Below are 57,671 nucleotides of genomic sequence, written 5' to 3' on the forward strand. Positions count from 1 at the left end.
TGCTGGTGACGTCCTTCACCCTGGCGCACTCGCTGACCCTGGCGCTCACGGCCCTGGGCTGGCTGACGCTGGACGCGCGGGGCACGCGGTGGGCCGAGGCCGCGATCGCCGCGTCCATCCTCTACATGGCGCTGGAGAACCTGTTCCTGCGCCGGCACGGACACCGCGCGGGGCTCACCTTCCTGTTCGGCCTGGTGCACGGGCTGGGCTTCGCGAGCGTGCTCGGAAACCTCGGGTTGGGGACGGGCGTGGTGCCGGCGCTCGTGGGCTTCAACCTGGGGGTGGAGGTGGGGCAGGCGGCGGTGGTGGCCTTCCTGGTTCCCGTGCTGCGAATCGTCCAGCGCAGGCCCCGGTTGCACTCGAAGGTTGTGCGCCTGTCATCCATCTGCCTCGCGGGGGTGGGCCTATATTGGATGGTTGCTCGCGCGGTCGGTTGAATTGCACCAACAGCGTTCCTAGCTTGCGTCTCACGAGGGTGGGGGAGGGACGCTGATGGGAGCGAGGCATACCCGGCTGGCAGCCGCACTGGCCGCCGCGTGGGAAGCAGAAGTGGTGTCGGCCCGTCGTATGACGGGGCTGGCGGAGCGCATGAACGACGCGCGGGTCCGGGCGCGCCTGATGGTGCTGGCCGCCTTCTGCCGCGCCCATGCATCACGGCTCCTGGCCCGCCTGGCGGCGCTGGGGCGCGGGCCGCTGCCGGTGCCCCCAGAGGAGATCGATCTGGATCCGGACACGGTCCTGGAGCTGCGACGGGAGGGGGCCTTCGCCCGGGCGTCGGCCGCGCGCTATGAGACGACCGCGGAGATGGCGCGCCAGCACGCGGACCTGTCCTCCGCCTGGGTGTGCGAGCTGAACCGCACCGAGGAGCAGGACCGGGCCCGGGAGCTGCTCGCCCTGGCGGAAGGGGCCCTGGCGGCGGTGCGGCGGGGCGAGTCCCAGGCCGTCGCGGCGCCCGCGGATTCCTGAGGCCGGAGGCCGGGGCCGGGCGCGGGAATGCGCTCGGCCGGTGACAGTCCTGGCGTCTTGGGCGTATGAATCCGCCCATGGCGAAGGAGAGCTACAACGATCTCATCTTCCAGCTCGGCGACCTGGCCCGGGACGTCCTCCCGGGCAAGCCGAACTGCCCCCGCTCCATGGAACGCGTCTACCGCGCCGAAGAGGTGCTGGAGGCGCGCCGGGACGAGCTGGCGGCCCTGGAAGCGGAGATGAACGACGAGGACGTGGCCTATCAGGACTTCCTGGCCCAGCACGAGGACGAGTGCGCCGCCCAGAAGGAGATCACCGGCCGGTTCCAGAAGGCCGTGACGGCGGTGGAGGGCAAGGTGAAGGGGCTGCGCAAGACGCTGGCCACCCGCCGCGCCGACCTGCGCTACGCCATCGTGGGCCTGAAGAAGCTGGAGGCGAAGCTCGCGGACCTGGAGATGACCACCCAGGATCCGGTGAAGCTGGACGCCGCCAAGCAGAACCTCAAGAAGAACCGCATCGCCCAGATGCGCCTGGCCCGCGAGGTGGAGGACTGGGAGGCCCAACTGGCCACCGCCCTCACGCCCACCCCCGGCCAGCCCGGCGCGGCCGGCATCCTGGCGCACAAGCGCCTGATCGAGCTGGAGGACGCCGCGGAGGAGCAGAAGCAGCAGCACGACGCCCGCATGGCGGAGCTCGACCAGGCCATCGCCACCAAGGAGGAGGAGATCAAGGGCGCGGAAGATTATCTGGATCAGGCCCTGTTCCTCCTCGGCGAAGAGGTGTATGCCCAGCGCATCGCGGACGGGCAGTTGAACCCCTTCTACCCGCGGTTGGATGTCGCGCAGTGAGGGGTACGCCCACCCTTGGTGCTTGACGTAGGGGACGTGTTTGCTATCTTGCGCCGCTTCCTGGCGGCCGCGGGTACGCGTGTAGGCCAGTTCAGTTCATTGATTTCATTGGGCTTTCAGCGCCACGGGCGCTCGCTGTGAGGACGACGTGAAGGGTCTGATTGGCAAGAAGATCGGCATGACCCAGGTGTTCAACGACGAGGGCAACCTCGTTCCGGTGACGGTCATCGACGTCAACACCTGTCTGGTGGTCGGCAAGCGCACCCCGGAGAAGGATCAGTACTCCGCGGTGACCGTGGGCTTTGGCGCAATCCGCGAGAAGATCCTGAACAAGCCGCAGCTCGGCTTCTTCAAGAAGGCCAGCGCCACGCCGCGCCGCCACCTGCGCGAGTTCCGCGTCACGGCCGAGGAGGCCGCGGGCTTCAACGTGGGCGACGCCGTCAAGGCGGACATGTTCAACAAGGGCGAGCTGGTGGACGTCACCGGCGTGACCAAGGGCCGCGGCTTCTCCGGCGTCATGCGCCGCTGGAGCTTCAAGGGCTCGCAGACCAAGACGCACGGTACGCACGAGTACCAGCGTCACCCGGGCGCCATCGGTCAGCGTAAGACGCCGGGCCGTACGTACCCCAACAAGAAGATGCCGGGTCACTACGGCGTCGAGCGCGTCACCACGCAGAACCTGACCGTGGTGGACGTGGACGTGGAGAAGGGCCTGGTGCTCGTGAAGGGCGCGGTCCCCGGCCACAACGACGGCATCGTCATCGTGCGCCCCTCCATCAAGGTGGCCATGCGCGCGCAGCACAAGGCCGCGAAGTAATTCGCAGCCGCTGACGCCGGGGCGCTTCACACCGCGCCCCATTCAACGCCTCGCTTCGGGCACCTTCGGGTGGCCGGGCGGGGCGTTCGTCGTTTCCGGGCACGGTGTGTTTCGCGCGTCGCGCGCGGGGCCTCGAGGCCTCGCATCCGCGTGGAAACGTTGAGTGCTGGTCGCCCTGGGGGCAAAGGGCGAAAACTTTACCGACTGCCGCTGGGATCCGCTTGCGGTGAATGGGCGCCGTGCTCACATCGCTGTCCCACGCCGGAGCCTCGCCGTCCAAGCAGACGGGTCGCCTTTTCCGGATCACCCAACGGCCCACCCCCGGGCCGGGCAGGAGATATGAACGCACGCACGCTTCGCGTCTTCGCCGCGCTGAGCCTCTCGCTGACGGCGCTCGGCGCCGCCGCACAGGAAGACGGCGTCCTGGACTCGGCGGTCGTCCGCAACCGGCTCTACAAGCCCGCGGGCCATCCGGAGCTGTCCCTGTCCGTGGGCCTGCCCGTGCAGACGCACCTGACGGCGCACTACTTCTTCGACGTCGGGCTGGCCTACAACCTGTTCGACACGTTCGCGCTGGAGGCGCGCGCGGGCTACGCCGTCAGCCGCCACACGGGCTTGGCGCGCTCCATCTCCGAGTCCTTCCTGGACCGCGAGGACAAGCGCGTCACGGACGAGCTGGAGGACATGTGGCGGATGAACCTGCACAGCGTCGTCGGCGCCCGGTGGGCTCCCATCTACGGGAAGATCTCCCTGGTCGCGGACATCCCGGTGCACTTCCAGACGTACCTGTGGGCGGGCGGCGGCCTCACCAACCTGAAGCGCCAGTCCGTCATCCAGTGCACCCAGGTCGTGGACCGGGCCGCGGGCGTCTGTGACAACCGCACGGCCGTGGATGACCGGGGCAGCGCCACGGAGAACTACTGGGTGAAGGAGTCGCGCGTGGCGCCGGTGGTGTCCGCCGCGCTGGGCTTCCGCTTCTTCATCAATGAGCAGCACGGCATCCGGCTGGAGCTGCGCGACTGGATCTTCAAGGACAGCTACCGCGTGAACCTGCTGCGCGACGACTGGGAGGCTGGCCGGACCACCGGTGAGCCCGCCAGCAGCCCGGGCCTCACGCACCTGGTGCAGTTCGACCTCGGCTACACCTTCACTTTCTGACCCCTTCCTATGCGACCCTTCCGTTCCATCGCGCTCCTCGTTGCCGCGGTGCCTGCCCTCGCGTTCGCGCAAGGCGCCTCTCCGGCGCAGCCGCCGGCCGCTCCGGGTCCGGATGCGACCGCGCCGGCCCCTCCTTCACCGGCCGAGCCGCCGGAGCGCCAGCGCACCGAGCGCGACGCGCCGGCCGTGCCCCAGTCCCAGCCCGAAGCCGCGCCGGCCACGCCGTCCGCGCCCGCCGTCACGGAGGAGGACGACGCGGACCGCGCCCAGGCGCCGGAGGCCCAGGCGCCGGCCGCCACGCAGCCCACGGACGCGCCGGTGCTGGACACCCATGAAGCGCCGCGCACCACGGACGCGCAGCAGCAGCGGCTGGTGAATGGCGCGCCGCTCTACAACCCGAACGTCAACGTCCACATCGTCCAGAAGAAGCGCTTCGCGGACGAGGGCAAGCACGAGCTGGTGCTGTATCCCGCCGCCGTGCAGGTGAACGGCAAGTTCACCAACCACGTGGGCACCGCGCTCAGCTACGTCTACCACCTGCAGGAGAACTTCGCCCTCCAGGTGGGCGGCCAGTACAACTGGTACTCCGACGAGAGCGACTTCAACCTGGAGCTCATCGACAAGGTGCGCGAGCAGGCCCAGGCCGCGTCGTCGCTGCTGCTCCAGTGGGGCGCGCACGCGGGCGTCGAAGTGACGCCGCTCTACGGCAAGTTCGCCTTCTTCAACAACTCGCTGGCGCAGTTCAGCGTGGTGCTCTCGGGCGGCGCGGGCATTGGCAAGACGCGCCACCTCATCCGCCCGGAGGTGGCCAACGAGGTGGACGGGCAGACGTACCAGGTGCCCGCGCGCTTCGGCGACACGGGCAACAAGTTCCTGGGGGAGGTGGGCGGCGGCTTCCGCGTGCAGTTCGGCGAGCACTACGCCCTGCGCCTGGAGGTGCGCGACCTCATCTACACCGCGCGCGTGGACCGGGTGGATGGCTGCAACCTGGCGGACTTCGAGGCGCTGGAGGCCGCGCGCGCCGCCAACCAGCCCTTCGACGGCCTCAACCTGAGCGGCGGCTGCAAGGTGTCCAAGTTCGACGGCGTGGACCCGAAGACGAAGAAGAACTACCGCGAGGACATCATCCTCGGGAGGGACCTCGTCGCCGAGCCTTCGTCGGACGTCCTCAACAACGTCAGCTTCTACGCTGGCTTCTCGGTGCTCTTCTAGCCATGTCCCGACTGCTCCGACTCCTCGTCGTCCTCGGGCCCCTCGCCGTGCCCTCGGTGGCCCTCGCCCAGCAGGACGTGGGCACCTACAACCGCGCGCTGTCCGCCTTCAACGAAGGCAAGCTGGACACCGCCGCCCCCCTCTTCGCGCGGCTGGCGGAAGGGGAGGACCCGGACCTGAAGGGCAAGGCCGAGTTCTACCTGGCGCAGACCTTCGCCAGGAAGGACCTGCCCGTCGCGGCCTTCATCTCCTACGCGGCCATCGTCAACGCCGGCCCCAAGCACCCCTCGTACCTCAAGGCCATCGAGGGGCTGGTGGACATGCAGCAGCGGCTGGATGAGCAGAACCTCATCCCCAGCATCCTCAACCAAGCCTACACCGACGAGGTGCGCGACCAGTGGGTCACGCTGCCCAAGGAGGTGCTGGCGCGCATCAACTACCTGGTCGGCACCGCCAGCCAGCGCCGCATGCGCTTCGAGGAGTCCCGCGCGCTGCTGGAGGCCGTCCCCGCCGACAGCCGCGTCTACGCGAAGGCCCGCTACCTCCTGGGCACCGTGCTCGCGGACCCGCGCTTCCCGGGCCGCCCCGGGGAGGGGGACACGCTGGACAAGGAGGCCATCGCCGCCTTCCAGGCCGTGCTCCACACGAAGGAGCCGCAGGTGGAGCTGCCGGAGACGCGCGAGCTGGCGCTCCTGGCCCTGGGCCGCGTGCACTACCGCCGCGGTGAGTACGCGGACGCGGTGAAGGCGTACGAGGGCGTGCCCCGCTACGCGCGCTTCTGGGACCAGGCCCTGTTCGAGAACGGCTTCGCCCGGTTCCAGAACGAGGACTTCGGCGGCGCGCTGGGCAGCCTCCAGGCGCTGCACGCGCCGCAGTTCGAGGGCGCCTTCCAGCCCGAGTCGTGGATCCTCAAGGCCACCGTCTATTACTACTCGTGCCTCTACGACGAGGTGAAGACGACGCTCGCCGCGTTCGACGAGCGCTACGGCCCCATGGCGAAGCAACTGGAGCCCTTCACCGGCGAGGACGTGGCGCCCATCAACGCCTTCAACCTGGTGGCCTCCGAGAACCGCCGCCTGCCGCGCGCCGTCTACCTGTGGATCCGCAACAACGAGCGCATCCGTGAAGTGATGCGGACCCTGTCGCGCGTGGACCAGGAGAAGCGCGCCATCAGCGAGGGCCCGTGGCGGGGGACGCCGTTCGCCGCGCAGACGGTGGCGTCGCTCGAGGACATCCGCACCACGCTGCTCCAGGTGGGCGGCACGCTCGCGAAGAACCGCATCCAGGAGGCCGCGGACAACCTCCGCACCTTCTCCGACCAGGCGGAGATCATCCGCGTGCAGACGGCGCTGGATGAGAAGGACCTCTTCTCCGAGGGCGTGGACCAGAAGGCGCTGCTCTCCCGCCAGTCGCTCTACCGCCCGAAGATGCCCGGCGCGGACTACAACTACTGGCGCTTCCAGGGCGAGTTCTGGATCGACGAGATCGGCTACTACCAGTACACGCTCAAGCGGGGCTGCCCCGCCCGCCAGGAGAAGTAGGCAGGGCAGTAGGCAAGTAGGCCCCGGGCGCACCCGGCCAGCGTGAGCAGCGCGACCAAGAGGCCCCGCCACCGTGCGTTTGTCACGGGGGACGGGGCCTCTTCGCGTGATGTTGAGTCCTGGAACCTGGCCCGGCGTGATCGCGTACGCCGGGGCACAAGGCATGTTCCGGGCCACTTCTCAATCTGGGTACCCGCGTCTACTTTCCGTCGTCCCTCCCAACTGGGCAGAAGTTTTCCCAGCCAGGCGAGGCGCGGTTCTCCAGGAGCTCGCATGAAGGTGGTTCTTCGGTTCGGTGCACTGGCGGTGGGCGTCGCGCTCGCGGCCGGTGGGGTGGGGGAGGCGGCGGAGGAGACGGCACCGCCGCGCAAGGTGGCGACGAAGAAGTCCTCCTCGAAGGGCGCGGCGAAGAAGGCCGAGGCCGCGGGCAAGAAGGACAAGGAGGAGGCGAAGAAGGCGGAGCTGCCGCCCGGCGTCGCGCCCCAGGACATGCGCAAGGGCCCGGCGCGGGTGAAGCCCGCCACGGCCAAGTTCGCGGACATGCCGCGCATCGCGGACTCCAAGAAGGACGCGCTCGCGGACAAGAAGCGCGACGAGGCCATTGAAGGCTTCAAGCGCCTCATCCCCAAGCTGCAGGAGACCTCCACGCAGAAGGCGGAGATGCAGTACCGCCTGTCGGAGCTCTACTGGGAGAAGTCCAAGTACCTCTACCAGTTGGAGATGGAGAAGTTCCTCGCGGCGGAGAAGGCCTACGACGCCGCCGTGGCGCGCGGGGAGAAGGCCACCGCGCCGGAGCAGGACCACCGCGAGTCCGAGCGCTACCGCGCGGAGACGATGCGCATCTACGAGGCCATCCTCGACGAGTACCCGGACTACCCGGCCCGCGACGAGGTCCTCTTCTCCCTGGGCTACAACCTCTACGAGCTCAACCGCCGCGAGGACGCGGTGAAGCGCTACGAGGAGCTGATCCGCGACTTCCCGAAGTCGCAGTTCGTCCCGGACGCGTACATCCAGCTTGGCAACCACTACTTCGAGAACAACAAGCTCGCGCCCGCCAAGGAGAACTACGAGAAGGCGCGCGACTCCGGCGTGCCGAAGATCTACGCCTACGCCACCTACAAGCTGTCCTGGTGTGACTTCAACGCGGGCGACCTGGACGCGGGCCTGAAGAAGCTGCACGAGGTGGTGGACTACGCGGGCCAGCGCGGCGAGGAGCTGGGCGACCTGCGCACGGAGGCCCTCAACGACCTCACCGTCTTCTACGTCCAGTTGGATCAGCCGAAGGAGGCGCTCGCCTACTTCAAGCAGAAGGCGCCGGCGAAGCGCCAGGGCCGGCTGCTCGCGAAGACGGCCGCGGGCCTGGTGGACGCGGGCCACTTCGACAGCGCCATCCTGGTGTACCGCACGCTCATCGACGACGCGCCCATGGGCGCGAACGCGCCGGAGTACCAGCAGGCCGTGGTGCGCGCCTTCGAGGGCCTGCGCCAGCGCCAGCAGGTCCGCAAGGAGATGAAGCGGATGGTGGACCTCTACCGCCCCGGTGGCGAGTGGTGGAGCGCCAACGCCAGCAACGCGGGCGTGCTGCGCAACGCCTTCAGCGTGACGGAAGAGGCCATGCGCGTGATGGTCACCGAGTACCACCAGGAGGCGCAGAAGACGCGCCAGGTGGAGACCTACCGGCTCGCGCGCGACATCTACAAGCAGTACGTGGACGCGTTCGCCTCCAGCGACAACCCGGAGTTCGTGGCGGACTCCGCCTTCAACATCCGCTTCTTCTACGCGGAAATCCTCTGGGCCCTGGAGGAGTGGGAGGCCGCCGCCGCCGAGTACGACGCCGTGGTGGCGTTCCAGATCCCGGACCGCGACTCCGCGAAGGAGGTCTCCAACGAGTCCTACCGCAAGTCCGCCGCGTACAACGCGGTGCTCGCCTACGACAAGCTCGTCAAGATCGAGCGCGGCCAGATTGCCAAGAGCGACCTGAAGGACGGCCAGAAGGTCGACGAGAAGAAGGACAAGGGCGACGTCGCCAGGCAGAAGCTGGTCAAGCGCGACGCCAAGGAGCAGGCCGAGCAGCCGCTCACGAAGTTCGAGGACCGGCTGGTCGCCGCGTGCGACACGTACAACACCCTCTACCCGGGCAACCAGGATGAGATCGACCTGCGCTACCAGGCCGCCGTCATCCTCTACGACCGCGCGCACTTCGTGGACGCGGCCCGCCGCTTCGGGGAGATCATCGAGAAGTTCCCGGAGGAGCGCCGCTCGCGCGACGCCGCGGACCTGACCATGTACGTGCTGGAGAGCCGCGAGGAGTGGCAGGAGCTCAACACGCTCTCGCGCAAGTTCCTCTCCAACAAGAAGCTGTCCAAGCCCGGCTCGGACTTCGCCCTGCGCGTCTCGCGCGTGGTGGAGGGCAGCCAGTACAAGTACGTGGACGAGGTCGTCTACAAGAAGGAGAAGAACCCGGCGAAGGCCGCCGAGGAGTTCCTGTCCTTCGTGACCGAGTTCCCCAAGTCGGAGAACGCGGACCGCGCGCTCACCTACGCGATGGTCATCGCGCAGGAGGCCGGTGAGGTGGACAAGGGCATCACCGCCGGCGAGCGCGTCCTCAAGGAGTACCCGAACAGCAACTTCGAACTGAAGACGCGCTACACGCTGTCCGGCCTCTACGAGAAGGTCGCCGAGTTCAAGAAGGCCGCGGCCATGTCCGAGTCCTTCGTGGCCGGCTACGACGCGGCCATCAAGGCCCGGGAGACGCAGTCCAGGAAGGACAAGGACAAGAAGGCGAAGCCCGCCACGGTCGCGAAGAAGGACGACACGCCGGGCGCCGTGGAGGACGCGGAGTCCAAGCGCGCGCAGAAGGCCGCCGAGCGCAAGGCGCAGGTGGACGCGGCGGGCGAGTGGGTGGCGGACGCCCTCTTCAACGCGGGCGTCTGGTACGACGGCCTGGGCGAGTCCCAGAAGGCCGTCACCGCGTGGAACACCTACCTGGCGCGCTTCAAGGACCGCAAGGACGTGCCCCAGGTGGCCTTCTCCATCGGCCTCGTCTGGGAGAAGGAGAAGAAGTGGGGCGACGCGGCCCGCGCCTTCAACCGGTTCGTGGAGGACTACGGCCGCGACTCGCGCACCGCCGCGGGGCAGGCGTACCTGGCGCGGTACCACGAGCTGCTCGCGTACCAGAAGATGCGGGACGTGCGCGGCCAGGAGAAGGCGCAGGACGAGCTGGTGCGCGGCTGGAACAAGCTCCCGGAGGGCGTGCGCAAGGACACCGCGGTGCTCAACGCGTACGGCCACGCGCGCTTCCTGGCGCTGGAGCCCACGTGGAAGCGCTTCTCGGACATCAAGTTCACGCGCGTCTCCACCATCCGCCGCGACCTGACGAACAAGCAGAAGGAGATGCAGCGCGTGGAGAAGGAGTACGCGGCGGTGCTCGCCACGGGCTCCGGCGAGTGGGGCATCGCGGCGCTGACCCGCATCGGCCTGGCGTACGCGGACTTCGCGCGCAACATCATGGACTCGCCGGACCCCTCCGGTCTGGATGACGAGCAGCTCAGCATGTACCGCGGCGAGCTGGAGAACCTGGCCATGCCCCTGGAGGAGAAGGCCAGCGAGGCGCTGGAGAAGGGGCTCCAGAAGGCCTACGAGCTGGGCATCTACAGCGAGTGGACGCTGGCCGCGCAGGAGCAGATCAACAAGCTGCGCCCGGGCGCCTACGCCCAGGTGAGGCCGGTGACGTACCGGGGCAGCAGTGATTCGCGCATCGCCTCGGGCGTGCTGAAGGACCTCAACGGCCCCATCAGCGCCTCCGTGGAGCCGAAGCCCGCCGCCCCGGAGGCCGCGCCCGCCGAGGGCGAGAAGCCCGCCGCCGCGCCGGAGGGCACGCAGCCCGCGAAGCCCGAGCCCACCGCGTCGCTCGAGGGGGTGCGGCCGTGAAGACGAACCACAGCATCGACATCAGCAGCCAGTTGAAGGGGATGGGGACGACGGGGATGAACGGCTTTCGCACCAAGCGCATGTTCCTGGCGGGGGCCTTCGCCTTCGCCTTCACCACGGCCTGCGCCACGGGCCCCAGGCCCACGCCCGTCGCGATGAACGCGGTGGAGAGGCCCGCCGTCACGGTCCCCGCCGCGCCCCCGCCCGCCCCGGCCGACCAGGGCGACGCGGACGGCCAGTTCGCCCAGGCCCTGAGGGCCTACGAGGCCGGTGACCTGGACGCCGCCCGCAAGGGCTTCGAGGCCGTCGTCTCCCAGGAGCCCAAGGCGCTCAACGCGCGCTTCAACCTGGGCGTCATCGCGGAGAAGCAGGGCCGACCGGCGGACGCCCGCGTGGCGTACGAGCAGGTGCTGGCCCTGGACCCGGCGCACACGCCGTCCGTGATGAACCTGGGGCTGATGCACCGGCACGAGGGCCGGCTGGACGAGGCGCTCGCGCTGTACACGAAGGCGCTCCAGACGCCGGGCCACGAGCACGACGCGCACGTGCTCAACGCGCTGGCCGCGACGTACCGGCTGGCGGGCAGGCTGGACGAGGCGGAGGCCACCGGCCGGCGCGTGCTCGCGCGCAGCAAGGACAACCCGGAGGCGTACAAGACGCTGGCGCTGGTGGCGTACGACCGGGGCCAGTACCGGCTGGCGGAGCTGCTGATCGTCAACGCGCGCAAGGTGGCCCAGGACGACCCGGCCATCTCCAACACGCTGGGGATGATCTACCTGAAGATGGACGACCGCCCGCGCGCCCTGGCCCAGTTCCAGAAGGCCGTGTCGCTGGATGACTCCTTCGCGCCCGGCCACCTCAACCTGGGCGCCCTGGCGCTGAGCTACCGCGACTACGCGGGCGCGGAGAAGGCCTTCACCCGGGCCCTGGCCCTGGAGCCGGACGGCCTGGAGGGGCAGCTCTACCTGGCGTACGCGCTGGACGGGCAGAAGGGCCTGGATCCGAAGAAGGGGATCGCCGCGGGCGAGGCGTTCGAGAAGGTGCTCGCGCGCGCCGCGGACAGGCCGGAGGCGGTGTGCGGCGCGGGCTGGGCGTACGCGTCCGAGCGCGCGGCCTATGAGAAGGCCATCGCGTTCCTGGACCGCTGCAAGGAGCTGTCCTCCACGACGGAGCAGGACAAGCAGCTCATCACCGCCAAGGTGAACGGCCTGCAGAACATGCTCAAGAACCCGCCGCCGGCGCCCGCTCCGGCCGCCACCGCGGAGGCCGGGGGCGAGGAGAAGAAGGACGCCGCCGCAGCCGCCACGGGAGGCGCGGGTTCCTCCGTGATGAACCAGTTGCCCCAGGACACCAGCGCGCCCGAGGCACCCGAGGCGACCGGGGAGCCGGCCCCGGCTGCCCCCGCGTCCGACGATGCGTCAGACAATGGACAGACGGCTCCGACGCCTGCTCCAACGCCCTGAAGAAACAACAGTCGTCCCGGCGGGAAGGATGAGAACTTTCTTCCCGCCTTTAGCCACCCAGGTGCAAGCGGCCGGGCGGCTCCCTTAGAATCCAGGGACTTGGAGTTGGTGCGAGCCCTGCAATGGAATACGCGAAGCGGGCCTGGCGGAGACATCACATGAAACGACTGCTGGCAGCGATGGTGATGGCGGGAGGGCTGGGGCTGGCGGCTCCCGCCCTGGCGCAGGACGGCAAGGACTCGGTGAAGATCATCCAGGAGGAGGATCGCACCGTGTACCGCAAGAAGACGGTGATTGATTTCACGGATGTGGCGGTGGAGGGCGAGCTCACCAAGCCGGAAGGCTCCTACGTCCTCAACCGCAAGAAGACGGATTTCCAAAGCCTCATCAAGGTCCGGGAGAACTTCGACCCGGAGCTTCAGAAGTCCGCGGACAATCTTTAGACGGCACAGGTGGCGTTGAACGTTTTCGGGACGGGAAGGGAAGAAGGAAGAACTTCATGGCGGCGGCGAGAAAAAACGGATTGACGCTTCGGATCACCACCCCGGACGGCTCCATCCAGGAGACGGTTTCGGAGGCGGAGAGTGTCATCGTGGGGTCGGGCGCCCAGGCGGCGGTGAAGATTCAGGATCCGCGCGTGTCCAACCTCCACGTGATGCTGAAGGTGGACAACGATGGCTCCGTGACGGCCATCGACCTGGGCAGTGAAGGCGGCACCCAGGTGTCCGGGCAGAAGCTCATCATCCCCACGGCGCTCAAGCCCGGGGATGTGCTCACGGTGGGCACCTCCCAGGTGGAGGTGCTCTTCGGTGACGCGCCCCGGCCGGTGGCTCCGGCGGCGGCGGTGGCGCAGCCCGGCGTGTTCCAGCAGCGCCCGGTGATGCCTCCGGCGGCGCCGGCCACGCACGCGGCCCCGGTGCCTCCGAACATGCGGCAGGCCCCGCCCCAGCGGCCCGCGATGAACGCGGCGCCCACGTCCAACGTGGTGGGCACGGTGAGCACGCCGCGCTCCGCTCCGGCGGGCGCGCTGGGCACCCAGGCCTCCACGAACGTGACGTCCACCCCGGTGTTCGGCCCTCCGCCGCCTCCGGTGGCCGCGCGCAAGGCCACGCCTGCCCCGGTGGCCGCGGCCCGCAAGCCGCAGCCTCCGCCGCACCTGCAGGAGCCGCTGCCCAGGGACGCGCAGCCCACGCCGGACGCGAAGGTGCTCCAGGTGTCCATGCTCTGGGGCGACCAAATGCTGGAGGTCCAGCACTTCAAGGACGGCGCGCCGGTCACCATCGGCGAGGGCGCGAAGAACACCTTCACCGTGTTCTCTCCGCAGGTGGGCAAGCGCCACGTGCTCGCGGTGAGCAAGGGCGACAAGCTGGAGCTGCGCGCTCCGGCCGGCTCCGGCGTCTTCGTCACCAACAACGGGGATGTCCGCACCAAGGACGCGCTGCGCGCCGCGGGCCAGCTCAACACCGCCACGGCGGACCAGGAACAGCTCTTCACCCTGGGCCTGCATGACCGCGCGGAGGTGTCGCTGGGCACGGTGGCGTTCGTGATGCGCTACGTGAAGCCGTCGCCGGCCATCCTGGCGACGTCGCTGTCGGACCGCGACTTCAGCTTCTTCAAGATTGCAGCCATCTGCATCCTCGCGGCGGCGGCGTTCGTCACCGCCATGGTGCTGACGCCGCACACGGAGACGAAGTCCGCGGACGACGTCTTCGAGTCCCAGCAGCGCGTGGCCAAGTTCCTCATCGCCCCGGAGAAGAAGGTGGAGGCGAAGAAGCTCCAGCTCTCCGGCGTGGAGGAGGGGGCCAAGGCCAAGGACGAGGAGGGCAAGTTCGGCAAGCAGGAGGCGAAGCAGGAGGAGGCCGCGCCCTCCAAGCCGGGCACCCCGGTGGTGGACAAGTCCAAGAAGGAGAAGGACCGCCAGGTGGTGGGCAAGGTGGGCCTGCTCGGCGCGCTCAAGGGCATGAAGGGGGGCGCCTCCGACGTGTTCGGTCCGGGCGGCATCGGCACCGGCATCAACAACTCGCTGGGCGGCCTCAAGGGCGGCGCGGCCATGGGTGACGCGCACGGCGTGGGCGGCCTGGGTTCGCGCGGCACGGGCAACGGCGGTGGCGGCACGGCGCTGGGCATCGGCGGCCTGGGCACCCAGGGCAACGGCCGGGGCACGGGCGGCTCCGGCGGCATCGACCTGGGCGGCCGCGGCAAGTCCGTCACCAAGGTCATCCCCGGCAAGACGACGGTGATTGGCGGCCTGGACAAGGACGTCATCGCCAAGGTCATCCGGCGGCACCAGAATGAGATCAAGTACTGCTACGAGTCGGAGCTGAACAAGAACCCGTCGCTGGCCGGCAAGGTGGCGGTGGCCTTCACCATCGACCCGGCGGGCGCGGTGGCGGACGCCAGCGTGTCCGAGTCCACGCTGGGCAGCTCTCCCGCGGAGCAGTGCATGATCTCCCGCATCCGCCGCTGGAAGTTCCCGGAGCCCAAGGGCGGCGGCGTGGTGAACGTGACGTACCCCTGGCTGTTCTCGCCCTCGGGCGCTGACGCCGCGGAGTAACGGCGCTTCGTAGACTGGAAGACCGAAATGGCGTGGACGAAACGGTCCACGCCATTTTCGTTTTTCCCCGCTGCCGTTTCGTGCCGGGCGTCACTACTGTCCGTGCCACTGCTGCCAGGCGTGCGAGGGAGCAGGAGGACAACGTGACGGGAGGAGTCGTGAGGAAGTCGCTGCTGTTGGCCGCGCTCGCGCTGGCGACGCCGGCCCTGGGGGCCACGCCGCCGGAGGGCGTGCCGTTCGAGCCGCGCCGGGGGTTCTTCACCGAGACCGACGTCGGGGTCTTCTTCACGGTGGGCGGCGAGAACAGCTACTCCAACGCGCAGTCGTACGTGCAACTGGGCATCGGCTACGACGTGACGGAGCGCATCTCGCTGGGCGCCCACTTCGCGCTGGGCTCGTCCGCGCAGAACTGCTTCGCGGGCTACCTGCCGGACTCCAACGTCTGCGCGCTGTCGGACAACTTCACCGTGGCCTTCGGCGACCTGACGGCCGCGTACCACGTGCGGCTGGCCAACCGCTTCTACCTGACGCCCAAGGTGGCGGCGGGCTACACGCGGTTGGATCCCCGGCCGGTGGATCCGGACAAGGGCGACCCGGGCCAGGCCGTCAACGCCTTCAACGCGGGCCTGGGCGTGGGCGTGGAGTACGCCACGTCCTTCGACCACTTCTCCGTGGGCGCGGACCTGCTCGGCCGCTACATCATCGGGCCCAACATCATGTCGTTCGCGGTGTTCCCGCGCGTGAAGTACACGTTCTGACCCGACCTTCGCCAGGGCGAAGGCCGGGCCAGGGCCGCTTCAGCGGCTACGGGCTGAACATGCCGGTGAGCACGCTGGCGCGGCCCCGAGGCAGCGCGCGCTTGAACGGGCTCGTCGCCAGGTCCGAGCCGGGCTGGTACCAGCTCTGGATTTCCGCGAAGTACGTCTGGCCCGACTGCAGCACGCCCGGCGGCAGGTACACACTCTGGAGTTCCGTGTGCAGCGACGTCACGCGCGTCGCGGTGGTGGAGCCGTTGCTCGTGCCCAGCCGGTAGATGTTCACCACGTAGTTCGTGGCCGTGCCGACCAGGGGCTTCGACCAGCGCAGCGAGGCGTCCGTCCCCACGCCCGTGAGGTTCTGGAACGCGCCGCGCGTGTTCACCAGGGGCGCCTGCACCGGCCCGACGAGCGGCTGCACGGGCGCGGCGGTGAAGGCGCTCGCCTCCTGGTCCACGCGGATGTCCACGCTCATGGTGTAGGGCGCAGCGGTGCCCAGCGCGTAGCTCTTCGTGAAGCCCGCGGTGGCGAGCGCCACCTTCTGCCACGCCGCCGGGAGCGGGTTGTTGTAGGTCATGCTCCCCGTGACGAGGTCGGTCTTCTGCGCGTCAGGGTTGAGCTTCACGAGCAGGGGCTGCCCGCTGATGGACGCGAGCGCCGTGCTCAGCGCGGCCGGCCGGGCGGACATCCAGATCTCGCTGTACGTGCTGACCGCGTCCGGGTTCACCTGGGTGCGCATGGCGTCGAAGGCCGAGCGCCTCCAGTCCACCGAGAAGGTGCCTGTCGCCACGGGCTGGGTGAAGGTCCCGCTGACGGTGACGGGCTGGCCCTCCACCAGCGTCACGCTCGCGTCGAGCACCTTGTGCATCGCGCGGTAGGGCACGCCATTCGCGCTCGTCTTCCACCGCATCTGCGCCAGCGTGAACACGTCCCCGAGGCCGCTGTCGAGCCGCACCGGGTTGCGCATGTCGGCGTAGTTGAAGCTCAGCCCGGAGAGCGACGTGGCGCCCGCCAGGGGGAACCCCGTGACGCCGCTGTTGACGTAGCCGAACGCGCCCGGGTTCAACGAATACACCTCCAGGTAGTCCCCCGACTGCCAGGGAGACAGGCCGGTGGCGGACACCGTCACGGGGGTGGGGAGCGAGACGAAGGTGCCATCGCGGCCCCACTCCGTGGAGCCCAGGTCGAACGTGCGGCTGGTGCTCACCAGGTAGCGCGAGCCCAGCTTCAGGTAGATGCGGCCGGAGGGGACGTTCGGCACGGAGATGGTGCCGTCCGCGGCGCCCGTGCCCGGGTAGGCCGTGAACGCCCCGGTGGTGGAGTCCCGCATGTAGGCCACCACCGACGTGGCGGACTGATCGTACGGCTTCGTCGCGTTGCCTGACGTGGCGACGTAGGTGACCGGGCTGGTCCCCGTGACCTGGGTGATCAGTCCCTGGGTGACCTGGGAGGTCGCATCCGCCAGGTCCGCCGGAACGGAGGAGTCCACCGCCTCGGCATCTTCAAGCCCCCCGCAGCCAACCCCTGTCATGCCGACCAGAATCCCGAGGGAAATCAATGGCATCTTCATTGTGAAGGCGACCCTTTCGGCGACGCCTGGAGTGGCGCCGCGCAGGGAGATTCATACTGGATGGGTCTGACATTTCCGGGAGCACTCCGAGTCCGTTTTGTTTCTCGGAATGTGAATGCAAACGCGCGGGCCGGCGGGTGACCGCGGCCGCCGCTTCGACTGACGCCGGACAGGTGCCCCGGCCTCGCGGGCGGATTCAGGTCCGCCGGTCGTGTGCTCACCCTGAAAGTCACCCTCGCGGTTCTTTCCAGGTAAGCCCATGACCCCCGTCCTCCGTTCCCATGCCCGTGTGTGGGTGCTGGTGCTGTCGTTGCTGTCAGTCCCCGCCTTCGCGCAGGGCATCCCGAACCTGCCGTCCGCGGAGGAGTGCTGGGGCCAGGGGCCGGACGCGGATGGCGACGGGGTGGGGGATGGCTGCGAGCTCCAGGTGGCCGCGGCCTTCATGCCCACGCTGTGGATTGCCCAGGGCGAGAAGGGCGTGGCGCGCCGGCCGTACTTCGCGGCGCGGCCGCTCAGCTCCGCCCTGCGCACGCTGCGCATCTTCTACCTGGCCGCGTATTCGGAGGACCACGGCATCCCCAGCCTGGGCATCTTCAACGTCTTCGCCCACGACGGGGACTCCGAGTTCCAGGTGCTGGACGTGCACTACGCGGACGGGCGCTGGTACCTGGACCAGGCCTTCCTGTCCGCGCACCTGGAGACGGCGTGCGACTCCTCGGGCTGGTACGGCTACGCGCAGCTCGAGTACGCGGGGGCGTACCGGGGCGCGCCGCGCGTCTACGTGGCCGTGAACAAGCACGGCTCCTACGCCTCGAAGGACGCCTGCGACCGGGGCTGCTACTTCACCGACAGTTGCTCCCAGGGCCGGCAGGAGGCGCTGGATCCGGGCAACCGGCTCGCGGGGCGCAACGTGGGCTCCCTCAGCCTCCCGCTCATCAACGCCGTCACCCTCAACGGGCAGACGGAGCGGCTCCTGGACGACGTGGAGTTCAAGGGCTGGGACGACCAGGCGAACCGGAGCAACTCCACGCCGTACCGCGCCCGGCTGGTCCGCTTCGGCTTCTAGGCCTTGGAACGAAGCAGGGGCCGCCACCCGCGAAGGTGACGGCCCCTGGAAGCTTCAGGCGTCTCGACGGAAGGACTACTCCGCCTCGGCGCGCTCCTCGCGCTTGCGGTCGCGCTCGGCGCGGTAGCGCTCGCCCACGGCCAGCGCCTTCTTGCGCATGCGGATGGACTTGGGCGTCACCTCGACGAGCTCGTCGTCGGCGATCCACTCCAGGGCCTTCTCCAGCCCCATCTCGCGCGGCGGGACGAGGATGACGTTCTCGTCGCGGCCGGCGGCGCGGATGTTGGTGAGCTTCTTCTCGCGGCAGCAGTTGACGTTGAGCTCGGACGGGTGCGCGTGCTCGCCGATGATCATGCCCTCGTACACGGTGGTGCCCGCGCCCACGAAGAGCTGACCGCGCTCCTGGATGCTGAACAGCGCGTACGGCACCGTGTCGCCCAGGCGGTCGGAGACCATGGCGCCGTTGGCGCGCTTCGGGATGTAGCCGAACCACGGCTCGAAGCCGTCGAACTGGCTGCTCATGATGCCCTCACCGCGCGTGATGGTGAGGAACTCCGAGCGGAACCCGATGAGGCCGCGCGCGGGGATGCGGAACTGGAGGCGGGTGCGGCCCGAGCCGAGCTGCGCCATGTCCGTCATGCGGCCCTTGCGGGGCCCCAGGCGCTCCGTCACCGCGCCCACGCTGTTCTCCGGCACGTCGCAGAAGAGCAGCTCCATGGGCTCGTGCAACTGCCCGTTGATCTCCTTGGTGATGGGCTCCGGGTTGGAGGCGGTGAGCTCGTAGCCCTCGCGGCGCATGTTCTCGATGATGACCGCCAGCGCCAGTTCGCCACGGCCCACCACGCGGAACGCGTCCGGCGTCGCGGTGTCCTCCACGCGCACGGCCACGTTGCGGTAGGCCTCGCGGTACAGGCGCTCGCGCAGGTTGCGGGAGGTGACGAACTTGCCCTCCTTGCCCGCCAGCGGCCCGTCGTTGACCTTGAAGATCATCATCATCGTGGGCTCGTCCACGGTGATGCGCGGCAGCGCCACGGGCTTCTCGAAGTCCGCGATGGTGTCGCCGATGGAAATCTCCTCGATGCCCGCGATGGAGACGATTTCACCGGGGCCCGCGTCCGGGATCTCCTGGCGCTTCAGGCCGGAGAAGCCGAACAGCTTGACGATCTTGCCCTGCTGCACCTTGCCGCCCTCGCGGACGACGGACACGGGCATGTTCGGGGTGATGCGGCCCGCCTGCACGCGGCCCACCGCCAGACGGCCGACGTAGTCGTCGTAGTCCAGGTTGGCGACCAGCAACTGCAGCGTCGTCTGCTCCGCCGGCGGCGCGGGCGGGGGCGGGATGTGCTTGATGATGGCGTCGTACAGCGGCTCCAGCGTCTTGCCCGGCACGTCCAGCGACGTGGAGGCCTGGCCCTGGCGCGCGACGGTGTAGAGGACCGGCATCTCCAACTGCTCCTCGTTCGCGCCCAGGTCGATGTAGAGCGAGTACACGAGGTCCAGCACGTCCTTGGCCCGGGCGTCCTGGCGGTCGATCTTGTTGATGACCAGCACCGTCTTCAGGCCCATGGCCAGCGCCTTGCTGAGCACGAAGCGCGTCTGGGGCAGGGGGCCTTCAGCGGCGTCCACCAGCAGGATGACGCCATCGACCAGGCGCAGACCGCGCTCCACCTCGCCACCGAAGTCGGCGTGGCCCGGGGTGTCGATGATGTTGATCTGCATCCCCTTGTAGGAGACGGCAGTGTTCTTCGCGAGGATGGTGATGCCCTTCTCGCGCTCGAGGTCGTTCGAGTCCATGACCCGCTCGGCCACGTGCTCATTGGAGCGGAAGGTCCCCGCCTGCCGGAGCAGGTGGTCGACGAGGGTGGTCTTGCCGTGGTCGACGTGGGCGACAATGGCGACGTTGCGGATGTTTTCGCGAGAGATCATCAGGACCAACTAACGGAAATGAAGGTGCGAAGAGACACGCCCAGAACGGGGAATCTCAATCCCACCGGAACCCGGAAGGCGGGGGCTTATATGCCGGGGGCTTCCCACCTGCAATGAAGGCGGGTGTCCAGCAGGTAAACAATCAGGCCCCCCGCCGGCTGGGCGCTTATCCCACCTTCGGGGGGATTTCGGCGGTCTCCACCCCCAGCCGCTCCCTCAGGAAGCGCTCCACGCGCAGCTCCACCAGCCCCGGCACTTCCAGTGGGGCGGTATGGGTGCCCTCGGAAATCATCAGGAGTTCAGAGGAGGGGATGCGCTCGGCCATCTTCCGGGACAGCCAGCCGGGGGTGAAGCGGTCCTTCTCCCCGGCGACCACCAGGGTGGGCACGTCCACGTGCTCCAGGTGGTCCTCGGCGGTGTGGTTGGCCAGCGAGTCCAGGGTGCGCACGAAGACGACGGGGTCCATCCGCGCCAGGTGGGTGAAGTACGGGGCCAGGTCGTTGCGCGCGATGAGCTCCGGGTTCATCTCCAGGCGGATGGCCAACTGCACCACCAGCTCCGTGGTGAGCGCCCCGTGCACGATGCGCGCGGCGTGCCGGGGGAAGCGCTCCACCGCGGCCCTCAGGGTGGGGAAGAGGCGCTTGAGCAGCGTGGAGTCATGGAAGGTGTCCAGCGGCATGCCGTAGCTGCCGCACACCAGCACCAGCCCCTCCACGCGCCGGGCGTAGCGGCGGTGGAACTCCAGCGCCACCTGCACGCCCATGGAGTGGCCGAAGAGGACGGCCTTGTCCATCTGGGCCGCGTCCATCACCCGCGCCAGGTCGTCGCAGGTGTACGCCATGCCGATGCGCGTGCGGTCCGTGGGGACGGTGCTCTTGCCGTGGCCCCGGTAGTGCCAGCGCAGCACGCGGTGGCGCCGGCTCAGGTAGGGCAACAGGTACTTCCACGCGAAGCCGTCACAGCCCAGGCCGTCGCACAGGACCATGCCCGGGGCGCCGTCTCCCCGCACCTGGTAGTAGAGGTCCGCGCCGTCCGGCACCCGCAGCGAGTCCTGCCGGAAGGAGACCGCCTGTCCGTGGGGGGCGCTCACGCCTCGGCCTCGTCGTTGTCCATCCCCTCGGGGATACCCTTGTCCAGCCCGTAGCGGGAGATTTTCAGGAGGAGGTTGGAGCGGCTGATGCCCAGCTCACGCGACAGCCGGCTCTTGTTGTAGCGGGTGCGCACCAGGCCCTGGTGGATCATCTCCTTCTCCAGGGACTCCACCGCCTCGTGCAGCTTCCCGTGCGCGCGCGGGGCGATGAAGGGCCCTCCGCCGGGGACGACGGCGTCGCGGATGCGGCTGGAGAGCAGCTCCGCGGGGATGGTCTCCAGCTCGCCCCCCAGCACGAGCAGCCGTTCGATTTCGTTCTCCAGCTCCCGGATGTTCCCCGGCCACGCGTACGCGCCCAGGATGCCCAGGGCCTCCGGCGCCAGGCCCCGCGCGCGCTGGCCCTCGCGGTGGTGCTTGCGCAGGAAGTGGTCGATGAGGACGGGCAGGTCGTCCTTGCGCTCGCGCAGGGGCGGCAACTGCAGGCGGATGACGTTGATGCGGTAGAAGAGGTCCTCGCGGAACTCGCCGCGCTTCACCAGCTCGCCCAGGTCCTTGTGGGTGGCGGCGATGACGCGCACGTCGACCTCGCGCGAGTGGGTGCCGCCCACGGGCAGGAAGGTGCCCTCCTGGAGCACGCGCAAGAGCTTCACCTGGAGGGCGGGGGACATGTCGCCCACCTCGTCCAGGAAGAAGGTGCCCTGGTCCGCGACCTCGAAGAGGCCCTTCTTGTCCTTGAGCGCGCCGGTGAAGGCGCCCCGGGTGTGCCCGAAGAGGGCGCTCTCCAGCAGGTTGTCGTTGAAGGCGGAGCAGTTCTGCACGACGAACGGCTTGTCCTTGCGCGGGCCGTTGTGGTGGATGGCGCGCGCCACCAGTTCCTTGCCCGTGCCGGACTCGCCGTTGATGAGGACGGTGGAGTCGGAGTGGGCCACCTTCTCCATCAGGCGGAACACCTCGTTCATGGCCCCGGAGCGGCCGATGATCTTCTCGAAGCGGTAGCGGTTGGACAGCTCGGAGGCCATGGACTGGATGGTCTCCTCCTTGCGCGTGAGCTCCACCTCCTGGTTGGCGATCTCCGTGACCGCGAACTCCAAGAGGTCCGACAGCTTGCTCAGCTCCGAGCCGTCCAGCACCGGCACGCGCTCCGCCGCGCCCTCCAGCTCCAGCGTCGCCCCGGGCGCGATGTCGCGCATCTTGCCCAGCAGCACCTGCCCGTCCCCGGCCGTGAGCGGCTGCCGGGCGAAGCCCTCCACGAAGAGGAAGCCCTCGTACTCGTTGCGGATGTAGAGCGGCGCGCCCACGATGGACAGGCGCAGGTGGCAGTCGTGGAAGAGCGAGCGGCGCAGGTTCTTGGCGGCCTTGAACTTCTCATGCAGCACCCGCACCGACTGGGCACACCGCCGCATCCCCTCCCGCGCCCCCAGGGCGTGGCGGCAGAAGTCGTTGGGCGGCGGGATGAAATCCCCGCGCTGCCAGTCGTGCACCACCCCGTTGCGATCCGCGAACGACAGCTCCACCTGCCACCACTTGCGGATGACATCCCTCAACATGACAATGGTGTGCAGATTCTGATGCTTCTCGAAGTCCATCCCCACGGTCCTCGCCCTGTTGCGGATCAGGACAACGGATCTACGGGGTTGTCCGAAATCAATCCAGCGGCACCTGTCCGAATGACAGCGCTGATCGCGTACCCTGGTTCCCTGTGAGCGCACCCCCACATACACACGGCAGGGCAGGGCACGGTCATTCGCATGACCACGACCATGACCACTCGCACCCCGGGCACTCGCACGGCCATTCGCACGGTCCGCGCAAGGGCGGGCTGGCGGAGGAGCGGCGCAAGGACCGGCGGCGGCTGCTGTTCGCGCTGGGGCTGACGGCGACCATCATGGTGGCGGAGGCCGTGGGCGGCTTCCTGACCAACTCGCTGGCGCTGCTCTCCGACGCCGGGCACATGCTGACGGACGTGTCGGCCATGATCCTGAGCCTGCTGGCGCTCTGGTTCGCGGGGCGGCCGGCGGACCTGAAGAAGACCTACGGCTACTACCGGATGGAGATCCTGAGCGCGCTGCTCAACGGGGTGCTGCTCCTGGTCATCACCATCTTCATCCTGATGGAGGCCTGGGAGCGCGTGCGCACGCCCGCGCCGGTGGAGCTGGGGCCCATGGCGCTGGTGGCGGGCATCGGCCTGGTGGCGAATCTGGCGGCGCTGGGCTTCCTGCACCAGACGCACTCCATGAACGTGCGGGGCGCGTTCCTGCACGTGCTGGGGGACACGCTGTCGTCGGTGGGCGTGCTGATTGGCGCGGGCGTGATGTGGTGGACCGGCTGGTACGTCGTGGACCCCATCATCTCCGTGATGATCTCGATGATCATCGTCGTGGGCGCGCTGCGGCTGGTGAAGGACGCGGTGGACGTGCTCCTGGAGGCGGTGCCCGCGCACGTGGACCTGGAGCAGGTGCGCTCGCTGATGGCGAAGGTGCCGGGCGTGCAGGCGGTGCACGACCTGCACGTGTGGACCATCTCCAGCGGGATGTACGCGCTGTCCGCGCACCTGGTGGTGGCGGACCCCATGGTCTGCAACAACGACGACATCCTGTCCGCGGTGAAGCACGACCTCTTCGACCGCTTCGGCATCGACCACACGACCATCCAGATCGAGAGCCAGTCGTACGCCCACCTGGGCGAGGTGCACTGACTCGCGCTTGCGAAAGGGGCGCGGGGCGGGGATTCTCGCCGGCTCCTATGAGCGTGCTGGACAAGGTGTTGTCGCTGCGGCCGGGCAACGTGGTGGCGCGGGTGGGCCCGGGCTCCCGGGTGCCCCTGTTGGATCCACGGGAGCTGCTCGGGGCGCTGGAGTCCACGCCCATGGCGCTGCCGTGCCTGCCGGTGCTGTCCAAGGGGGCGCTGCCGGGCCTCTTGGGCGCGGCCCGCGCGGAGGACTCGGTGCTGGGCCTGTGCTGCCCGCACCCCCTGGCGGACCGGGGCGCGCCGGAGCGCTTCGTGAGGGCGGTGCACGCGGCGGCGCAGGAGGCCGAGCACACCCGGCCCCTGTTCCTCCAGGCTGGCCCCCTCCGGGTCGCCTCCACGGACGCGGACGTGCTGGACGCGCTCCAGGACGGCATCTTCCGGGTGGTGGACGCGGGCTTCGCGCTGGTGTCGTTGGACCTGTCCCGCCTCACCTCCTACGAGGCCGTGGAGGCGGTGAACGCGCTGGTGGGCCCGCTCAAGGAGCGCGAGCTGTCGCTGGAGGTGTCCCCGCCCCAGGTGTCCGCGGGCGGGCTGGTGGACGCGTGCGCGACGCTGCTGGAGGGCCTGTCGCAGTGGCAGGTCCCGCTGCGCCTGCTGCGCGTGTCGGAGGCGCAGTTGGGCGAGGGCGAGGTGGACGTGGAGCTCCTGCGGCGGGTGGTGGAGACGGCCTCGGGGAAGGGCGTGGCGCTGGCGGTGGCGGATGCGTCCGCCGGTCCCGCGCGGGGGCTGTCCAGCTACGTGGCCGTGGGCGTCCGCAAGGTGGAGTGGAGGGGGCCCTTCGGTCCGCTGGCGCTGCGCGCCTGGCCTCCGGAGGTGCGCGAGCAGGTGGTGGCGCGCGCCCAGGCGGCGGGCATGCCGGCCGGGGAGCTGCTGTCCGTGCTGGAGGAGGGGCTGCCGCCGCTGACGCCCGCCGCGCGGGAGACGCTGGAGGCGCTGTCCTTCGCGGAGGCCACGGAGGCGCTGGCGGCGCTGGGGGCGCACCGATCGGCGTCGGTGGCCATGGCGTTCCTCGCGAAGCCGGGCGGGGACCTGGGGTAGAAGGGCGCGCATGCGCATCGTGGCAGGCAGCGCGAAGGGCCGGGCCCTGACGGGGCCCAAGCCGTCGTCCGGACACATCCGCCCCACGGCGGACCGGGTCCGTGAAACCATCTTCAACATGCTGGGCCAGTTCCTGGACGGCCAGGCCGTGCTGGACCTGTACGCGGGCACCGGCGCCCTGGGGCTGGAGGCACTGTCGCGGGGCGCGGGCCGGCTGGTGCTGGTGGACCAGGACCGCGAGGCCCTGGCCCTGTGCCGCAAGAACACCGACGCGCTGGGCTTCACGTCGAAGGTGTCCATCCTGGCGCAGCCCGTCGCGCGCGCGGTGGAGACGCTGGGCAAGCAGGGGGAGAAGTTCGAGCTCGTCTTCGCGGATCCGCCCTACGCGGCGCGCGTGGTGGAGACGGTGCTGGACGCGGTGGTGGCCGCGGGCCTGGTGACGCCGGGCGGCGTGGTGGTGGTGGAGCACGACAAGCGGGAGGCGGCTCCGGACGCCCACGCGGGGCTCGGCCGGGAGGACCAGCGCCGCTTCGGGGACACCCTGGTGAGCTTCTACCGGGCCCCGTGACGTGCGCTTGACCGGCCCCGTGGGCCCGCCGAGACTTCAGCGCACCCATGCCCGTCGCCATCTATCCCGGTTCGTTTGATCCGCTCACCAACGGGCACCTGAGCCTCATCCAGCGCGGCCTGAAGATGTTCGACCGGCTCATCGTCGCCATCGCGGTGAACCCGAAGAAGACGCCCCTCTTCAGCCAGGAGGAGCGCATCGAGCTCATCCGCGAGGCGGTGAACGACCCCCGCGTGGAGGTGGACGCCTTCCACGGCCTGCTGGTGGACTACGTGCACCAGCGCAACGTGAGCGTCGTCATCCGCGGGCTGCGCGCGGTGTCGGACTTCGAATACGAGTTCCAGTTGGCGAACATGAACCGCAAGCTGGCGCCGGACATCGACACCGTCTTCATGATGACGGGCGAGGCCTACTTCTACATCTCCTCGCAGTTGGTCCGGGAGGTCGCGACCTTCGGTGGGAACGTGGACGGGCTCGTGCCCCCGAACGTCAACGCGAGCCTGAAGAAGAAGTTCGGCCCGAAACCCTAGGGTCGTCCCCAAGGGGCAGTCGGCCCACGGGACGTACGAGCGGGCTTGTCCGCTTCGGGAGTTCCGCGCTAGGCAAGGCGCATGAAACTCGCCCGCCGGCTGCAAGCCATCAAGCCCTCCGCCACCCTGGCCCTCAACGCACGCGCCAAGGCGCTCGCCGCCAGCGGCAAGGACGTGGTGGTGCTCGCCGCCGGCGAGCCGGACTTCGACACGCCGGAGTTCGTGAAGCAGGCGGCCATCGAGGCGCTGCGCACGGGCTTCACCAAGTACACCGCCACCGCGGGCATGCCGGAGCTGCGCGAGGCCGTCTGCCGCAAGCTGGAGAAGGACAACGGCCTGAAGTACGCGCCGGACCAGGTGGTGGTGACGGCGGGCGGCAAGCAGTCCCTCTACAACTGCTTCCAGGCGCTGCTGGACGAAGGGGATGAGGTCATCATCTTCGCGCCGTACTGGGTGAGCTACCCGGACATGGTGCACCTGGCGGGCGGCACGCCGGTCATCGTCCCCACGCGCGAGGAGGACGGCTACGCGCCGGACCCCGAGGCCATCAAGAAGGCGCTCACCCCGCGCACGCGCGCCATCGTGCTCAACAGCCCGGCCAACCCCACGGGCGCGGTGTACTCGCGCGCCACGCTGGAGGGCATCGCCGCCGCGGTGCGCGGCCACGACTGCCTCCTCGTCACGGACGACATGTACGAGAAGCTCCTCTACACGGGGGAGCCGTTCCTCAACATCGGCAACGTGGCGCCGGACCTGGTGCCCCGGCTGCTGGTGTCCAACGGCCTGTCCAAGTCCTACGCGATGACGGGCTGGCGGCTGGGCTACGCGGCCGGGCCCAAGGCGCTCATCTCCGGCATGCAGTTGGTGCAGGACCAGTCCACCTCCAACGCCTCGTCCATCACGCAGAAGGCGGCGCTGGCGGCGCTCACCGGCCCCACGGACACCATCACCGCGATGGTGAACGAGTACCGCGAGCGCAGGGACCTGTTCGTCGCGGGGCTCAACGCCATCCCCGGCATCCGCTGCCGGCTGCCGGAGGGCGCCTTCTACGCGATGGCGGACGTGCGGGGCCTCCTGGGCAAGAGCTACCAGGGCAAGCCGCTGACGGACTCGCTCCAGCTCTCCGAGGCGCTGCTCAACGACTTCCTGGTGGCGGCGGTGCCCGGGGATCCGTTCGGCGCGCCGGGCTACATCCGCATGAGCTTCGTCACCTCGCGCGAGGTGCTCCAGAAGGGCCTGACGCGCCTGCGGGACTTCGTCGCGGCGCTGGGCTGAGGCGGGCGCCCTCAGTCCGTGTACGCGAAGGCGTGCCAGGTGAGGTCCGGGCTGCCGCGGAAGAGGAAGATGGCCGCGTGGCCCGAGAGGTTGCCCACCGCGGCCCAGGTGTCCTTGAGCGCGCGCGGATCCAGCCCCAGGCGCGCGGGCGGCTTGCCGTACTTCTTCTCCATCTCCGCGATGGGCAGCACCTCGATGTCGTAGAGGGTGACGAGGTCCGTGCGCCGCGCGCGCAACTGCTTCACCCACGCCTGCACCAGCTCGTCGGGGGTGTTGAAGCGCTTGTCCTCCAACTGGAACGGGTAGAGCAGCTCCGCGGACGCGTTGCGCACGTCCCCCGTGAGCAGGCTCTGGAAGAGGAAGCGCGCCTCGTTGTGGATGACCGAGCGGGCGATGCCCTCCGGGGACAGGTCCTCCTCGGTGGGGCGCGCGGCGTCGCGGCCCGGGGCCAGCAGCGGGACGCTGCCCACGGTGGAGGGCGTGGGCGGCGTGGGCGGACGCGCCGTGGGGGGCACGGGCGCGGCGGCCGGGGGCGTGGCGGCGGCCTGCGGAGGCTTGCGAGGGGCCGGCGTGGGCGCGGCCGGAGCCTGGGCCGCGGCGGGGGCGGGCGCCGGAGCCGGGGTGGGCTCGGCGGGGGCGGGCGCCGGCGCCGGGGCGGGCGCCCGGGGTGGCTCGGCGGTGGGCTCGGCGGCGGGCGTGGCGGGAGCGGGGTCCTGGGCGAGGGCGGGCGCGCAGAGTAGGACGAGCAGGGCCAGGGGCCAGCGACGCATGAAACCTCCGGAGGGAAGCGCGGCAGCGTAGCAGAGGACGCCGGGCCGGGGTCCCCCGAGCAAGCGGGCGTCGGACGGTCTCTTCGCATGCCACAACGCACCGCGTGCATGTGGCGGCGGACGTTGGTATGGGGGGCGCCCGATGCCCAAGCGTACCGATATCCGGAAGGTTCTCGTGATTGGCTCGGGCCCGATTGTCATCGGGCAGGCCGTCGAGTTCGACTACTCAGGCACCCAGGCGATCAAGGCGCTTCGGGACGAGGGCGTGGAGGTGGTGCTGCTCAACAGCAACCCCGCCACGGTGATGACGGACCCAGAGTTCGCGCACCGCACCTACATTGAACCCATCACCGTGGAGGCGGCGGAGAAGATCCTCGCCGCCGAGCGGCCGGACTCGCTCCTGCCCACCATGGGCGGGCAGACGGCGCTGAACCTGGCCAAGGCGCTGGCGGAGCGCGGCATCCTGGAGAAGTACGGGGTGCGGCTCATCGGCGCGTCCCTGGAGGCCATCAACAAGGCGGAGGACCGCCAGCTCTTCAAGGCGGCCATGCAGAAGATCGGCGTGGCGCTGCCCAAGAGCGGCTACGCGACGACGCTCGCGGACGCCATGGCGCTGGTGGAGGAGATCGGCTTCCCGGCCATCATCCGCCCCTCCTTCACGCTGGGCGGGACGGGCGGCGGCATCGCGTACAACCGCGAGGAGTTCGAGGCCATCTGCCGCTCGGGCCTCAAGGCGAGCCCCACCTCCACCATCCTCGTGGAGGAGAGCGTGCTCGGCTGGAAGGAGTACGAGCTGGAGGTGGTCCGCGACTCGGCGGACAACGTCATCATCATCTGCTCCATCGAGAACCTGGACCCGATGGGCGTGCACACCGGTGACTCCATCACCGTGGCGCCCGCGCAGACGCTGACGGACCGCGAGTACCAGCGCATGCGGCAGGCGTCGCTGGCCATCATCCGCGAGATTGGCGTCGACACGGGCGGCTCCAACATCCAGTTCGGCATCCACCCGCGTGACGGCCGCATGGTCGTCATCGAGATGAACCCGCGCGTGTCGCGCTCCAGCGCGCTGGCGTCCAAGGCGACGGGCTACCCCATCGCGAAGGTCGCCGCGAAGCTGGCGCTGGGCTACACGCTGGACGAATTGCGCAACGACATCACCCGCGACACGCCGGCCTCCTTCGAGCCGACGCTGGACTACGTGGTGGTGAAGGTGCCGCGCTTCAACTTCGAGAAGTTCCCCAAGGCGGACCGCACGCTGACCACGAGCATGCGCTCGGTGGGCGAGGTGATGGCCATTGGCCGCACCTTCCCCGAGGCGTACATGAAGGCGCTGCGCTCCATGGAGCTGGGGCGCGTGGGCCTGGAGTCGCCGGAGCTGCCCACGGAGAAGGAGGAGCGCGAGAAGGTCCTGCACGAGGGCCTGCGCGTGCCCCGCCCGGAGCGCCCGTGGTTCGTGGCGCAGGCCTTCCGCGAGGGCATGACGGTGGAGCAGGTGCACCAGCTCTCCGCCATCGACCCGTGGTTCCTGCGGCACATCGAGGCGCTGGTGCGCGAGGCGCAGGCGCTGGCGGACATTGGCCGCCTGGACCACCTGACGGACGACGTGCTCCGGCAGGCGAAGGCGCACGGCTTCTCCGACAAGTACCTGGGCAACCTGATGGGCTACCCGGAGGCGGAGGTGCGGGCGCACCGGCACGCGCGCGGCATCCGTCCGGTGTTCAAGCGGGTGGACACCTGCGCCGCGGAGTTCGAGGCGTACACGCCCTACCTGTACTCCACCTACGAGGAGGAGGACGAGGCGCCCCCCACGGACCGGCAGAAGGTCCTGATTCTTGGCAGCGGGCCCATCCGCATCGGGCAGGGCATCGAGTTCGACTACGCGTGCGTGCACGCGGCCTTCGCGCTGCGCGAGGCCGGGTACGAGACGGTGATGGTCAACTGCAACCCGGAGACGGTGTCCACGGACTACGACACGTCCGACCGCCTCTACTTCGAGCCGCTGACGATCGAGGACGTGCTGGAGGTGTCCCAGCGCGAGAAGCCGGTGGGCGCCATCGTGCAGTTCGGCGGGCAGACGCCGCTGCGGCTGAGCGTGCCGCTGGAGCAGGCGGGGCTGCCCATCCTGGGCACGTCGCCGGACGCCATCGACCGGGCGGAGGACCGCGAGAAGTTCGCGAAGCTGATCGAGAAGCTGGGCCTGAAGCAGCCGGAGAACGGCGTCGCGCGCAGCCACGCGGAGGCCTTCAAGGTGGCCGAGCGCATTGGCTACCCGGTGATGGTGCGTCCGTCGTACGTGCTGGGCGGGCGGGCGATGGAGACGGTCTACGACGCGGCCAGCCTGGAGCGCTACATGCGCGAGGCGGTGAGCGCGTCGCCGGAGCACCCGGTGCTGATCGATCGCTTCCTGAAGGACGCGATTGAAGTGGACCTGGACCTGGTGGCGGACCGCACGGGGCAGGTGCTGATTGGCGGCGTGCTGGAGCACATCCAGGAGGCGGGTGTGCACTCGGGTGACGCGGCGGCGACGCTGCCTCCGCACTCGCTGTCACCGGACCTGGTGGAGCGGATGAAGGACCAGGCCATCTCCATGGCGCGCGAGCTGGGCGTGGTAGGCCTGATGAACGTGCAGTTCGCCATCCAGGGGAAGAACATCTACATCCTGGAGGTGAACCCGCGCGCCAGCCGCACGGTGCCGTTCATCTCCAAGGCGACGGGCGTCCCGATGGCGAAGATCGCGGCGCTCTGCATGGTGGGCAAGACGCTGAAGGAGCTGGGCCGCACGGAGGAGCCGGAGTTCCGGCACGTGGCGGTGAAGGAGAGCGTCTTCCCGTTCGCGCGCTTCGCTGGCGTGGACGTCATCCTGGGCCCGGAGATGAAGTCCACGGGCGAGGTGATGGGCCTGGCGGAGGACTACGCGTCCGCGTTCGCGAAGAGCCAGTTGGCGGCGGGCGTGAAGCTGCCCAAGAGCGGCCGGGTGTTCATCTCCGTGAAGGACGAGGACAAGCCGGCGGTGGTGGACCTGGCGAAGCGCCTGCGGTCGATGGGCTTCAGCCTGACGGCGACGGCGGGCACGCACGACTACCTGCTGACGAAGGGCATCGAGTCGCAGCGGGTGCAGAAGGTGAAGGAGGGCCGGCCGAACATCGTCGACAAGATCGTCGACGGGGAGATCGTCCTGGTCATCAACACCACCTTCGGCAAGCAGGAGATCGCGGACAGCTTCTCCATCCGCCGTGAGGCGCTGATGCACTCGGTGCCGTACTACACGACGGTGCAGGCGGCGCGCATGGCGGTGGGCGCGCTGGAGTCGCTGAAGCGCTCGGACCTCGCGGTGAAGCCGCTGCAGGGCTACCTGTACGGCGAGAACGGCGTGCCCCCGGCGCGCCGGTAGGGACGGGCCGCGGATGGATGGACCGGGCCTCCCTGGACGACAGGGGGCCCGGCGCCTGGAGAGGAATGGCGTGAGTCGCTCCACCTCACGGTTCGTGCCCCCAGGCCTGCGTGGATCATGACAAGGACGGCCTGGGGGCCCGCGAGGACAACTGCCCGCTTGTCTTCAACCCGGACCCGCAGGACCGTGACGGGGACCACATCGGAGACGCGTGCGATCCGGACCTCGTTCATGCGGACGTGTGGCTCGTGGCGTCCCTGGCGCCGTCCCCGGTCCTTGTGAACGACGAGATCCGGCTGTCGGCGACGGTCACCAACACAGGCAACCTCGCCGCGACGGGCCTCTCCGTTCGAGTGATCCTACCCGATGCCATGACCCTGCTCCGAAGCACGGATGGAACAGGTCAGCCGTGTCAGGTCTATGGGATGCGCGTCATTTGCGCGATGCCAGCGATTGGAGGGATTGACTCCACGAGCATCGTATCGCCACTGCCGGGGCACACTCCATGAGCGGTGCGCCTGTTGAGATGATGTGAGTTGCTCGACTTGGCTGGCTTCACGGATTTGAACCCATGTCCTGTTTGGCCCGCCGGATGCGGGCGTGTGTCACGGCGTGCTATGCCCATGCGCGACGCGTGGAGTTGCTCCGCGCTGCGCTGCATGGGTGGGGGCCCCGCCCGCCGAGGTGAGGCTTCCGTCATGGTGTTCCTGCTCCCGCTTGGAGTGGATGGTGCGACGTTGGACCGTCGCCCCTGGGTCTCCGTCTCCATCGCCGCCATCTGTGCCGTGGCCTTCTTCATCACCTGGGTGGTTCCCGCGAACCCGGGCGGGGTGGGTGAGGGCGAGGTTCGCGAGCTGCTCCAGGAGACGCTCGCCCATCCCGACCTGGAGCTGCCCCCGGGCTGCACCACGCTCCTCAGTGAGCACGGCAAGGCGCTGCTGGCCCGGCTGAAGGAGGAGGCGGAGGTGCCGGCCGGTGGTGTGGACGTGAATGCGCTCCAGGCACGGCTTGACGCGCATTGTGAGAGCATCCTGGAGGCGAGGGATTCGGGCCTGTTCTACCGCCTGGGCCTCCTGCCCGCGCGGGGCCCGATCCAGTGGGGCTGGCTGACGTACATGTTCCTGCACCTCGGGTGGATGCACCTGCTGGGGAACCTGCTGTTCTTCTACGTCGTGGGGTTGCTGCTCGAGGACGCCTGGGGCCGGCCGCTGTTCGCGGCCTTCTACGGGGTGGGGGGCCTGGTGGCGGGGATCGCCCACTTCGCGCTCGATCCCCAATCCCAGACACTGATGGTCGGTGCTTCTGGCGCGGTGGCGGCGTGCATGGGCGCGTTCTGTCTGCGCTTCGCCACGCGCAAGGTCCGCGTGGGCTACCTCCTCTGGTTCCTGAAGATCTGGCGCGGAACCTTCGGTGTTCCCGGTTGGCTTTGGGCAGGGCTCTGGTTCGGCAACGAGGTGCTCGACTTCCTCCTCTGGGGCAACAACACGGGCGTCGCGGTGATGGCGCACATTGGCGGGTTTGCCTTCGGCTTTGTCGCGGCCAGCGCGCTGCGTGTGACACGCCTGGAGGAGCGCTTCGTCGCCCCCGCCATCGCCGCGCGTGAGGGCGGCTGGGTGGCGGACCCGCGCATGCTGGAGGCTCAAACGGCGCTGGACGGCGGAGACCGTGAGAAGGCACGGGCGACCTTCCAGCGCATCCTGGCGGACCATCCGGACAACACCGAGGCGCTGCTCTCCCTGGGGCGGATGGAGCTGGAGGACGGCCGGGTGCCTTCCGGCTCCGCGCGGGTGGAGAAGGCGCTGCAGCTTCTGGTCGGACGTGACGTCCCTGAGCCGCTCTGGCACGCCGTGGACCAGTTGGGAGAGCTGTTCCCCGTGGACCGGCTGCGCCCGGGTGTCGCCTGGCGCGTGGCGCAGGGCATGGACCAGGAGGGGGCGCCCTCCAACGTGATGGGGATGGCCGAGTCGCTCTATGTCGCGGCGGGCAAGGGCACCGGCGCCATGGCGGTGCGCGCCCTGATTCGCGCCGCGGAGCTGCGGCTGGCGCGCCGCGACGCGCCGGAGAAGGCGGCGGAGTACCTGGCCCGGGCGAAGCCGATGGCGACCGGCGATGCCGCCACCTTGGCGGAGCGGATTGGCCCACTGGAGCTGGAAGCGGCCCGGATGGAGGCGCGGAGGAAGGACCGGGGCATCGCCCTGGACACGGAGTCCGCCGCGCCACGGACCCGCGCCGTCGCGGCCCTGGCGCCCGCGTCGCCCGGCAGCTCCACGCTGCCCCCGCGAATCATCCCCTGTCGCATCCTGGGGCTGTCCGACAAGGCCCTGATGGTGGAGTCCCAGGGAGGACAGCGCCGGTCGCTGGCAGTCACGGAGGTCATGGCGGTGGCCGTGGGCATGCTGCCCATCGCCGGTCCCGAAGGCACGGCTCCCCGGCAGACGGTGCTCACCGACCTGGTGGTGTCATGGGGCGACCTGGAGCAGGGGCCGACCGTGCTGCGCATCCCGGCCGCCGGGCTCGGGCTGCCGGAGCGCTATCCCGGCGTCGCGCCACGCGAGGCCTACGCGCGCTTCCTGTCGGCGCTGCTGGAGCACTCCGGCGCCAATGCCCTGCCAGACGCGCCCACGCTGGCCGAGGGCCGCTATCCACGCTTCGCCACCGAGGGCGAGCTCACGGCGCACTACTACGGTCAGGTGGCCGCGGCGGCTTGATGCGGGGGGAGACCTCCGGGCCCGGTACCGGCCTTGTTCCCAGACATCGCGGCGCAGCCGCTCGTGAGCTCGGTTCGTGCCCGAGGCGAGGACCTGATTGCGGCGGAACGGGCTGTAGGTGCCTGGGGGCGCATCGCCTCCTGTTCAATCCCGCGTCCACCGTGGTATCCGCGTACGTTGCTGCCCCGCGAGGCCGGGGCCTCGTCCGCTCACGAGACGTATGAGCGCCACCGCTGGCACCAGGGGTCTCATCATGACGTCGGCTTCCCTTCCTCGCTGGCGGTCCCCCTTTGTTCGCCTCGTGATTCCCGCGACGTTGTCGTTGGGCCTGCTGACAAGCTGTGAAAGCGCCCAGGACAAGCTGCTTCGTGGGTTCATGGAAACCAAGGCGTGTAACGGCTGTCAGTTGGTCGGGGCGCGTCTGGAGGGGGCCGTGCTGCCAGGGGCGCAGCTCCGGGACGCCTCCCTGCGAGAAGCACGGCTTGCTCGGGCGAATCTGCGCGGCGCGGATCTGCGAGGGGCCTCCCTGGCCTCAAGCGATCTGAGTCACGCCGAGTTGCAAGGAGCCCGGTTCGAGGGGGCCTACCTGACGGGCACCCAACTCCAGGACGCCAACCTGGAAGGGGCGGACCTTCAGGGCGCGCGCTCCCTGGAGAGTGCGGACTTCTCGGGCGCCAATCTGCGGAATGCCCGGCTCGCTGGCAGCAGGTTCTTTGGCCCCTCAGGCCCGTATCAACGCACCGAGCGTTCTCATTTCTATTCTGTCCCAAGCGGCGGGGCGAGCCTGCCGCGGGTGGACTTGCGCTCGGCGGATCTGAAAGACGCTGTCCTGGCGTACTGCAATCTGCAAGGCGCCCAGCTTCAGGGCGCCATCTTGCGCGATGCCTCGCTGGAGGGCGCCGACCTTCGCGGCGCGAACCTCCTGGATGCGGACCTGAAAGGCGCCCAACTGGAGCAGGCTATCTGGGTGGATGGCACCCGCTGTGGGCCTGGCTCCGTGGGTCGCTGCGCCCCCGAAAAGCCCTGAAGGGACTTCTTCAGCGCTTCGTGCTGGTGAGCTGTTCCTCGAGGGTGGCGCGGACCTTGGGATACAATTCCTGCCTGCTGATGGAGTGCGAGACCCGCATGAAATAGGACAAGCCTCCATAGGATACGGGAGGCGTGAAGTCCCGCTTTGCAAGCGCCAGTGGGGCGGGTTGGGCGTTCTGATACGGGAAACGCAAGCTGGTCTGCCCTTGAATCGTCTGCAGGATGGGCGAAGACAGGGGAGTGACCTCCAGTTGCCCGACGCCTCGCTCCTTGAGGATGCCAACGTAGGTTTCGGCAACGGAGCACAATTCGGCCAGCGCGGCGACCGCTGGAATGCTGATCAGTGCACCGGCCTCGCGGAAGAGTTTGACGGGATCGGTTGGAAGCGTCAGCAGGCTCGATGGCAGGATCTTGTTTGCCTTCAGCAAGACCACGAGCGCGTCCAGGATGCGCCGGAAGGTGACGACGGTTTCTCCCCACTCGGAGATCATCCCGCTGACGGGGGTGTGGTTGGCCAGAAGGGTGAAGATGAGGTCCATCAGGTCGGTTCGACTTGAGGACCTGGCGTACCTGGCCTCGCATTTCTCCAGGCGTCCCACGAACTTGTCGTAGGCCGTGTCGAGGTGGAACTGGGCGTAGGCGTCTTCCTTGGTGACGTCGACGTCGATGATGCGGGTCGCGAAGGGCGTCTTGGCGTACTGGGCGGCCGGGGATGCGCTGGTGTTGTCGAAGCTCTGGAGCTGATTCTCGAAGGTGGCGGCGATCAGATCGCAAAGCGGGCCGCTCAGGGTCTTGGGATTGACTTGGAGGAACCGGGAGAGCGCCCTCAGGAACCTGGCGGCGTGCAGGTCGTCGAAGAATCCCATGAGCGGGTATTGCCCGCTGCTCCGGCGTGCTTCGAAGGCCTTGAGGGTCGGGTGCAGGCTTGTTTCGAGCGCTAGCAGCTCGGCCTGGAAGCGGTTGGCGAGCTCGTTGTTGATGATCTGCCGCTTCTTGATGAGCTTGCCTGCGAGTTCGGCGGGCTCATTGAAGGTGATGACGTTGTTGAGCGCGCAGACGACCTCGCGAGCCTTGGCGATGGTGCCCTGGACGTTTTTTATCGCGCTGATGCAGTTGTCGTAGAGCGCCTTCCCCTTGGTGGGGTCCATCAAGAGCTTCAGGTTGATTCCAAGGGACTTGTCTGTGTCATGGGGCCGGGTGGACTTGAAGGCGCTCTCGAGGACGCTGGTCTTGAAGGTGACTTTCGAGAGCTGCGCGGAGAAGTCGTTGAACTCCGCCCGTTGAAAGGCGTCATGAAATGGCAGGAGCGAAAAATCGGCGATGACCCGCTGTGTCAAGTCGTACTTGTTGTGGACGTTGATGATCTTGCAGTCCGGGTGAAGCGGCTGGGTGTTGACCTGGTGCTGCCTGGTGAAGAACGGCGTCGAGAGATAGGTGATGCTGCGGATCTTCCATTGGCGCGGCCACGTCTTGGCGGCTTGTTCCGTGAGCTCGTTGATGACGTTCCCGCCATGGGAGTGGCCAATGAGATGGAACGCCACTTCGCGGCCAAGGAAGCCCTTGTAGTAGGCGCTTTGTCCCCCGGAGCCACAGAGGCGGTTGGCGAGGTAGGTCCCGGCGACCTCGCGGTTGGTGGCGCCATTGTCTCCAGTCCATCCATGGGCCGTGAAGACATGGACGTTGGTGTATCGCCGGCGCAGGTCCTCGATGGTCTTGCGCAAGCCGATGTTCTCTTGCCAGTACCAATCTGGGTCGAGCATCTTCGTGCTGCGTTGATAGCTCGCGGAGCGGGCCTTCAGGTCGCTGTTGACCGGGTCCACTGTTCCGCTCACCAAGACAATGATGTTGGGGACGTCAGACATGGGTTCCCTCGCTCTCCGACTCGCTGACTCAGCCTCGTTGCTGCGTCCGCCGCGTCTGACGTGCCAGCCCCAGTCCCAGCAGGAGCAGCAGGGCCAGTGCCGCGCCTCCATCCCCGCTGGTCCCACAGGCGCAGCCGCCGCCCGTGCCTCCCAGGGTCCTGGCCTGGCCCTTCAGCGTGAGCGTGGCCTCCGCCGTCGTCTCTCCTCGCAGGCGCAGCTTCAGCGTGCCCTCCGCGGGGCCTCCCACCTGGCCCCGGAAGGTGACGCCCACCGTCGTCTGGGCTCCCGGCGCCAGCTCCGCGTCCAGCGCGCTTGCGTCGATTTCGAACGCCGGGTTGGTGTTCTCCACCACGCTCAAGCGCGCCGGTGACGCGGACTGGTTCGTGAGCGTCACCGTGCGCGGCGCGCTGGTGGCGCCAATGTCCACCCAGCCCAGGTCCAGCTCCAGCGGCTCGAGGGTCAGGAAGCTGGCCACGGAGATTCCCGACAGGGCCACCAGCGCCGCGCGCTCCTGGTCCTTCGTGCCCAGGACCAGCGTCGCCTTCGCCGCGCCAATCTGCGTCGTGTCGTACTTCAGGTCCAACGTCAGCGAGTCACCCTGCGGCAGGGCGCGGCCCTCCGCTCCCAGGACGGGAGACACCACCAGGAAGCTCGCGGCCTGCGGCCCCTCCACCTTGGGGGGCATCACCAGCAGCTCCTGCGTGCTGTCATTGGTGAGCACCACCTTCGCCGTCGCCGGCTCCGCCTGGCGCACGGTGCCGAAGTCCAGCGAACGGTTGAGCGCGCGGAACACCGTGGAGAGCCCCCGGCCCGACAACGACACCTGCGCATCCGGCGACTCGAGGTCGTCCGTCACCACCAGGAGGTTGGCCTTGGACGTGACGTCCGGGCGGGGGACGAACTTGATGAAGACGTCCTTCGAGGCCTGGGCCGCCAACGTGAAGGGCAACGTCGGCGCCGAATCCAGGCTGAAGTGCGAGGGCTCGGAGTTCTCCGCCGCGCCGATGATCTCCAGCCCCCTCACCACCAACGGCTGGAGGGATTCATTGGTGAGCCGCACGAAGCGGATCGCCGAGGCGGAGGACTCCGCCACCCGCGCGCCGAACTCCAGCGTGGGGGTGGACAGGCTGAGCTGGTTCGTCCGTCCACGGCCCGCCAGCGTCACGAGCATGGTGCTCGCCTGGCTGTCTTCGGAGTTGATGCGCAGGACCGCGTTGAAGCGCCGCTGTGCGTCCGGCCGGAACTGAACCGACACATCCAGGGTGCCACCCGCGTTCAGCGCCAGGGGCAGCGTCGGCTTCTGCAGGATGAACGCCTTCGCGTCCTCCGCGTCCAGCGAGATGTCCTTCACGATGAGCGTGCTCGCCTCCATGCCGCTCCCGGCGTCCGTGCCCGCGTCCGCGGCTCCGCCTGGAGCGACATGCGTCAGCCTCAGCCCGATGCCATCCGACGTCGTGTTCACCCGCGTCCCACCGAAGTCCAGCGAGCCGTCAAAGGCCTGGCCGTCCCGGCGTGTCACCGCGAGCTTCGCCAGCGTGGCCGTTGCCTGGAGGGTGAGCTCCAGCGGAGGCTGGGGGGACGCCTCCACCCGCACCGTGGCCTTGGCCGTGCGGAGTCCTCCCGTCGACCCCTGCGGCGTGAAACGCAGCTTCACCAGGGCGCTGCCATTCGCGGGCACCTTGGGCAGCGTCTCCTGCACGGAGAACTCCGAGCTCCCCGCCGGCAGCGTCACGGAGATGTTCGCGTCGGTGATGCCGGTGTTGGTCACCGTCACCGTCTTCTCCACGAACGAGCCGAAGTTCACCCGCCCGAAGTCGATGTTGGTGGGCGACAGGCTCACGCCGCCCACTCCTTCCACGACCACCTTCACGCTGGTGGACGACGGCTCCGCGTTGCTGGAGATGATCAGGTTGCGCTCGACGGTGAGGAGCTGGGTGGGCTTCGCCGAGACGTAGAAGGCATGCGCGCCGCCGGGCTCCACCGTGAAGGCGGGAACGACGGCGCTCAGGGTGGAGGGGCACGCCGTGGTCTTCTGCGTGTTGTCACGCAGGCAGAACTGGTCCGGGACCGACACGGAGTAGACAACCAACGGGGCCCTGCCGTCGTTCTTCACCACCAGCGGCTGCGGATCCCCTTCGACGGTGATGGCTTGAGGCGCGAACTCGGGGGCGCCACCGGGCAGCACCATCACGGGCGTGGTGCCTCGGCCCGAGACCTGGATGGTCTGGTCCGTGCTGTCGTTCGAGTTGCTCAGCACGTGCACGGTGCCCGTCACATCCTGCGCGGACTCAGGGCGGAAGATGACGTCCAGCAGCGCGACCTCGTTCCGCTCCAGGCGGACGGGGAACTGCTGGTTGTTCTGCAGCCGGGCCGTGAAGAAGCCGCTTCCTATCGCATTGTTGATGGTGAGCGGGGCGGAGCCGATGTTCGTCAGCGTGACGGTCTGCGTGCTGGACGTCAGCCGGGGGACGTCATTGAAGACCAGCAGGTTCTTGTTCATCTGCATCTGCGCGACCGCGGCGACACCGGACAGCTTGACGACCAGGCTGGCCGTGGCAGGCGCCTTCGTGGCGAGCGTGAGGTTGGCGGAGTAGTTGCCGGAGAGCTGGGGGGCGAACGTGATCTCGATCTGGCGTGAGCCGTTCACCGGGACGATGGGGTTGGGCCAGCCGAGGACGTCGATGTTGAACGTCCCGAGGTTCGCGGCCACCTCCGCCAGGTCCACATCCACATGCCCTGTGTTGAGGATGTTCAGGGGCAGCACGGCGGAGCTGCCGGGCTGCGTGGCGGCGAAGTTCACGGCATCCGTCGAGGTGATGAACCTGGCCTCCGCGCCAATGCCTCGCAGCGGGAAGTTGCGGGTCGTGACGATGTTGCTCTGGGTGCCCTGGTAGGTGATCTCCAGGCTGGCCTCGTACTGCTGGTCCTCGATGTTGGGACTGAAGGTCACCCGGAAGGGCTGGGGCCGCTTGGCACCCCGCGCGAGCTCGGGCTCGGAGGCGGTGACCGGATCCACGGCGAACGCCGTGCCGGACGGCTGGATGCGGATCTGGGTGACCTTCAGCGGCTCGGAGGCGGTGCTGCTGTTGCTCACGTTGAGGCTGAGGTTGACGTGGGTGCTCCGGTTCTGCCTGTAACCAAAGTTGATCTCGGTCCCGGTGAAGATGGCGTTGGGGCCGTTGGAGTTGCCCTTGACGATGAGCACGGGCGGGAGCTGCCGGTCATTCGTGGTGTAGAAGCGCACCCGCGTCTCCAGGTCGCCCGTGCTGGTCAGGGGACGGAAGCGCACCTTCACCTTGGTCTCCCCGCCCGGCTGCACGGTCTGGGGCAGGAAGTCGACCACCTGGAACAGGGCGTCGCTCTCCGGGATGACCTTCGACAGGAACAGGGCCTGGTTGCCGGTGTTGCGCAAGGTCGCGTCGGCCGTGGACTCGCCTCCGGGAGCGACGTTGGGCAACGGCAGGGGGTTGGTGACCAGGGTCAGCTCCGGCGCGAGCGCCCGGCCGGTGATGGTCACGGAAGGCGCGGGCTGCGAGGCATCCGTCTGGAGTTGGAGCGTCTTCGAGAACAGACCCGAGGAGGTCGCGGCGAAGGTCACCGTCACCGGGGCCGTCCCCCCGTTCTTCGGGAGCGTCAGTCCCTCCGCCGGGATGCCGGAGACCGAGAAGGGGTCCAGGAGGCCGGAGGAGACGGGGAACACCTTGATGGGCCAGTTGCTGCTGTTCGAGAGGATGACCTGCTGGGTCAGGGGCTGGTCGCCCACCGTGTAGTCAGCGAAGGTCAGCGTGGTCGCGCTGACGCCCAGCGAGGTCTTTCGCGCGGTGCCATGCAGGGGCACGGTGGAGACACAGGACGTCGTGGGCGACGTGCCGAAGGTGAGCACGCCATCCACGGCGCCGCTCTCATTGGCGCCGGGGTTGAACGTGATGAAGAGCTCACGTCCCGCCGGGCCTGGGGCCAGCGTGAACGCCGCGCTGGGGCTCACGGAGAAGGCGCTGCCGCCCGTGGTCACCGTGGGCGTCACCGTCAGCGAGACGTTCCCCGTGTTGGTCACCGTCACCTTCTGCTGCTCACTGCCCACGTCTCCTGCCTCCTGCTCGGCGAAGACGAACGAAAGCGGGGAGATGCCCAGACAGGCATTGCCGGGCGTCGTCGTGCCGGACAGGTTGAGCTCGGGCGCGGCGGTGTCGTTGCTGGTGAAGGTGAGCTTGCCGCTCGTGGCGCTCGTCGGCGTCGGGTGGAACGTCAACTGGAGGCGCTGGGTGTCTCCGGGCGCGAGGCTGAAGGGGCCCGCGGTATCCACCCGGAAGGGAGAGCCCGCGGGCAGCGTCAGGGCGGTCACCTTGAGCAGGCTGTCCCCGCCGTTCTTGACCGTGACCTCCTGGGGCGCGCTGTCGGTGTTGAACGGGGTCTCTTCGAAGGCCACGTCCGTGCGGCTCAGGACGAGCTTCGGGCTGGACGGCGTGCCGCCGGTCAGGGTGACGGCGGGCACGTCGGCGCTGTTGATGGTGAAGCTGAGGGTGTGCGTCCAGTTGCCCGTCGCCGTGGGGCGGAACGTCAGCTTCAGCCGCTGGGTGTCTCCCTTCGCCAGGCTGAAGGGGCCCGCGGTGTCCACGCGGAACGGTGAGCCGGCGGGCAGCTTCAACTGGGTCACCGTGAGCAGGGCGTCGCCGTCGTTCCGGACGGTGACCTCCTGGGTGGCGCTGTCGGTGTTCACCGGCGTCTGCTCGAAGGCCACGGAGGCGCGGCTCACATAGAGCTTCGCGGGGGACAGCCCCTCTCCGGTGAGCGCGGCGGAGGGCGGGGTGGGGCACACGACGGAGGAGCTCGTCAGGAAGAGCGAACCGGAGAGGGGGCCCAGGTCATCGACGGTCAAGGGGTTGAAGCTCACCACGAGCGTCTTCGAGCTGGCGGGCGCGAGGGTCACCGAGGCGCCGGACACGCTGAAGGGGGCCGTGGCGGAGGGCTCCATCGTGAAGTTCGTATTGCCCAGGTTCATCACCGTGATGTTGCGCGGTGTCGAAGTCCCCAGCTCACGGGCGCCAAACGCCACGGACGTCTGGCCGAGCACGATGAGCGGGCCCGAGGCCTTTCCATCCAGCGTCACGACGATGGACGGGGCGGCGGGATCATTCGTGTAGAGCGTCAGCGTGCCTTGGGCGGTCCCGGGCTGGAGCGGAGCAAAGCCGATGCGCACGGTCATCGCGTCCGTGCTGCTCACGGGCGTGATGGGCACGGAGCAGTTGGTGTCGCAGCGGTTGAGCGCCGTGTCGTAGATGCCGTTGAAGGTGAAGCCCCCGGTGGTGGTCACCCGGTGGACCGTGAGCGCCGTGCTGCCGGTGTTGAACAGCTTGATGGACTTCTGCCTCGGCGCGCACGGAGCCTGGTCGCCGAAGTCGACGGCGGTCTCCGACACGCTGAGCGAGGCCGCGGGATCCGCGGGGAGCAGTGCGGCACCTTGGTCCCGGACACGCGCATCCCTGCTGTCCGCGACAGCGGGGGGCTTCTCCGCCTCGGGACCGCAGGCGGTCAGGACGCACAGTGCAGCCGTCAGGATGAGCAGGATGCGTTGCATGAGGCGACCTCAGTTCTCGGCGTGGAGGGCCGGGGCCTTGGCGGAAGAGGAGGGTGGGGGCGTCGGCGCGGCGGGCGGCTCGGGCGGCTTCGCCGCGTCGTCGCCTTCCTTGGGCGCCGCGGGCTGCGTCCCCGTGCGGATGCGACCTTCGAGCAGCTCGATGTCCAGCGAGCCCGGCGCGGGCGTGTTCACGAACTGCTGCCAGGTGCCGTCCGGCGCGGTGAAGAGGAACGACACCGCCACCGGGGCGTTCTCCGGCAGCGGCACCTTCATGCGCTGCAGCGTCCCCGGGTAGATCAGCGCGGACAGCAGCACGTCCGCGTCCGGCTGGAAGATGCGCGCGGAGACCTCGCCGTAGGACTCCACGGCGAACTGCTTCGGGTCCACCTTGCGCACCAGCATGTACAGCGGCCGGCCCTGGTTCGTCCCCGACGGGGCCTTCACGCTCAGGTGCAGCGTGCTCGGCTGGCACGCGGCCAGGAAACACAGCGCCAGGGGGATGCAGCCTGCCCACGGTTTCATCGCGGCACCTCGCGGAACGGGATCCAGGGCTCACCCTTGAGCCCGAAGCGCAGGTCCATCACCCCGTCCGTGGACGTGGCGCCCCGCGCTCGCAACGACCAGCGGCGGTGCTGCGGGTCCTCCGTGGACTGCGAGGACTCCAGCAGCCGGAAGCAGCTCCACGCCGAACGCGACTTCTCCAGCGACGCGTACTGCACCGACTGGTCCGCGGGCGCGCGCACCTCCAGCATCAGCGACGCCGTCTGCTGGTCCCACCACGCCAGCGGGAACTCCTGCCACGACGGGCTCTGGTTGTACGCGAGGAACGTCGTCTTGCCGCACTTGAGCGAACCCAGCGTCACGAAGCTGCCCTGCGTGGGCGCCTTCGGCAGCGGCAGCGGCATCACCTGCAGGAGCAGCGGCCGGGGCCGCCCCTCCGTGTCCCACAACATGCGGGCCAGCCGCGACAGCCTGCCCAGCGTGGGCAACATCCCCTGGGGCAGCGTCATCCGCGACTGGAGCGCGCCTCGCGCCACCCACTCGGAGCCCCGCTCCTCGCACACCGGCGCCAGCACCCGCGTCACGAACTCCCAGAACGCGCCGTCCTGCTTGCGCAGCACCTCCAGGTCCCCCGGATCCACCTCCTGCGTCGCGTCCGGCGTGAACGGATAGCGGCCCAGGAGCGGGCGCAGGAACCGGCTCGAGGCGTCGTCCCACTGCCGCTCCAGCGTCCGCTCGATCTCGCGCTGCCCCAGCTCGCGCACCGCGAGGAACGGCTGACGGAAGGGCTGCCGCAGCTCTCCGATGAGCCCCTGCTGGTCCAGCCACGCGTCCACCTTGCGCAGGTAGGACGTGTCGTCCTCCAGCATCATCGCGAAGGCCAGCCGCCCCAGCGGCGTCAGCAGCTCCGGCAGCCTCGCGGCCCCGCTCGCCGGCTGCGCGCTGCCCGTGGCCAGACCTCCGTTGAGCGACGCCGTCGCCTCCGCGGGCACCACGCCCGGGCGGGGCACCGCGTTCAGCTCGTCCGACATCTGGGCCACCAGCGCGCGGTAGGGGTTGAGCGCCGTGTAGTTGCCCGTCTCGTCCGGCTTCATCACCGTGGCGATGGGCTTGAACGGCGCGACCGCGTTGCGCAGCGATTCGTAGAAGGGGCCGTCCAACGGCTCCAGCGCCACGCCCTGGGCCACGTCGCGCAGCATGTCCACCAGCTCCGAGGACGGCTGCGTGAGCCGCGACAGCTCCTCCGACAGGAGCGCGGGGATGACCGCCTGGAAGCGGTAGCCGGACACGCGCTGGAACAGCCGGTTGCGGTACTGGAACGCGAACTGGTTCACCTTGCGGCGCACGTGCTCCTGGCGCTGCGACACCTCCTCCACCGGCAGCCCCGCGCCCTTGATGCGCGTGGTGAACTCGTCCACCAGCGGGCGCAGCCGCGTGTCGAACTCCAGCCGGTCCGCCGCCAGGGTCGCGCCGCCGCGCGCCGCCACCGCGTCCTCGCCCTCCACCACGCCGAAGGGCAGGCGCCCCGTCTTCTCGTGGTAGCGCAGGAGCGCCTGGTGCAGGAGCCGCGAGCTGTCCTTGGGGCGGAACTCGAAGGTGCTCTGGAGCACCGGCACCTGGAGCACCGTGGGGCCGTTGCCCGGCAGCCACAGGCCGTCGCGCACCAGCAGCTCCGCCACGGTCATCTTCTGCACCGCCTTCACGCCCAGGTACGCCTCCTCCTCCATGCGCAGCACGTTCGTCAGCGCGTCCCGGTGGTCGTTGATCCACGCCACCGTCTTGAGCGTGGAGGGGATGCCCCGGAAGCGGCTGGTGTCCACGCGCGCCTCGGAGGCGGCCAGGAGCTCCAGCGCGCGCGGCAGGCTGCTGAAGCGCGCGCTGTCATCCAGCAGCGCCTGGAGCCGCCTGCGCTCGTCCTGCATGGACTCCAGGTCCGCGTCCAGCCGCTCCAGCTCGCGCGGCTCCACGGCCCGGTTCGCCAGCAGGTCCTGCAGCCGCCGCAGGTGCGCCTGCCACGGCATCAACTGCGCCTCCAGCGTGAGCGGCTCCGGGAAGGGCCAGCGCGCCCAACTGGCCTCGGGCGTGTCCGGCGCCGACCACGGCGGGTTGCTCATGACGACGTAGTCGGCCACCAGGGACTCGTTGAGTCCCACCGCCGTCACCCACGAGCGCCCCGCCTCCAGCGCCGCCAGGTCCCCCGCGGGCTCGGCCGGGCTCCCCTCCGACACGAAGCTCCAGTTCGGGCGCGTCTTCAGGCTGGACAGCACCAACTGCCCCAGCGGCTCCTCGCGCGAGCCGTGCAGCGTGGCCAGCAGGTAGACGACCTGCTCCGGACGGCACGTGTCCGGCTGGCGGTGGCACTTCTCCAGCGCGGGCCGGATGTGGGCCTCGCGGATGCCGCGCGCCAGGCGCTGGCGCAGGTCCTCTCGCGCGCCGGTGAAGCTGTAGCGCAACAGCGGCCACGTGTTCATCGCCCGCCACAGCGAGTCCAGGGACTGGCCCGCCGCGAGCACCGGCTCCTGCACCGCGGCCCCGGACACCTCCTGGCCCTGGTCGCGCATGCGCTGGACCATGTCCTCGAAGCGCTGCACGCGCGTGCGCGCCTGGCCCAGCCTCCACGCGAAGTGCCCGTACGCGACCAGCAGCGGCAGCGCGAACGCCAGGCCCAGCAGCACCGCCCGGCGCAGGTGCGTGTGCAGGTAGCGGTCGTGGACCGCGCGCGCCGTGCTGGCCTCGGCGGACACCGAGAGGACGTCCGGGTCCCTCGCGTCCTTGTCCGCGGAGGACAGCGACACCGTGGCCAGGCTTGGCGCGTACGCCAGCGTCTGGCCCTCCATCAGCGCCGTCACGAAGCGCGACAGCGCCTCGAAGGGCGCGTGGCCCTCGGAATAGAAGCGCTCCAGGCGCTCGAAGGACTCCACCGGCAGCGCCGTCAGGCCCAGCGCCAGGTACTGCTCCTGCGCCTTGAGCAGCGAGCCCAGCTTGCCCTCCTGGCCGGCCGGGGGCAGGGGGAAGCGCAGCGGCACGTGGTGCGCGCGCAAGAGCTTCGCGAAGTCCGCGTACCCCTCGCGCTCATCCAGGTGGGTGAGGCACACGCGCGTCTCCAGCGCGCCGCCCCGCACCTCCGCCAGCAGGTTGAGCTTGCCGCGCAGCAACTGGGCGGCCCGGCGCACCTCGTCCGGGGGCGTGTCCTGAAGCCAGCGCGCGTCCAGCACCAGCACCGCCAGCGCCTGCTGACCGCCGCCGAAGCTGTCCTTCCACAGCCGGCGCAGCGCCTCGCGCGCCTGGGGCGATTCGTCCTCCAGGAGCTGCGGGGACACCTCCTGGGCGACGACGTCCGCGCCCAGGTACACCTGGAGCAGCGAGTCGTTGAGGAGGCTGGGCAGGAACTGCCGCGCCTGCCGCTTCCAGTCCAGGTCCAGCTCGATGAGCCGCGACTTGCCCGCGCCCGCAGGCCCCATCACCACCACACCTGGCAGGTCCCGCACCGCCACGCGGTGGCGCAGGGGCAGCCCGGCCAGGAACTTCTCGCGCACCTTGCGCAGCCGGTTCTTCGCCAGGGGCTCCGGCGCGGCGGTGCCCGAGGCCGGCGCGCTCTTGCGCTTCGCGCGCCACACGAGGAACAGCGGCACGAAGAGGGCCAGCAGCGCCAGGAGCACCAGCGCGTACGGCTTCCACTTCGGCGGGATGAACGCCGTCAGTTTCTTGAGGACATCCATGGCTCAGCGCTCCCCCCAGCCCAGGACGTTCCCGGCCCGGCCCGAGCGATGCAGGGCCTCCAGGACGTCCTCCAGCGTGTCCACCATGCCCGCGAACGACGCGCGCACCTTCTCCTGCTCCTCCGGCGACAACCGCGCGTCACCCGGCCCCGGCATCAGGAGGGCCAGCGTCCGGGCCAGCTCGTTCAGCATGGGCTCCAGGCCGTGGCGTCCGACGTCCAGGCGCGCGGCGAGGGTCCGGCGCACCTCCTGGAGCAGGGCGGGCGCCGCGTCGATGGGGGCCGCGGGCGCGGCTTGCGGCTTCACCGGGTCACCCACCAGAGCAGGCCCTGCAGCCCCAGCACGCTCGCGGCGCTGACGGCGTAGTAGCGGACGGGGAGGGCGTAGAGCAGCGGCCCCGGGGACTCGCCGGACGCGGCGGGCGCGGGCGGTGGCGGGGGCGTGACGATGCGCGCGGACAGCCGCTCCTGGTACTCGCGCAGCTTCGCGGTGTGCCCCAGGTAGCGGCCTCCGAAGCCCGCCGTGATGCAGAAGTGGAGCATCTCGAAGAGCAGCGCGGGGGAGCCCGGCTGGTCCAGGCGTTGATCCGCCAGCGTGTAGAAGGCCTCGCCGCCGCCGTCCTCGCCGAAGAGGCGGTACTGCAGCAGCGGCCACAGCGGCTGCTCCGCGTCCGCGAGCCGCAGGAGCACGCGCTCGTCCACCAGGTAGGTGAAGGGCCTGAGCGCGTCCTGCACCTCCTCGTCGCGGGCGTGGGCGCCCAGGCCCGCGCGCAGCCGCTCAATCACCTCCAGCAGCTCGTCGTGGAGCCTGCGCAGGCCCTCGCGGCCCAGGAGCCCCGCCGCCGCGGCCGAGCCGGGCGCCACCTGCGGCAGCCACCCGTCCAGCACGGACTGGGCCTGCCGGTACTGCGTGAAGACGACCTGCCAGTGCTCGAGCTTCATCGCGCCCCCCTCAACCCACGTTCACCATGCCGCCCTTGAGTTCCGCCACGGCGTCCGACTTGAGCGAGAGCTGCGTCTTCGCGCTCACCTTCACCTGTGGCCCCTCCAGGGTGACATCCGTCTGCCCCTCCGCCTTGATGGACGGGGCCTTCAGCTTCACCGCGCCGCTCTTGGCCTCCACCTGGACGTCGGCGCCCTCCACGTTGAACTTCGCCGTCGCCTTCATCGTCACGGCCTTGTCCGAGGAGAGCGTCGCGTCCTTCGCCGCCTTCTGCGTCAGCTCGTCCTTCGTGGTCACCGTGAAGGCCTTGAGGCTCTCCAGCGCGAACGTGTCCTCGCTCTTCCACGAAGACGCCTTCGAGGAGGTCACCTCGATGGTCTCCGCCTTCAGCACGAAGGACTTGCAGGTCACCGTGACGCTGTCCTGCTTCTGCACGATGGTGCTGGTGGCGCTGTCGCCCTTCACCTCCAGGGTGATGGCCTCGCCGTCCATCTTCACCGTCTGGAGGATCTTCCCGTCCTTGTCCTCCGTGGTGAGGACGATGCCCTTCTCCTTGTCCATGTCGATGATGCAGATGAGCTTGGGCATGCGCGCCGTTCCCCCCTTCGGTCCGCCGTCAGGCCCTGCGCCAGTAGAGGAGCACCTGCGCCCCTTCGAGCGCGGGCGTGGCGAAGAAGGTGAGCCCGTCCTCGCGCGTCGCGGACTGCCACTCCTCGCTCTGGGGCGTCAGTTGGTACCAGTCGATGTCCGCGTCGAAGGAGTGGGGGAACGACGGGTAGGCCACGTGCCGGTACGGCACGCCCTTCAAGGCCTGGCGCCGCACCGCCGGCAGCCGCAGGGGGCTGGCCAGCTTCACGCCCTCCATGGAGCGGGGCCGGTCGCGCTCCTGCCGGCGCACCAGCAGGTAGAAGTCATCCGGCGGCGGCGTCTCCTTGGGCAGCGGCGTCAGCTTGAAGTGGCCGTCCTGGAAGTCGAAGGCGCGGTAGGACATGGGGCTGGCCTGCGGGCGGAAGCCGCGCGTGAGCAGCTCCATCCACCGCGCGAGCCCCGGGCCCGGCGCCTCGTGCTCGTACGCGGGCAGCTCGTCGTCCGGCTCCGCCTCCAGGTAGCAGCACGTCTCGAAGTACAGCCGCCGCAGCGCCTGCACCAGCGGGTACGGCGGCGGCTGCATGCCCTGGCGCATGTCCTGGCGCAGCACCTGGAGGCTGCGCACCTCGCACAGCGCCCGCCGCGCGCTGGCCAGCCGGTCGCCCCGCACCAGGCCCTCGCGCAGCGACGTGCGCAACTGCCCCTGCGCCTGCTGGAGCAGCCCGTCCAGTTGCTCGAACAGGGGCTCCAGGAACGGGTGGGGGCCCACGCTCAAGAGCGGCGGCAGGTGCGTGGCGGACAGCCGCCAGGGCCCGTCCGCGTTCCGGGTGAAGACAGCCAACGACAGGCTGCTCACCGTGTCGTCCACCACCGGCTCCAGCGACAGGCACAGCCGCCGTCCCGCGCGCACCACGCTGGGGGTCTCGGCGCCCGCGGGCGCCACGTCCTCGCGGGGCTCCAGCACCGCCAGGAGGTGCAGATACACCGTCACCCGCGTGCGGCCCGTCTCCTCGAGTGACAGCGGCGTCACCTCCGCGTTGCCCGGCACCTCCACCAGGTGGCCGCCCGGCAGCACCGCGGTCAACTCCTCCAGCGCCACCGAGCCCTTGGCGAGCAGGACATCGTTGAAGCGCAGCGCGCTCACGCCCACCACCGGCAGCCCCGCGAACCCCGCGTAGCGCCGCGCCTCCGTGGAGAGGGATTCCTCCTGGGCCCGGAAGTGTTCAGGCAGCAGGGTCTGCCCCTCCTGCCACAGGACTCGCGCGAGTGTGTCTGGGTTCATGACCAGGGGTGGCGGGAGACGTTTTGTCACAGGGACCGCCCGGGGCAAAAGCTTGCTCGGGCTGGTGACAATGTTTAGAAAAAGCTACCGGCCTGGGGCCAGCGGCGTCAAGTGAGCCTGGACGATCCACCGTGTCTGGTTCCTTGCCCCGCAAGGCATGAAACATCATGGGTTGGGTCGTTCCTGTCTCACTGGGTGACGACGCGCCCGCTGTATCAGGTCATGTGTTGGGGGTGTATTGCTTTTGTGTATTCGTCTGGTTTATCAATTCTTTTACAAACGGCGGTTCAGTACTTGGGGGTACTCATGGCCATCACCGACGAAATTCCCAGATCACGCATCACGCTGACCTACCGCACCCAGGTGAATGGCACCCGGGCGGACAAGGCGCTTCCGTTCCGGCTGCTGGTGATGGGGGACTTCTCCAAGGGCACCTCGGTGGACCGCAAGAAGGACCTGGATCAGCGGGAGATCCGCAACCTGGACGGCAAGAACCTGAACCAGGTCATCCAGAACATGGGCATGACGCTGAACTTCAGCGTGCCCAACCGCGTGGACAAGAAGGACCCGGTGGACGGCTCGGCGCCGGCGCCGCTGCAGGTGAGCCTCAAGCTGGACTCGATGAAGTCCTTCACCCCGGCGGACGTGGCCCGGCAGGTGCCGAAGATCAACGCGCTGCTCACGCTGCGCAAGCTGCTGCTGGAGCTGCAGGGCAACCTGGACAACCGCAAGGAGTTCCGCCAGTTGGTGCGCCAGCTCGCGCAGAGCCCGGAGGCCGTCCAGAAGCTGAAGACGGAGCTGGCCGCGTTCAAGTCGATGAGCCTGCCGAAGCTGGCCGCGACGAACCCGCAGCCGCCGACGACGTGATGCCGGGCGCGAGCCCCTCCCCACGACCTTCCTGAACGAGGCCTTCTTCCATGCCCACCACTCCTGCGTCTTCCACCCCCGCGGCGACCGCCGTGGCCGACGTGCCCCTGGACCTTCCGCTCTTCCTCAACAGCGTGCGCCTGGGCTCCGTGCCCGCCGCGCGCGACGCCTCCGCCCAGACGGACCTGCTGGTCATCCCCGACGACGCCACGCCCGAGGAGCGCTTCGTCTCCAGCCTGGCGGCCATGGTCCACAACATGGACACGGACGAGGGCCGCTTCGACAAGCAGACGGTGCAGGAGCTCGTCGGCACCATCGACGCGCTGGTGTCGGACCAGCTCAACGCCGTGCTGCACGCGCCGGAGTTCCAGGAGGTGGAGGCGCAGTGGACCGCGCTCAACGACCTGGTGCGCAACACCAACTTCAAGGCCAACATCGAGCTGAGCCTGCTGGACGTCTCCAAGGAGGAGGCCTACAGCGACCTGGAGACGAACGCGGCGGACGTCGCCGGTTCGGAGTTCTTCAAGAAGCTGTACGTGGCTGAGTACGATCAGTACGGCGGCGCCCCCTACGGCGCGCTGGTGGGGCTGTTCGAGTTCGCCAACACGCCGCAGGACATGCTGTGGCTCAAGACGATGGGGAAGATCGCCGCGGCCAGCCACGCGCCGTTCGTGGCGTCCGTGTCCCCGCGCTTCTTCGGCTGCGACACCATGAAGGAGGTGGCCCAGTTGCGCGACGTGGCGAGCCTGCTGGACTCGCCCAAGTACTCCGCCTGGAACGCGCTGCGGGAGACGGACGAGGCCGCCTACGTGGGGCTCACGCTGCCGCGCTACATCGTCCGGCCGCCCTACAACCCGGAGACCTACCCGGCCCCCGGGATGAACTTCACGGAGGCGGTGAAGGGCGACAAGGAGGAGGAGTACCTCTGGGGCAACGCGGCCATGCTGTTCGCCCGCAACCTGGTGCGCTCGTTCGCGGGCTCCGGCTGGTGCCAGCACATCCGCGGCCCCAAGGGCGGCGGCCTGGTGTCCGGCCTGCCGGTGCACCTGACGCACCTGCGCGGCGAGGAGGAGATGAAGCTGCCCGTGGAGATGTCCATCCCGGACTTCCGCGAGCTGGAGCTGGCCAACGGCGGCTTCATCCCGCTCATCCACAAGAAGGGCAGCGCGGAGGCCGTCTTCTTCAGCGTCCAGTCCCTCAAGAAGGCCCAGGTGTTCGAGGACGCGAAGGACTCGGAGAACTCGCAGTTGGTGACGAACCTGGCCTACACGTACTCCATCAGCCGCATCGCGCACTACGTGAAGGCCATCATGCGCGAGAACATCGGCAGCACGGCGAACGCGGCGTACATGCAGCAGCAGTTGGACCGGTGGATCTCCCGGTACGTCACCACGCTGGTGAACCCGGATGACCTGACGCTGCGCTACTACCCCTTCAAGGCCTACAACCTCACCGTGGCGGAAGTGCCCGGCAAGGTGGGCTGGTACCACTGCAACCTCTCCGTCCTCCCGCACATCCAGTTCGAAGGCATGAACGTGGACCTGCGCGTGGATGCGCGGCTCGGCTGACAAACCCCGCAGCAAACTGGAGGACCGAACCCATGGGTGATGGACCGCTTGGCATTTCGTGTGACTGGCAGCAGACCATCCAGCAGCGCCCCCAGAAGAACATCCCGGTGGGCTACCTGCTGGACATCAAGGGGATGGGCAAGGACGACGGCGCCTTCCCCAAGAGCAGCAGCCTCTTCTACACCCCGTTCGTCGGGGACCCCGCCTACGCCGGCGTGCAGTTGGAGGACGTGGGCGCGAAGAAGGCCGTGCGCGCGGTGGGCCTCATCACGCAGCTCCAGTGGGAGGGCGGCAAGCTCGACCCCATTGACTTCACGGTGCTCATCTCGCCGGAGAACAAGGCGGACTTCACCGGCATCACCAACACGGAGATCCGCCAGCTCAAGTTCTGGATCTGCGAGTGGGACAGCGCCCAGGGCAAGTGGTTCGAGAAGTGCTATCCGCTGGGTGACGAGGCCGGCGGCCCCGCCAACGAGATGTCCGCCCGCCTGAACCAGAAGGGCAGCGAGGTGATGCTGCACGTGGGCGACCCGGAGAACGTGGGCGTCACGGACGTGAAGTTCTGCCAGATGACCTTCCAGCTCATCCCGGACAAGGCGCACCTGTGCAACATCCACTACGGCCACAACTCGAACGACAAGGACGTGTACGCCTGGGGCTACGTCGAGGGCAACAAGTCGTAGGCGATTGAAGCGCGGGCGGGGAGGGCGGATGCGCCTTCCCCGTCTGCGCTTGGGGCGCTACTTGTCCGAGCCCCACCTGGTGACGCGGCGCTCCTGGGAGTTGGTGGCGAACTCCAGGGTGGTGCTCTTCTTGGGCGCGGGCACCACCCGGAACTGGAAGCGGTGGAAGCGGATGTCCAGGTCCGCGGACAGCGTGGCGGGCTGGTTGTCCAGGAAGACCTTGGGGCGGCCCTTCTCCGTGTCCATCAGCGCCTCGGCGGAGGCGGGGCTCTTCAGCTTGGCGGCCTCGAACCAGGTGTCACCCGCTTCATCGAAGTCGATGATGGCCCACGCCAGCTTCAGGCGCAGGTTCTCCAGCGGCTTGGCGAAGTGGTTGAGCACGTTCGCGGCCGTGACGCGCCCCACGTACACGCTGAAGTCCAAGGGCCCGGAAGCGCCGTTCATGGTCAGCCGTTCAATCAGGCCAATGCATTGCGCCTTGGGACCGAAGTCACCCACGGTGGGGGAGGACAGGGTGAGGTCCTTCGCCAGGTTCAGCCCGCCGCAGCCATTCCATTCCAACAGATATCCCAGCGCGCCGCGGAAACCGGGCCGGTATTGAAACCCGGTCTGCCAGTTGCATTCGAGTTCGAGCAAGTCGGGTTTCGCGATGGCCATGGGTGTCTGTCCTTGTGAATGAAAGACATGTAACATGAAGTGGAAAGACAGACCATGAGAGACCTGAGCCTGTGCCTGCGCCCCGTGGAGGGCGGAACGCTGGAGCGCCTGGAGTCGCACGACCCGCGCTTCCTCACGGTGGCGGACCTGGTGCAGCGGGAGGCCTACGCGGAGGCCGCGGACGCCATCGAGGCCCTGGACGCGGAGGGCGTCTACGAGGTCCGCCTGTCGGCCTACTACCTCTTCACGGCGCTGCGCGAGGACGGGCTCGGGCGCCTGCCGGACGTGCTGGAGGTGCTGGTCGCGCTCGCGCGCGCGGCGGCGGAGGAGTCCGCGCGGGGAGAGGCGAAGGACAAGTCCAAGCCCGCGGTGCTGCTCAACAAGGCGCTGACGTGGCTGTTCCAGACGCTGGTGAGCGCGCTGAAGTATCACCACGGCAAGAAGGACGCCGGCTGGGAGACGTGGACGAAGGGCTTCACGGACGGCAGGCGCAAGGACGCCCTGCGCGGCATCCAGGCGCTGCAGGGCGCGCTGGAGGGCCCCGCGTTCCGCAACGGGGCCCAGGGGCTGGCGGGGCTGGGGCAGTGGTTGAAGGAGACGCAGGAGCGCGCGGCCGCCCCCGCGCCGGCCCCGGAGCCCGCGAAGCCCGCCGCTCCCGCGAAGGGCCGGGGCGCGAAGGCCGCCGCGGCGCCGCCCTCGCCGTTCCCCCGCGCGACGGGGCCGCTGCAACTGCGCGGGTCCGCGCACCTGCTGGAGCTGTGCGACAAGCTCAAGGCCTTCGAGGTGCTGGTGGAGCGCGGGGACTTCCAGAAGGCCGCGCTGGTGAGCGACGACGTGCTGCGGACGCTGGAGGACTTCGACCCCCGGCGCTACCTGCCGGAGCTGTTCTCGTCGTTCGGCGCGCTGCTCAACCGCCACGTGGGGGACATCCAGGAGCACTGGGAGCGCAAGGACTCCATGGAGTGGCGCACGCTGTCGCAGTTCTACCAGGTGGACCTGGGCGCCTTCGTGGGGCCGGGCGAGTGAGGCGGTCCCGGTCATGAACGGCGCCTCGCCGCTGCTGTCCCCGCTGGAGCGGCGCATCCGCGCCCGCGCCAGGGACTTCGACCTGGGGCCGCTCCTGCGGCTGCTGGAGACGCAGGGCTATGGCCGGGACCGGGTGCTCTTCGAGGGCAACCCGGAGCCGGTGGCGTCCACTTCGCTGGTGGAGGCGGTGGCGTTCCACGTCTCCCCGGTGCGCCGGGTGGTGGTGACGCTCAACCTGGGCCTCTTGAGCACGCCGGGCCTGTTGCCCAGCTACTTCCTCCAGGTGGCCGAGCAGCTTCCGGAGCCGGAGCCGTTCCTCGACTTCATCCGCTTCTTCGACCACCGGCTGATGCTGGCGCTGGTGGACGCGCTGCACCCCGAGCGGGACGCGAGCCTGGTGGGGGACTGGGAGCGCACGAAGTGCTTCTACCTGCGCATGGTGGGCGTGGATTCGCAGGCCACGCTCCAGTGGCTGTTCCAGCAGGTGTTCCCGGAGCTGCGCGTGACGTGCGTCCGCCGCTCCTTCCGCACGCGCTTCTCCGGCATGCGGCCCACCCACGGGCCCACGCCGCTGGATGGCACGGGCATCCTGGGCCAGACGTACGCGGCGGACATCGGGGGCTTCCAGGTGGAGGTGTTCGCGGACGAGGAGGCGGACATGCGCGGGCGGGACTGGCCCGCGCGGGTGCGCCACCGCTTCCACCGGCACATCCTGCCGCTGCTCGTCCCCGCGCGGCTGCAACTGGAGGTGGTGCTGACGGTGCTCGCGCACGGGCGGACCGTGCGCCTGGGGCCCCGGGGACAGTTGGGCTACGAGCGGCTGCCGGGCGCGGAGGGCAAGCCGCTGCGGCAGCTCATCTTCCTGGGCGACACGTCCGTGCCGGTGGCCGCGCCTCCGCGCGCCGAAGGCGACCGGCAGGGCATGACCATGGGCACGCCGAAGGCGGCCGGACGGTAGGAGGGGAGGGGACCGTGGGCTTTCTGCACCGGAAGTTCCTGGGGGTGGTGGAGACGCAGCGTGAGGCCGTGCTCCGAAACCTGGGCCACCTGCTCCAGGCGAAGCGGGGCGCGGCCTCCGTGCTGCCCGGCTTCGGGCTGACGGAGACGGGGTTCCGCTCGGACGCGGAGCGCCTTTCGGGCCTGGGCGCGGAGATCCGCGAGACGCTGTCGCGCTACGAGCCGCGCGTGGAGGTGGTGGCCATCGACGAGGTGCCCGCGGCGGCGGGCGGCGCGCCCGGCCTGGTGGTGCGCCTGCTGTTGCGTGACTCCCACGAGCCCATGGACCTGCTGCTGGACCCGGGCTCGCGCCGCCTGCGCGAACGGCCTCCGGAAGAGGCGGCCGGGGAGGACGACCCATGAGGTTCACCGAACAGTTGAAGGTGACGCTGGACCTCAAGGCCGGCGACAAGGCCTTCAAGCTGCCCGCGGGCAGCATCAAGCGCCTGTCGGTGAAGGCACACGCCTACGGCTTCGAGGCGCGAATCGAGTGGTGGGTGCTCTGCAAGGAGAGCGGGGACGAGGACACGCTCTTCACCCCCTTCACCGACACGAAGCCCCTGACGGCGACGCTGACCGTGGACCGCCGCTACGGCGCGCAGGCGGAGGGGCGCGAGGGCGCGGAGGCCCTGCCGCTGAAGCTCATCGGGCGGGTGGAGGAGCGCCACGTCCGCGAGCGCTCGCTGGCGAACGTGAAGGACGCGCCGGTGATGCAGCGGCGCTACCGCATCCGCCTGGTGGACCCCGCCGCGATGCTGTGGCGCCGCCACTTCCCCAGCGGCGTGTGGGTGGACGAGACGCTGCAGGCGGTCCTCCAGGCGAACACGCCCGGGGGGCTGGACGTGGCCTACGAGTGGGAGGCCGCGGGGACGAAGCACGGCCTGCACGCGCTGGGGCTGGGCGCGGATGACGACTCCGGCGCCAGCTTCCTGGACTTCGTGCACTGGGTGCAGGCGCGCATGCACGCGGGCATGTTCCTGGACTACGCGACGGGGAAGTACACGCTCGCGAACGCGAAGCCCGAGGGTGGCGAGGCGCTGGTGCTCACCCGCGACGAGGTGAAGCAGGTGGACCTGCGCTACCCGGAGCCGCGCCGGGACGCGCTGTCGGTGCTCAACAGCTACGTGGACGCCGGCACGAAGCGCAAGGCGGTGGAGAACGCGGACGCCATCGCGGGCGTCATCACCGAGTGCCTGGTCACCTCCACGCTGGAGGGCACGCTCACGGACCGGGTGACGCTGGAGACGAAGCGCCAGCAGTTGGAAGGCCCGGAGCTGCGGCTGGCCTTCGCGAGCTACCCCCGCGCGTCGCTGGTGCTCAACGGCCTCTACACGCTGGGGGGCTTCAGCACGCAGGCCGCGACGCACGGCAAGCAGTACCGGCTCCACACGCTGGAGCTGGACGCGCGCGCCGTGGAGCCCGACGCCGCGCACGACCCGGACAGCACCGCCAACGACTACGCGCTGTCGCTGAAGGCCACGCTGGAGGAGGCGGCGGACCCGACATTCCGGCGCCCGCGCTTCCGGCCGCCGCGCTGGCCCTTCCTCGCGGAGGGGCGGGTGGTCAGCGAGGAGGGCGCGGATCCGGAGCGCACGTATCAGATCCGCCAGGACGAGGAGACGTCGGTGGAGTCGTACCGGGTGAAGCTGCCCCTGTGGGACAAGGAGGTGCGCTGTCCCTACGAGCCGCACCAGCAGCCCGGACACTTCTACTTCCCCGCGGACAAGGGGACGCGGGTGCTGGTGTCGCTGGACTACCAGCACGCGCGCATGGACCGCTTCCTGGAGTGGCGCCCCGGCGCGCGGCTCCCCAAGGAGTCGCAGGGCAACCACCTGCTGCTGGGCAAGACGGACAAGAGCGAGACGTCCATCCAGCACCTGTACCAGGACTCGAAGCCCATGCTGCGCATCCAGCGCACCCTGGAGAAGGACACCCAGCTCATCGAGGTGGCCGAGGGCCGGATGTTCCTGCGCGTGCAGGAGGGGGAGTAGGCCATGCGGATGGATGAAGCGCTCTACGCGTCGTTCCTGGAGGAGCTCCAGGCGCTGGAGAAGTTCCGCCTGGGCTACACCGCCCTGCACCCCTCCGCGCCGCTGGATGGCGAGGACGCGGACGTGCGGCGGCTCACGGAGGCCATGGCCCTGTTCACCGCGCGCACGCGCCGGGCGGGGCAGCGCGCGTTGGAGCGCAGCACGCTGCGGCTGTTCCAGCAGCACTTCGCCTACCTGCTCAACCCCATCCCCGCCATGGCCATGTTCCGCGCGGAGCCGGACGCGCGCTTCGTGGACGCCGCGGAGCTGCCCCGGGGCACGCCCTTCCTCCTCAACCCGGGCCCGGGCGGCGGTCCCACCGGGCCGCTCTCCCTGCGCACGCTGGCCCCGGTGCGGCTGCTGCCCGTGCGGCTCACCCAGGCGCGGCTGGAGCGCCAGGGCGAGGACGGCGCGCTCCT

General features: G+C 69.4%; 44 protein-coding genes (2 of these 44 cut by a window edge). 30 read left to right on the plus strand and 14 right to left on the minus strand.

Annotated elements, in window-relative coordinates; translation table 11 throughout:
• The 12 genes from K8612_RS21575 to cglE form a co-directional block, all read left to right on the plus strand.
• Window positions 1–437 carry the 3' portion of a HupE/UreJ family protein gene (locus K8612_RS21575; RefSeq protein WP_223763675.1) on the plus strand. It extends 217 nt beyond the left edge of the window, so the window shows 437 of its 654 coding nt (coding positions 218–654); its start codon lies beyond the left edge, outside the window; it ends in the stop codon at window positions 435–437.
• Window positions 438–552: 115 nt separating this feature from the next.
• A complete protein-coding gene (locus K8612_RS21580) occupies window positions 553–966 on the plus strand; it encodes a hypothetical protein (protein ID WP_223743187.1) in 414 nt (137 codons plus the stop codon).
• A gap of 77 nt (window positions 967–1,043) precedes the next feature.
• Window positions 1,044–1,814 (plus strand): hypothetical protein, encoded by a 771-nt coding sequence (locus K8612_RS21585; protein WP_223743186.1) that lies wholly within the window; start codon window positions 1,044–1,046, stop codon window positions 1,812–1,814.
• A gap of 148 nt (window positions 1,815–1,962) precedes the next feature.
• Window positions 1,963–2,631 (plus strand): 50S ribosomal protein L3, encoded by a 669-nt coding sequence (gene rplC, locus K8612_RS21590; RefSeq protein ID WP_223743185.1) that lies wholly within the window; start codon window positions 1,963–1,965, stop codon window positions 2,629–2,631.
• 339 nt (window positions 2,632–2,970) lie between these two features.
• Window positions 2,971–3,789: an outer membrane beta-barrel domain-containing protein gene (locus K8612_RS21595; protein WP_223763676.1), complete on the plus strand. Its 819-nt coding sequence runs from the start codon at window positions 2,971–2,973 to the stop codon at window positions 3,787–3,789.
• A 9-nt stretch (window positions 3,790–3,798) separates the two neighbouring features.
• The gene (locus K8612_RS21600) at window positions 3,799–5,001 is read left to right on the plus strand and encodes an outer membrane beta-barrel domain-containing protein (protein ID WP_223763677.1); all 1,203 of its coding nucleotides are present in this window, start codon (window positions 3,799–3,801) and stop codon (window positions 4,999–5,001) included.
• 2 nt (window positions 5,002–5,003) lie between these two features.
• Window positions 5,004–6,542 carry a lipopolysaccharide assembly protein LapB gene (locus K8612_RS21605; RefSeq protein ID WP_223763678.1) on the plus strand — a complete coding sequence of 513 codons (1,539 nt, stop codon included), beginning with the start codon at window positions 5,004–5,006 and terminating at the stop codon, window positions 6,540–6,542.
• Between the two features lie 273 nt (window positions 6,543–6,815).
• Window positions 6,816–10,472, plus strand: coding sequence for a tetratricopeptide repeat protein (locus K8612_RS21610; protein ID WP_223763679.1), 3,657 nt, complete (start codon window positions 6,816–6,818; stop codon window positions 10,470–10,472).
• Complete coding sequence (locus K8612_RS21615; protein WP_223763680.1) at window positions 10,469–11,935, plus strand: tetratricopeptide repeat protein; 1,467 nt, start codon at window positions 10,469–10,471, stop codon at window positions 11,933–11,935. The genes K8612_RS21610 and K8612_RS21615 overlap by 4 nt, the downstream gene beginning before the upstream one ends.
• A 158-nt stretch (window positions 11,936–12,093) precedes the next feature.
• The gene (locus K8612_RS21620; RefSeq protein ID WP_223743179.1) at window positions 12,094–12,378 is read left to right on the plus strand and encodes a hypothetical protein; all 285 of its coding nucleotides are present in this window, start codon (window positions 12,094–12,096) and stop codon (window positions 12,376–12,378) included.
• A 56-nt stretch (window positions 12,379–12,434) separates the two neighbouring features.
• Entirely contained in the window at window positions 12,435–14,489 is a 2,055-nt protein-coding gene (locus tag K8612_RS21625; RefSeq protein WP_223763681.1) for a TonB family protein, read from the plus strand.
• Window positions 14,490–14,647: 158 nt separating this feature from the next.
• Window positions 14,648–15,247, plus strand: a complete 600-nt coding sequence (gene cglE / locus K8612_RS21630; protein ID WP_373692124.1) for an adventurous gliding motility protein CglE — start codon at window positions 14,648–14,650, stop codon at window positions 15,245–15,247.
• Between the two features lie 46 nt (window positions 15,248–15,293).
• Here the strand turns inward: cglE and K8612_RS21635 are convergent, their stop codons facing one another.
• Window positions 15,294–16,814, minus strand: a complete 1,521-nt coding sequence (locus tag K8612_RS21635) for an ABC transporter substrate-binding protein (RefSeq protein ID WP_223763683.1) — start codon at window positions 16,812–16,814, stop codon at window positions 15,294–15,296.
• Between the two features lie 259 nt (window positions 16,815–17,073).
• Here K8612_RS21635 and K8612_RS21640 point away from each other — a divergent pair, with 259 nt between their 5' ends.
• Window positions 17,074–17,880 carry a hypothetical protein gene (locus K8612_RS21640; protein ID WP_223763684.1) on the plus strand — a complete coding sequence of 269 codons (807 nt, stop codon included), beginning with the start codon at window positions 17,074–17,076 and terminating at the stop codon, window positions 17,878–17,880.
• 75 nt (window positions 17,881–17,955) lie between these two features.
• On the opposite strand, the gene typA is transcribed toward K8612_RS21640, so the two are convergent.
• The 3 genes from typA to K8612_RS21655 all read right to left on the minus strand — a co-directional run bounded on the left by typA (window position 17,956) and on the right by K8612_RS21655 (window position 22,482).
• The gene (gene typA / locus K8612_RS21645) at window positions 17,956–19,806 is read right to left on the minus strand and encodes a translational GTPase TypA (RefSeq protein WP_223763685.1); all 1,851 of its coding nucleotides are present in this window, start codon (window positions 19,804–19,806) and stop codon (window positions 17,956–17,958) included.
• 166 nt (window positions 19,807–19,972) lie between these two features.
• Entirely contained in the window at window positions 19,973–20,896 is a 924-nt protein-coding gene (locus tag K8612_RS21650) for an alpha/beta fold hydrolase (protein ID WP_223743173.1), read from the minus strand.
• On the minus strand, window positions 20,893–22,482 hold the full coding sequence (locus K8612_RS21655) for a sigma 54-interacting transcriptional regulator (protein ID WP_223743172.1): 1,590 nt from the start codon (window positions 22,480–22,482) through the stop codon (window positions 20,893–20,895). Before K8612_RS21655 ends, K8612_RS21650 begins: the two co-directional genes overlap by 4 nt.
• A gap of 113 nt (window positions 22,483–22,595) precedes the next feature.
• Between K8612_RS21655 and K8612_RS21660 the strand changes: the two genes are divergently transcribed.
• The 5 genes from K8612_RS21660 (at window position 22,596) to K8612_RS21680 (ending at window position 27,055) form a co-directional block, all read left to right on the plus strand.
• On the plus strand, window positions 22,596–23,591 hold the full coding sequence (locus K8612_RS21660; protein WP_223763686.1) for a cation diffusion facilitator family transporter: 996 nt from the start codon (window positions 22,596–22,598) through the stop codon (window positions 23,589–23,591).
• A gap of 47 nt (window positions 23,592–23,638) precedes the next feature.
• The gene (locus K8612_RS21665; protein WP_223763687.1) at window positions 23,639–24,682 is read left to right on the plus strand and encodes a hypothetical protein; all 1,044 of its coding nucleotides are present in this window, start codon (window positions 23,639–23,641) and stop codon (window positions 24,680–24,682) included.
• A 10-nt stretch (window positions 24,683–24,692) separates the two neighbouring features.
• Complete coding sequence (gene rsmD / locus K8612_RS21670) at window positions 24,693–25,250, plus strand: 16S rRNA (guanine(966)-N(2))-methyltransferase RsmD (RefSeq protein WP_223763688.1); 558 nt, start codon at window positions 24,693–24,695, stop codon at window positions 25,248–25,250.
• A 47-nt stretch (window positions 25,251–25,297) separates the two neighbouring features.
• A complete protein-coding gene (coaD, locus tag K8612_RS21675; protein WP_223743168.1) occupies window positions 25,298–25,780 on the plus strand; it encodes a pantetheine-phosphate adenylyltransferase in 483 nt (160 codons plus the stop codon).
• A gap of 81 nt (window positions 25,781–25,861) precedes the next feature.
• The gene (locus K8612_RS21680) at window positions 25,862–27,055 is read left to right on the plus strand and encodes a pyridoxal phosphate-dependent aminotransferase (protein ID WP_223763689.1); all 1,194 of its coding nucleotides are present in this window, start codon (window positions 25,862–25,864) and stop codon (window positions 27,053–27,055) included.
• 11 nt (window positions 27,056–27,066) lie between these two features.
• Here the strand turns inward: K8612_RS21680 and K8612_RS21685 are convergent, their stop codons facing one another.
• On the minus strand, window positions 27,067–27,825 hold the full coding sequence (locus K8612_RS21685; RefSeq protein WP_223763690.1) for a hypothetical protein: 759 nt from the start codon (window positions 27,823–27,825) through the stop codon (window positions 27,067–27,069).
• 142 nt (window positions 27,826–27,967) lie between these two features.
• Between K8612_RS21685 and carB the strand changes: the two genes are divergently transcribed.
• The 4 genes from carB (at window position 27,968) to K8612_RS21700 (ending at window position 34,954) form a co-directional block, all read left to right on the plus strand.
• Window positions 27,968–31,219 (plus strand): carbamoyl-phosphate synthase large subunit, encoded by a 3,252-nt coding sequence (gene carB, locus K8612_RS21690; protein ID WP_223763691.1) that lies wholly within the window; start codon window positions 27,968–27,970, stop codon window positions 31,217–31,219.
• 248 nt (window positions 31,220–31,467) lie between these two features.
• Window positions 31,468–31,728, plus strand: coding sequence for a hypothetical protein (locus K8612_RS39610; protein ID WP_373692125.1), 261 nt, complete (start codon window positions 31,468–31,470; stop codon window positions 31,726–31,728).
• Between the two features lie 228 nt (window positions 31,729–31,956).
• A complete protein-coding gene (locus K8612_RS21695) occupies window positions 31,957–33,927 on the plus strand; it encodes a rhomboid family intramembrane serine protease (protein WP_223763692.1) in 1,971 nt (656 codons plus the stop codon).
• A 253-nt stretch (window positions 33,928–34,180) separates the two neighbouring features.
• The gene (locus tag K8612_RS21700; RefSeq protein ID WP_223763693.1) at window positions 34,181–34,954 is read left to right on the plus strand and encodes a pentapeptide repeat-containing protein; all 774 of its coding nucleotides are present in this window, start codon (window positions 34,181–34,183) and stop codon (window positions 34,952–34,954) included.
• Window positions 34,955–34,964: 10 nt separating this feature from the next.
• Here K8612_RS21700 and K8612_RS21705 read toward each other — a convergent pair whose 3' ends face one another.
• From K8612_RS21705 to tssK, 8 genes are read right to left on the minus strand one after another with little or no spacing between them, the layout of a single operon-like run.
• On the minus strand, window positions 34,965–36,818 hold the full coding sequence (locus K8612_RS21705; RefSeq protein WP_223763694.1) for a hypothetical protein: 1,854 nt from the start codon (window positions 36,816–36,818) through the stop codon (window positions 34,965–34,967).
• 28 nt (window positions 36,819–36,846) lie between these two features.
• Complete coding sequence (locus K8612_RS21710) at window positions 36,847–42,393, minus strand: choice-of-anchor D domain-containing protein (protein ID WP_223763695.1); 5,547 nt, start codon at window positions 42,391–42,393, stop codon at window positions 36,847–36,849.
• Window positions 42,394–42,402: 9 nt separating this feature from the next.
• Window positions 42,403–42,915 (minus strand): hypothetical protein, encoded by a 513-nt coding sequence (locus K8612_RS21715; RefSeq protein ID WP_223763696.1) that lies wholly within the window; start codon window positions 42,913–42,915, stop codon window positions 42,403–42,405.
• Entirely contained in the window at window positions 42,912–46,613 is a 3,702-nt protein-coding gene (locus tag K8612_RS39320) for a type VI secretion IcmF C-terminal domain-containing protein (RefSeq protein ID WP_306799700.1), read from the minus strand. The genes K8612_RS21715 and K8612_RS39320 overlap by 4 nt, the downstream gene beginning before the upstream one ends.
• Before the next feature lie 3 nt (window positions 46,614–46,616).
• Window positions 46,617–46,919, minus strand: a complete 303-nt coding sequence (locus K8612_RS21725) for a hypothetical protein (RefSeq protein ID WP_223763697.1) — start codon at window positions 46,917–46,919, stop codon at window positions 46,617–46,619.
• Window positions 46,916–47,554: a DotU family type IV/VI secretion system protein gene (locus tag K8612_RS21730; protein WP_223743157.1), complete on the minus strand. Its 639-nt coding sequence runs from the start codon at window positions 47,552–47,554 to the stop codon at window positions 46,916–46,918. The genes K8612_RS21725 and K8612_RS21730 overlap by 4 nt, the downstream gene beginning before the upstream one ends.
• A 10-nt stretch (window positions 47,555–47,564) precedes the next feature.
• A complete protein-coding gene (locus tag K8612_RS21735; RefSeq protein ID WP_223743156.1) occupies window positions 47,565–48,143 on the minus strand; it encodes a hypothetical protein in 579 nt (192 codons plus the stop codon).
• Window positions 48,144–48,171: 28 nt separating this feature from the next.
• A complete protein-coding gene (tssK, locus tag K8612_RS21740) occupies window positions 48,172–49,425 on the minus strand; it encodes a type VI secretion system baseplate subunit TssK (RefSeq protein WP_223743155.1) in 1,254 nt (417 codons plus the stop codon).
• A 306-nt stretch (window positions 49,426–49,731) separates the two neighbouring features.
• Between tssK and tssB the strand changes: the two genes are divergently transcribed.
• From tssB to K8612_RS21755, 3 genes are read left to right on the plus strand one after another with little or no spacing between them, the layout of a single operon-like run.
• Complete coding sequence (gene tssB / locus K8612_RS21745) at window positions 49,732–50,292, plus strand: type VI secretion system contractile sheath small subunit (RefSeq protein ID WP_223743154.1); 561 nt, start codon at window positions 49,732–49,734, stop codon at window positions 50,290–50,292.
• Window positions 50,293–50,342: 50 nt separating this feature from the next.
• Window positions 50,343–51,860, plus strand: coding sequence for a type VI secretion system contractile sheath large subunit (gene tssC / locus K8612_RS21750; RefSeq protein WP_223743153.1), 1,518 nt, complete (start codon window positions 50,343–50,345; stop codon window positions 51,858–51,860).
• Window positions 51,861–51,892: 32 nt separating this feature from the next.
• Complete coding sequence (locus K8612_RS21755) at window positions 51,893–52,543, plus strand: hypothetical protein (protein WP_223763698.1); 651 nt, start codon at window positions 51,893–51,895, stop codon at window positions 52,541–52,543.
• Between the two features lie 57 nt (window positions 52,544–52,600).
• Here the strand turns inward: K8612_RS21755 and K8612_RS21760 are convergent, their stop codons facing one another.
• Window positions 52,601–53,200 (minus strand): hypothetical protein, encoded by a 600-nt coding sequence (locus tag K8612_RS21760; RefSeq protein ID WP_223743151.1) that lies wholly within the window; start codon window positions 53,198–53,200, stop codon window positions 52,601–52,603.
• Window positions 53,201–53,254: 54 nt separating this feature from the next.
• Between K8612_RS21760 and K8612_RS21765 the strand changes: the two genes are divergently transcribed.
• The 5 genes in view from K8612_RS21765 to K8612_RS21785 are tightly spaced (at most 14 nt apart) and all read left to right on the plus strand, a layout consistent with a single transcriptional unit that may run on beyond the window.
• Window positions 53,255–54,226 (plus strand): type VI secretion system protein IglI family protein, encoded by a 972-nt coding sequence (locus K8612_RS21765; RefSeq protein ID WP_223763699.1) that lies wholly within the window; start codon window positions 53,255–53,257, stop codon window positions 54,224–54,226.
• A 13-nt stretch (window positions 54,227–54,239) separates the two neighbouring features.
• Window positions 54,240–55,184, plus strand: a complete 945-nt coding sequence (locus K8612_RS21770) for a hypothetical protein (RefSeq protein WP_223763700.1) — start codon at window positions 54,240–54,242, stop codon at window positions 55,182–55,184.
• A 14-nt stretch (window positions 55,185–55,198) separates the two neighbouring features.
• Entirely contained in the window at window positions 55,199–55,585 is a 387-nt protein-coding gene (locus K8612_RS21775) for a GPW/gp25 family protein (RefSeq protein ID WP_223743148.1), read from the plus strand.
• The gene (locus K8612_RS21780; protein WP_223763701.1) at window positions 55,582–57,213 is read left to right on the plus strand and encodes a hypothetical protein; all 1,632 of its coding nucleotides are present in this window, start codon (window positions 55,582–55,584) and stop codon (window positions 57,211–57,213) included. The genes K8612_RS21775 and K8612_RS21780 overlap by 4 nt, the downstream gene beginning before the upstream one ends.
• A 3-nt stretch (window positions 57,214–57,216) precedes the next feature.
• Window positions 57,217–57,671, plus strand: partial view of a type VI secretion system baseplate subunit TssF gene (locus K8612_RS21785; RefSeq protein WP_223763702.1) — the 5' portion only. It continues 1,213 nt past the right edge of the window; only the first 455 of its 1,668 coding nucleotides appear in the window; the start codon lies at window positions 57,217–57,219; its stop codon lies off the right edge, out of view.

Origin of the sequence: Corallococcus sp. AS-1-6, from assembly GCF_020037015.1 — a bacterium.
GTDB lineage: Bacteria > Myxococcota > Myxococcia > Myxococcales > Myxococcaceae > Corallococcus.

Bases quoted from the DNA above. Each gene is read 5' to 3' on its own strand.
- K8612_RS21585 (WP_223743186.1), top strand. From the start codon at position 1,044: ATGGCGAAGGAGAGCTACAACGATCTCATCTTCCAGCTCGGCGACCTG.
- K8612_RS21595 (WP_223763676.1), top strand. From the start codon at position 2,971: ATGAACGCACGCACGCTTCGCGTCTTCGCCGCGCTGAGCCTCTCGCTG.
- K8612_RS21600 (WP_223763677.1), top strand. From the start codon at position 3,799: ATGCGACCCTTCCGTTCCATCGCGCTCCTCGTTGCCGCGGTGCCTGCC.
- K8612_RS21605 (WP_223763678.1), top strand. From the start codon at position 5,004: ATGTCCCGACTGCTCCGACTCCTCGTCGTCCTCGGGCCCCTCGCCGTG.
- K8612_RS21610 (WP_223763679.1), top strand. From the start codon at position 6,816: ATGAAGGTGGTTCTTCGGTTCGGTGCACTGGCGGTGGGCGTCGCGCTC.
- K8612_RS21620 (WP_223743179.1), top strand. From the start codon at position 12,094: ATGAAACGACTGCTGGCAGCGATGGTGATGGCGGGAGGGCTGGGGCTG.
- K8612_RS21625 (WP_223763681.1), top strand. From the start codon at position 12,435: ATGGCGGCGGCGAGAAAAAACGGATTGACGCTTCGGATCACCACCCCG.
- K8612_RS21635 (WP_223763683.1), bottom strand. From the start codon at position 16,814: ATGAAGATGCCATTGATTTCCCTCGGGATTCTGGTCGGCATGACAGGG.
- K8612_RS21640 (WP_223763684.1), top strand. From the start codon at position 17,074: ATGACCCCCGTCCTCCGTTCCCATGCCCGTGTGTGGGTGCTGGTGCTG.
- typA (WP_223763685.1), bottom strand. From the start codon at position 19,806: ATGATCTCTCGCGAAAACATCCGCAACGTCGCCATTGTCGCCCACGTC.
- K8612_RS21655 (WP_223743172.1), bottom strand. From the start codon at position 22,482: ATGGACTTCGAGAAGCATCAGAATCTGCACACCATTGTCATGTTGAGG.
- K8612_RS21665 (WP_223763687.1), top strand. From the start codon at position 23,639: ATGAGCGTGCTGGACAAGGTGTTGTCGCTGCGGCCGGGCAACGTGGTG.
- rsmD (WP_223763688.1), top strand. From the start codon at position 24,693: ATGCGCATCGTGGCAGGCAGCGCGAAGGGCCGGGCCCTGACGGGGCCC.
- coaD (WP_223743168.1), top strand. From the start codon at position 25,298: ATGCCCGTCGCCATCTATCCCGGTTCGTTTGATCCGCTCACCAACGGG.
- K8612_RS21680 (WP_223763689.1), top strand. From the start codon at position 25,862: ATGAAACTCGCCCGCCGGCTGCAAGCCATCAAGCCCTCCGCCACCCTG.
- K8612_RS21685 (WP_223763690.1), bottom strand. From the start codon at position 27,825: ATGCGTCGCTGGCCCCTGGCCCTGCTCGTCCTACTCTGCGCGCCCGCC.
- carB (WP_223763691.1), top strand. From the start codon at position 27,968: ATGCCCAAGCGTACCGATATCCGGAAGGTTCTCGTGATTGGCTCGGGC.
- K8612_RS21700 (WP_223763693.1), top strand. From the start codon at position 34,181: ATGACGTCGGCTTCCCTTCCTCGCTGGCGGTCCCCCTTTGTTCGCCTC.
- K8612_RS21705 (WP_223763694.1), bottom strand. From the start codon at position 36,818: ATGTCTGACGTCCCCAACATCATTGTCTTGGTGAGCGGAACAGTGGAC.
- K8612_RS21710 (WP_223763695.1), bottom strand. From the start codon at position 42,393: ATGCAACGCATCCTGCTCATCCTGACGGCTGCACTGTGCGTCCTGACC.
- K8612_RS21715 (WP_223763696.1), bottom strand. From the start codon at position 42,915: ATGAAACCGTGGGCAGGCTGCATCCCCCTGGCGCTGTGTTTCCTGGCC.
- K8612_RS39320 (WP_306799700.1), bottom strand. From the start codon at position 46,613: ATGGATGTCCTCAAGAAACTGACGGCGTTCATCCCGCCGAAGTGGAAG.
- K8612_RS21730 (WP_223743157.1), bottom strand. From the start codon at position 47,554: ATGAAGCTCGAGCACTGGCAGGTCGTCTTCACGCAGTACCGGCAGGCC.
- K8612_RS21735 (WP_223743156.1), bottom strand. From the start codon at position 48,143: ATGCCCAAGCTCATCTGCATCATCGACATGGACAAGGAGAAGGGCATC.
- tssK (WP_223743155.1), bottom strand. From the start codon at position 49,425: ATGAACCCAGACACACTCGCGCGAGTCCTGTGGCAGGAGGGGCAGACC.
- tssB (WP_223743154.1), top strand. From the start codon at position 49,732: ATGGCCATCACCGACGAAATTCCCAGATCACGCATCACGCTGACCTAC.
- tssC (WP_223743153.1), top strand. From the start codon at position 50,343: ATGCCCACCACTCCTGCGTCTTCCACCCCCGCGGCGACCGCCGTGGCC.
- K8612_RS21755 (WP_223763698.1), top strand. From the start codon at position 51,893: ATGGGTGATGGACCGCTTGGCATTTCGTGTGACTGGCAGCAGACCATC.
- K8612_RS21760 (WP_223743151.1), bottom strand. From the start codon at position 53,200: ATGGCCATCGCGAAACCCGACTTGCTCGAACTCGAATGCAACTGGCAG.
- K8612_RS21765 (WP_223763699.1), top strand. From the start codon at position 53,255: ATGAGAGACCTGAGCCTGTGCCTGCGCCCCGTGGAGGGCGGAACGCTG.
- K8612_RS21770 (WP_223763700.1), top strand. From the start codon at position 54,240: ATGAACGGCGCCTCGCCGCTGCTGTCCCCGCTGGAGCGGCGCATCCGC.
- K8612_RS21780 (WP_223763701.1), top strand. From the start codon at position 55,582: ATGAGGTTCACCGAACAGTTGAAGGTGACGCTGGACCTCAAGGCCGGC.